The sequence below is a fragment of the Streptomyces sp. NPDC002403 genome, from assembly GCF_053593015.1.
Genome location: NZ_JBSFBQ010000055.1, coordinates 1 through 45642, shown reverse-complemented (window position 1 = coordinate 45642; position 45642 = coordinate 1). Strand labels below are relative to the sequence as shown.

The 45642-nt window shown below is 71.2% G+C and carries 37 protein-coding genes, 1 tRNA gene and 1 riboswitch; of the genes, 11 read left to right on the top strand and 27 right to left on the bottom strand.

The window, feature by feature from the left end; translation table 11 throughout:
- Positions 1 to 128 precede the first annotated feature (128 nt).
- Positions 129 to 665: a SigE family RNA polymerase sigma factor gene (locus tag ACWCPY_RS35980; RefSeq protein WP_451272248.1), complete on the bottom strand. Its 537-nt coding sequence runs from the start codon at positions 663 to 665 to the stop codon at positions 129 to 131.
- Positions 666 to 880: 215 nt separating this feature from the next.
- Between ACWCPY_RS35980 and ACWCPY_RS35975 the strand changes: the two genes are divergently transcribed.
- Positions 881 to 1294: a hypothetical protein gene (locus tag ACWCPY_RS35975; RefSeq protein WP_451272246.1), complete on the top strand. Its 414-nt coding sequence runs from the start codon at positions 881 to 883 to the stop codon at positions 1292 to 1294.
- A 55-nt stretch (positions 1295 to 1349) separates the two neighbouring features.
- Here the strand turns inward: ACWCPY_RS35975 and ACWCPY_RS35970 are convergent, their stop codons facing one another.
- Positions 1350 to 2111, bottom strand: coding sequence for an SDR family oxidoreductase (locus ACWCPY_RS35970; RefSeq protein WP_451272244.1), 762 nt, complete (start codon positions 2109 to 2111; stop codon positions 1350 to 1352).
- Positions 2112 to 2260: 149 nt separating this feature from the next.
- Here ACWCPY_RS35970 and ACWCPY_RS35965 point away from each other — a divergent pair, with 149 nt between their 5' ends.
- Positions 2261 to 3100: a helix-turn-helix transcriptional regulator gene (locus ACWCPY_RS35965; protein WP_451272242.1), complete on the top strand. Its 840-nt coding sequence runs from the start codon at positions 2261 to 2263 to the stop codon at positions 3098 to 3100.
- Positions 3101 to 3454: 354 nt separating this feature from the next.
- Here the strand turns inward: ACWCPY_RS35965 and ACWCPY_RS35960 are convergent, their stop codons facing one another.
- Complete coding sequence (locus tag ACWCPY_RS35960) at positions 3455 to 4861, bottom strand: cystathionine beta-synthase (protein ID WP_329815252.1); 1407 nt, start codon at positions 4859 to 4861, stop codon at positions 3455 to 3457.
- 155 nt (positions 4862 to 5016) lie between these two features.
- Between ACWCPY_RS35960 and ACWCPY_RS35955 the strand changes: the two genes are divergently transcribed.
- From ACWCPY_RS35955 to ACWCPY_RS35945, 3 genes are all read left to right on the top strand, one after another.
- Positions 5017 to 6102: an SGNH/GDSL hydrolase family protein gene (locus ACWCPY_RS35955; RefSeq protein ID WP_451272252.1), complete on the top strand. Its 1086-nt coding sequence runs from the start codon at positions 5017 to 5019 to the stop codon at positions 6100 to 6102.
- A 155-nt stretch (positions 6103 to 6257) separates the two neighbouring features.
- Entirely contained in the window at positions 6258 to 7478 is a 1221-nt protein-coding gene (locus ACWCPY_RS35950) for an acetyl-CoA C-acetyltransferase (protein WP_382904926.1), read from the top strand.
- Positions 7479 to 7831: 353 nt separating this feature from the next.
- A complete protein-coding gene (locus tag ACWCPY_RS35945) occupies positions 7832 to 8662 on the top strand; it encodes a hypothetical protein (RefSeq protein WP_451272250.1) in 831 nt (276 codons plus the stop codon).
- 73 nt (positions 8663 to 8735) lie between these two features.
- Here the strand turns inward: ACWCPY_RS35945 and ACWCPY_RS35940 are convergent, their stop codons facing one another.
- From ACWCPY_RS35940 to ACWCPY_RS35930, 3 genes are all read right to left on the bottom strand, one after another.
- A complete protein-coding gene (locus tag ACWCPY_RS35940; RefSeq protein ID WP_451272239.1) occupies positions 8736 to 9053 on the bottom strand; it encodes a hypothetical protein in 318 nt (105 codons plus the stop codon).
- A 116-nt stretch (positions 9054 to 9169) separates the two neighbouring features.
- Entirely contained in the window at positions 9170 to 10057 is an 888-nt protein-coding gene (locus ACWCPY_RS35935; RefSeq protein ID WP_451272237.1) for a Bax inhibitor-1/YccA family protein, read from the bottom strand.
- A 329-nt stretch (positions 10058 to 10386) separates the two neighbouring features.
- Positions 10387 to 10472 (bottom strand) — tRNA-Leu (locus tag ACWCPY_RS35930).
- 457 nt (positions 10473 to 10929) lie between these two features.
- Here ACWCPY_RS35930 and ACWCPY_RS35925 point away from each other — a divergent pair.
- Both ACWCPY_RS35925 and ACWCPY_RS35920 read left to right on the top strand, forming a co-directional pair.
- Complete coding sequence (locus ACWCPY_RS35925; RefSeq protein ID WP_451272235.1) at positions 10930 to 11697, top strand: ABC transporter ATP-binding protein; 768 nt, start codon at positions 10930 to 10932, stop codon at positions 11695 to 11697.
- Positions 11698 to 11755: 58 nt separating this feature from the next.
- The gene (locus tag ACWCPY_RS35920; protein ID WP_451272233.1) at positions 11756 to 14284 is read left to right on the top strand and encodes an ABC transporter permease; all 2529 of its coding nucleotides are present in this window, start codon (positions 11756 to 11758) and stop codon (positions 14282 to 14284) included.
- A gap of 94 nt (positions 14285 to 14378) precedes the next feature.
- On the opposite strand, the gene ACWCPY_RS35915 is transcribed toward ACWCPY_RS35920, so the two are convergent.
- The 13 genes from ACWCPY_RS35915 to ACWCPY_RS35855 form a co-directional block, all read right to left on the bottom strand.
- The gene (locus ACWCPY_RS35915; RefSeq protein ID WP_451272231.1) at positions 14379 to 15683 is read right to left on the bottom strand and encodes a class I SAM-dependent methyltransferase; all 1305 of its coding nucleotides are present in this window, start codon (positions 15681 to 15683) and stop codon (positions 14379 to 14381) included.
- A gap of 278 nt (positions 15684 to 15961) precedes the next feature.
- A complete protein-coding gene (locus ACWCPY_RS35910) occupies positions 15962 to 17347 on the bottom strand; it encodes an NAD(P)/FAD-dependent oxidoreductase (protein WP_451272229.1) in 1386 nt (461 codons plus the stop codon).
- A gap of 413 nt (positions 17348 to 17760) precedes the next feature.
- A complete protein-coding gene (locus ACWCPY_RS35905) occupies positions 17761 to 18702 on the bottom strand; it encodes a Ppx/GppA phosphatase family protein (protein WP_451272227.1) in 942 nt (313 codons plus the stop codon).
- Between the two features lie 82 nt (positions 18703 to 18784).
- Positions 18785 to 19318 (bottom strand): DUF501 domain-containing protein, encoded by a 534-nt coding sequence (locus ACWCPY_RS35900; protein ID WP_072488302.1) that lies wholly within the window; start codon positions 19316 to 19318, stop codon positions 18785 to 18787.
- Positions 19319 to 19377: 59 nt separating this feature from the next.
- Positions 19378 to 19848 carry an FtsB family cell division protein gene (locus ACWCPY_RS35895; RefSeq protein WP_451272225.1) on the bottom strand — a complete coding sequence of 157 codons (471 nt, stop codon included), beginning with the start codon at positions 19846 to 19848 and terminating at the stop codon, positions 19378 to 19380.
- 97 nt (positions 19849 to 19945) lie between these two features.
- The gene (gene eno, locus ACWCPY_RS35890) at positions 19946 to 21226 is read right to left on the bottom strand and encodes a phosphopyruvate hydratase (RefSeq protein WP_451272223.1); all 1281 of its coding nucleotides are present in this window, start codon (positions 21224 to 21226) and stop codon (positions 19946 to 19948) included.
- A 286-nt stretch (positions 21227 to 21512) separates the two neighbouring features.
- Positions 21513 to 22271: a transglycosylase family protein gene (locus tag ACWCPY_RS35885; RefSeq protein WP_451272221.1), complete on the bottom strand. Its 759-nt coding sequence runs from the start codon at positions 22269 to 22271 to the stop codon at positions 21513 to 21515.
- Positions 22272 to 22274: 3 nt separating this feature from the next.
- Positions 22275 to 22446, bottom strand: a riboswitch (cyclic di-AMP (ydaO/yuaA leader).
- Positions 22447 to 22746: 300 nt separating this feature from the next.
- Entirely contained in the window at positions 22747 to 23679 is a 933-nt protein-coding gene (locus tag ACWCPY_RS35880; protein WP_451272219.1) for a transglycosylase family protein, read from the bottom strand.
- A 105-nt stretch (positions 23680 to 23784) separates the two neighbouring features.
- Positions 23785 to 25098 (bottom strand): cytochrome P450 family protein, encoded by a 1314-nt coding sequence (locus ACWCPY_RS35875; RefSeq protein ID WP_451272217.1) that lies wholly within the window; start codon positions 25096 to 25098, stop codon positions 23785 to 23787.
- A 49-nt stretch (positions 25099 to 25147) separates the two neighbouring features.
- Entirely contained in the window at positions 25148 to 26110 is a 963-nt protein-coding gene (locus tag ACWCPY_RS35870) for a nucleoside triphosphate pyrophosphohydrolase (protein ID WP_451272215.1), read from the bottom strand.
- A 77-nt stretch (positions 26111 to 26187) separates the two neighbouring features.
- Positions 26188 to 26832, bottom strand: coding sequence for a SurA N-terminal domain-containing protein (locus ACWCPY_RS35865; protein ID WP_451272213.1), 645 nt, complete (start codon positions 26830 to 26832; stop codon positions 26188 to 26190).
- Between the two features lie 138 nt (positions 26833 to 26970).
- Positions 26971 to 27372, bottom strand: coding sequence for a GtrA family protein (locus tag ACWCPY_RS35860; protein WP_451272211.1), 402 nt, complete (start codon positions 27370 to 27372; stop codon positions 26971 to 26973).
- Positions 27369 to 28331, bottom strand: a complete 963-nt coding sequence (locus tag ACWCPY_RS35855; protein ID WP_451272209.1) for a glycosyltransferase family 2 protein — start codon at positions 28329 to 28331, stop codon at positions 27369 to 27371. The genes ACWCPY_RS35860 and ACWCPY_RS35855 overlap by 4 nt, the downstream gene beginning before the upstream one ends.
- Before the next feature lie 123 nt (positions 28332 to 28454).
- Between ACWCPY_RS35855 and ACWCPY_RS35850 the strand changes: the two genes are divergently transcribed.
- A complete protein-coding gene (locus tag ACWCPY_RS35850) occupies positions 28455 to 31013 on the top strand; it encodes a YfhO family protein (protein ID WP_451272207.1) in 2559 nt (852 codons plus the stop codon).
- Between the two features lie 42 nt (positions 31014 to 31055).
- On the opposite strand, the gene ACWCPY_RS35845 is transcribed toward ACWCPY_RS35850, so the two are convergent.
- The 3 genes from ACWCPY_RS35845 to ACWCPY_RS35835 all read right to left on the bottom strand — a co-directional run bounded on the left by ACWCPY_RS35845 (position 31056) and on the right by ACWCPY_RS35835 (position 35500).
- Entirely contained in the window at positions 31056 to 32591 is a 1536-nt protein-coding gene (locus tag ACWCPY_RS35845; protein WP_451272205.1) for a protein kinase domain-containing protein, read from the bottom strand.
- Positions 32588 to 33286 (bottom strand): hypothetical protein, encoded by a 699-nt coding sequence (locus tag ACWCPY_RS35840; protein ID WP_451272203.1) that lies wholly within the window; start codon positions 33284 to 33286, stop codon positions 32588 to 32590. The genes ACWCPY_RS35845 and ACWCPY_RS35840 overlap by 4 nt, the downstream gene beginning before the upstream one ends.
- Before the next feature lie 120 nt (positions 33287 to 33406).
- Complete coding sequence (locus ACWCPY_RS35835; RefSeq protein ID WP_451272201.1) at positions 33407 to 35500, bottom strand: N-6 DNA methylase; 2094 nt, start codon at positions 35498 to 35500, stop codon at positions 33407 to 33409.
- A 219-nt stretch (positions 35501 to 35719) separates the two neighbouring features.
- On the opposite strand from ACWCPY_RS35835, the gene ACWCPY_RS35830 reads away from it, so the two are divergent.
- Together ACWCPY_RS35830 and ACWCPY_RS35825 are read left to right on the top strand one after the other, a co-directional pair.
- Complete coding sequence (locus tag ACWCPY_RS35830) at positions 35720 to 36574, top strand: DUF4190 domain-containing protein (protein ID WP_451272199.1); 855 nt, start codon at positions 35720 to 35722, stop codon at positions 36572 to 36574.
- Between the two features lie 72 nt (positions 36575 to 36646).
- The gene (locus ACWCPY_RS35825) at positions 36647 to 37348 is read left to right on the top strand and encodes a hypothetical protein (protein ID WP_451272197.1); all 702 of its coding nucleotides are present in this window, start codon (positions 36647 to 36649) and stop codon (positions 37346 to 37348) included.
- A gap of 75 nt (positions 37349 to 37423) precedes the next feature.
- Here the strand turns inward: ACWCPY_RS35825 and ACWCPY_RS35820 are convergent, their stop codons facing one another.
- From ACWCPY_RS35820 to ACWCPY_RS35805, 4 genes are all read right to left on the bottom strand, one after another.
- The gene (locus tag ACWCPY_RS35820; protein ID WP_451272195.1) at positions 37424 to 38188 is read right to left on the bottom strand and encodes an HNH endonuclease family protein; all 765 of its coding nucleotides are present in this window, start codon (positions 38186 to 38188) and stop codon (positions 37424 to 37426) included.
- Between the two features lie 104 nt (positions 38189 to 38292).
- On the bottom strand, positions 38293 to 40338 hold the full coding sequence (locus tag ACWCPY_RS35815; RefSeq protein WP_451272193.1) for an NACHT domain-containing protein: 2046 nt from the start codon (positions 40336 to 40338) through the stop codon (positions 38293 to 38295).
- Positions 40339 to 40397: 59 nt separating this feature from the next.
- Entirely contained in the window at positions 40398 to 41177 is a 780-nt protein-coding gene (locus ACWCPY_RS35810) for a GntR family transcriptional regulator (protein ID WP_451272191.1), read from the bottom strand.
- Positions 41174 to 41716: a GntR family transcriptional regulator gene (locus ACWCPY_RS35805; RefSeq protein ID WP_451272189.1), complete on the bottom strand. Its 543-nt coding sequence runs from the start codon at positions 41714 to 41716 to the stop codon at positions 41174 to 41176. Before ACWCPY_RS35805 ends, ACWCPY_RS35810 begins: the two co-directional genes overlap by 4 nt.
- A 153-nt stretch (positions 41717 to 41869) precedes the next feature.
- On the opposite strand from ACWCPY_RS35805, the gene ACWCPY_RS35800 reads away from it, so the two are divergent.
- Positions 41870 to 42271, top strand: a complete 402-nt coding sequence (locus ACWCPY_RS35800; protein WP_451272187.1) for an ATP-binding protein — start codon at positions 41870 to 41872, stop codon at positions 42269 to 42271.
- 155 nt (positions 42272 to 42426) lie between these two features.
- Here the strand turns inward: ACWCPY_RS35800 and mfd are convergent.
- Positions 42427 to 45642 (bottom strand): transcription-repair coupling factor (gene mfd, locus ACWCPY_RS35795; protein ID WP_451272185.1); only part of this gene is annotated, 3216 nt, incomplete at its 5' end.

Genomic DNA, 45642 nt, shown 5'->3' with positions numbered 1-45642 from the left:
CCATCAGTACGGCCGCGCACAGTGCCGCGGCGCTCGCCCTGCGCCGCGCACGGCGTCGTTGCCCCCTCTGCCGGATCTCCTCGGCGGCGGGCAGCCGCACCACGACACCGTCCAGCAGCTCCTCGACCTCAGCCATGGCTGGCCCCCCTCACTCGCCCGGCGGTGGCCAGAGGATCGGCCAGCCGCTCACCGAGAACCTTGCGGGCCCGGTGGAGCCGGGTCCGTACCGCACCGTTCGACACTCCCGTCTCGCGCGCCACTTCCTCCACCGGCAGGTCCAGCAGATGGTGCAGGACCACGGCCCGGCGCTGCTCGGCACTCAGCTCGCCGAGCGCGCCCATCAGCGCCACCCGGTCCGCCGAGAGGCCGGGCACGTCCGCGGGCGGCCCGTGCCGGAAGTGCGCGCGCACCCGGTTGCGCGTCCTGCGCCAGGTACTGATCGCCAGCCGGACCGCCACCGTCCGCACCCAGGGAAGCGGGTCCCCCTCGCGCACCAGCCGGTCCCAGCGCTGCCACGCCCGCACATACGCCTCCTGCACCGCGTCCTCCGCCTCCGCCAGATCACCCGTCGTCGCGTAGACGGTGGCGACCAACCGTTTGGCCGTGGCCGTGTAGAACGCGTCGAAATCCTCGGCCCCCGTCAGCATCGTCCTCCGTCCGTTCATCGCCCGGGGACTGCTCGTCGCCCGGAACTGCCCATCTCCCAGGAGCTGTTCATCGCCCCAGGAACTGCTTCTCACCGGATACACGCACCGGCGGGGCCGGATGTTACGGACGGCTTTCCGCTCTCCCGCCGATTCCCCCCGGGAGGCGTTCCCCCGGGGAAAGAGGGGGGACAGCCCCACTGCGTGCGAGGCCGTGGGCTCATAGCGTGAAGGGCATGAAAGCCGGAGACTCGGAGCTCAAGAGCGAGCTCGACGCCGCCCTGCACGCCCGTAGTGAGCTGGGTTCGGAGTACGAGCCCGCGCTCGTCGAGTCCTTTCTGGAGAAGGTCGAGCAGCGCCTCGACGGCACGCTCGACCGCCGTGTCCGGCGCCATCTCGCCGAACAGCAGGTGAGCCTCGCCAGGGGCACGCACCCGCCGCAGCCGCTGGGGAACTTCGGTGAGCGCTACGGCTTCGGGATCATCTCGCTGATCCTGGCCGTCCCGCTGTCGGCGATCGGCGCCTCGACCGCCCACACCGGGGGCCTGATCGTCGCCTGGCTCGGGATCATCGCGGTCAACGCCGTGCACGCCGCCCGGCCGTGGCTCGCGCGCCGCCCCGGACGCGGGGACTCCGACTGGGAGGACTGAGCGCGGCCCTGTCGGCGCGGGACACGCGGCCCGGCCCCGATCCACCGGACAGGCCCTACGCCTGGCGGGTGGGCTGCACGATCAGCTGGCGCAGGTTGATGTGGCGCGCCCGGCTGGTGGCGTAGGCGATCAGGTCGGCGATCTCGTCGCTGGAGAGCCCGCCGAGCGCCCCGAACATGTCGTCGAGCTGCCCGCTCAGCTCGGCGTTGTCGACATGGCCGGCCAGCTCCGTGTCGGTGAGTCCCGGCTCGATGTTCGTGACGCGGACGTCACGCGGCCCGAACTCGGTGCGCAGCGATGTCGACAGATACGTCAGCGCGGCCTTCGTCGCCCCGTACACCGCGTAGTTCGGGAACATGACGTGCGCGCCGATGGACGAGATGTTCACCAGGTCCGCGGTGCGGCCCTCGGCGGCCGCCGCCACCAGGTCGGCCGTGAAGGCCCGGATGATCCGCAGGGCGCCCGTCACATTGGTGTCGATCATCCGCTGCCACTCATCGGTCCGGCCCGCGTCCACCGGGTTCGGCAGCATCACACCTGCCGCGTTGACCACCAGGTCCACCGGGCCGAAGGCGCTGTGCACCAGCTCGGCCGCGGCGTCGACGGACGCCTGGTCGGTGACGTCGGTGACGACGGCGAGCGCCTCGCCGCCCGCCGCCCCGATCGCGGCGGCCAGCTCCTCCAGCCGTTCCGCGCGCCGGGCCAGCAGCGCGACCCGGACCCCCTGGGCGGCGAGCAGCCGGGCGGTCGCGCTACCCATGCCGCTGGCGGCTCCGGTGATGACGGCGGTGCGGCCCGCGAGGGTCTCGTACGACATGTCCGTGCTCCTTGAGCGGTTGCGGACCGGGGCGTTTCCCCGGGCCTGATCCCACTCTGCGTGGCCGCCCGGGGACCAGCCAGGGCGACGCTGTTCCTGGGTCCGCCAGTACCAGGTTCGGTGTCCGGCCTTCTTCTACGATCGACGCCATGGACGCTGACCTCGGTGATTTCCTCCGCTCCCGGCGGGCCCGCATCCAGCCCGAGGAGGTGGGGCTGCAGGCGTACGGCCGCCGGCGCGTACCCGGGCTCCGGCGCGAGGAGGTCGCGCAGCTCGCGGGAGTGAGCGTCGACTACTACATCCGGCTGGAGCAGGGGCGCGGCCCGAGCGTCTCGGACACCGTGCTCGACGCGATAGCCCGGGTGCTCCGGCTGGACGAGACGGAGCACACGTATCTGCGCACCGTGGCGCGCCCCAAGGCGCGCGCCTCGGCCCCGGCCGGCGCCCAGCGGGTCCGCCCCGGTCTGCGGCTGCTGCTGGACACGCTCGCCACGGCCCCGGCGTTCGTCCTGGGCCGCCGGATGGACGTGCTGGCCTGGAACACGCTGGGGGACGCCCTCGTCGGCTTCTCCCGGATGCCCGCCGCCGAGCGCAACATGCCGCGCCAGGTGTTCCTCCGGCCGGCGGCGCGGGAGCTGTACCCGGACTGGGCCGCGGTGGCGGCGGAGACGGTGGCGCATCTGCGCCTGGACGCGGGACTGCACCCCGATGACAAGCAGCTGGCCACGCTGGTCGGCGAGTTGTCCCTGCGGAGCGACGACTTCCGCCGGTTGTGGGCGGACCATCAGGTGAAGTCGAAGACCTATGGCGTCAAGCGCATCGACCACCCGGTGGTGGGCGAGCTCGTTCTCCCGTACGAGACGCTCGCCGCGGCCGGCGATCCCGGCCAGTGCCTGGTGGTCTACACGCCGGAGCCCGGCAGCGAGACCGCCGCACGCGTCGCGCTGCTGGCGAGCGGGCCGGCCGCACCGTCGGCCCCGGCCGGCTGACGTCCGGGGGTCCGCGGGCCCCGTCGGCCGGCGAAGGGCGGGATCGAAACGGGCATGGAGATGTCCGCGGGGACCGGACACGGATGTGTCGCGGGGACCGCCGCACCCCCGGTTGCCCAGGGGGCGGGACGACGGCGGTCCCCGCGAGGGACACGGTCCGGGTCAGGGCCGGTCACCGCGTCCTGGCGACGATGGAGGTCCGGGAGCCGCTCCGTTGTCCGTGTCGCCGTATCGGGTGTCGGCGGGTCTCCCTGCCGACACCCATCAATCTGCCGGACCCGTGTTAAGCCGGTGCTGCGTGAACGTGTCGCGCTCGTACCGTTTTCGCGAAGCCCGGACCCACGGCGCCGGGTGCTACGCCTTGCCGGTCGTCGCGTCCTTGGCGAGGAACGCCAGCAGGTCCTGGCGGCTGACCACGCCCTTCGGCTTGCCCTCCACCAGCACGATCGCCGCGTCGGCGGTGTTCGTGCCGCCGAGCACCGCCATCAGGTCCTCGACCGGTTCGCCGGAGCCGACCTGCGGCAGCGGCGGCGACATGTGCTTCTCCAGCGGGTCGGAGAGCGAGGCGCGCTGCGCGAAGAGCGCGTTGAGCAGTTCCCGCTCCACCACCGAACCGATGACCTCGGCGGCCATCACGTCCGGGTGACCGGCGCCCGGCTTCACGATCGGCATCTGCGAGACGCCGTACTCGCGCAGGACGTCGATCGCCTCGCCGACCGTCTCCTCCGGGTGCATGTGGACGAGCGTCGGGATCGGACCGGCCTTGTGGTCGAGCACATCGGCGACGCGCGCGGACGGGCCGGTGTCCTCCAGGAAGCCGTAGTCCGCCATCCACTCGTCGTTGAAGATCTTGCTCAGGTAGCCGCGGCCGCTGTCGGGCAGCAGGACGACGACCACGTCGTCCGGGCCCAGCCGGGCCGCGACCTCCAGGGCGCCGACCACCGCCATGCCGCAGGAGCCGCCGACCAGCAGGCCCTCCTCCTTGGCGAGACGGCGGGTCATCTGGAAGGAGTCCTTGTCGGACACGGCGACGATCTCGTCCGTGACCGTACGGTCGTAGGCGCTGGGCCAGAAGTCCTCGCCGACGCCCTCGACGAGGTAGGGGCGCCCGGAACCGCCGGAGTAGACCGAGCCCTCCGGGTCGGCCCCGATCACCTTCACCGAGCCGCCGCTGACTTCCTTCAGATAGCGGCCGGTGCCGCTGATCGTGCCGCCGGTGCCGACGCCCGCGACGAAGTGGGTGATCTTCCCGTCCGTCTGCTCCCACAGCTCGGGACCGGTGGTCTCGTAGTGGGAACGCGGGTTGTTGGGGTTGGAGTACTGGTCGGGCTTCCAGGCACCGGGGGTCTCGCGGACCAGGCGGTCGGAGACGTTGTAGTACGAGTCGGGGTGCTCGGGGTCAACGGCCGTCGGGCAGACGACGACCTCGGCACCGTAGGCGCGCAGCACATTGATCTTGTCCGTGGACACCTTGTCCGGGCAGACGAAGATGCACTTGTACCCCTTCTGCTGGGCGACGATCGCCAGACCGACGCCCGTGTTGCCACTGGTCGGCTCGACGATCGTGCCGCCGGGCTTCAGCTCGCCGCTCTGTTCGGCGGCTTCGATCATCCGCAGGGCGATGCGGTCCTTGACCGAGCCGCCGGGGTTGAAGTACTCGACCTTGGCCAGGACCGTCGCCTGGATGCCGGCCGTCACACTGCGCAGCCTCACCAGCGGGGTATTGCCTACGAGACTGATCATCGAATCGTGGAATTGCACCGTGTACTCCGGGGTCTCCGAGATGGTGCGGCAAGGGTATGCGTACGGGCAGGAGATTGGGCGAAGCGATTGAGCCACGGCCACTGCGGGGCAATTAGCTCTGTGTACGGCGGTACGGCAACGAGGAGGTGGACCGGACTGTGTCAAGAGCAAGGGTGGCACGGCGGATCGCGGCGGGCGCGGCCTACGGCGGAGGCAGCATCGGGTTGCTCGGCGCCGCGGCGGTAGGCGTACTGCTGGCGGAGGTCCAGCTGGCGAAACGGCAGGTGGGCGGCGGGATCGCACCGGTCCCGCCGAGCGCGGACGGGCGGTACGGGGTGGCGTTCGCCGGCCCCGCGGACCCGTTGCGGCTGGGGTTGCTCGGCGACTCGACGGCGGCCGGGCAGGGGGTGCGCCGGGCCGGGCAGACCCCTGGGGCGCTGCTCGCCTCGGGGCTCGCTGCGGTCTCCGAGCGGCCGGTGGACCTGCGCAATGTGGCGCAGCCGGGTGCCCGGTCGGACGATCTGGAGCGGCAGGTCTCGCTGCTGCTCGCCGACCCCTCCCGTACGCCCGACGTCTGCGTGATCATGATCGGCGCGAACGATGTGACGCACCGGATGCCGGCCACCCAGTCGGTGCGCTGTCTGACCACCGCCGTGCGCAGGCTGCGTACGGCGGGCGCGGAGGTCGTGGTCGGCACCTGCCCGGACCTGGGCACGATCGAGCCGGTCTACCAGCCGCTGCGCTGGCTGGCCCGGCGGGTGAGCCGGCAGCTGGCGGCGGCCCAGACGATCGGCTCGGTGGAGCAGGGCGGGCGCACGGTCTCGCTGGGCGATCTGCTCGGGCCGGAGTTCGAGGCGAATCCGCGGGAGCTGTTCGGGCCGGACAACTACCACCCGTCGGCGGAGGGGTACGCCACGGCGGCGATGGCGGTGCTGCCCACGCTCTGCGCGGTACTGGGGCTGTGGCCGGAGTCCGACCGTCTGGACGGGGCCCGGCGCGAGGACATGCTGCCGGTGGCCAAGGCGGCCTCCCAGGCGGCCAGGGAGGCCGGTACGGAGGTCACGGGGGCGCGGGCACCCTGGGCGCTCCTCAAGCACCGCAGGCGGCGGCGCCTGCCCGCGACCACCGAGCCCCACCCGCACCCGGAGCCGCACGAGGAGACCGGAGAGACCGCAGAGACCGGGCAGACAGGGCAGACAGGGGGGACGGGGGAGGCAGGGGAGTCGTACGGGGAGCCGCGCAATCTCCCGGCCAATTGACCGTCCGCACCATCGGCCGCACACTCGGACTGAGCGGTCGCTTAGAAAAGAGGTCGGCGTCACATGCGCTGCCCGGTGACCCGGCGCCTACGTACAGGTAACTTCCCATGCAGCACCTGCCAGAACCCGCCTTCCAGCCCTCATGGAGCCGCGTGATGCCCGAAGCCGTGATCGTCTCTGCAGCCCGTTCCCCCATCGGCCGGGCCTTCAAGGGTTCGCTGAAGGACCTGCGCGCGGACGACCTGACCGCCACGATCATCCGGACCGCGCTGGCGAAGGTGCCCGAGCTGGACCCGAAGGACATCGACGACCTGATGCTCGGCTGCGGCCTCCCCGGCGGCGAGCAGGGCAACAACCTGGGCCGGATCATCGCCGTACAGATGGGGATGGACCACCTTCCCGGCTGTACGATCACCCGCTACTGCTCGTCCTCCCTGCAGACCAGCCGGATGGCGCTGCACGCCATCAAGGCCGGTGAGGGCGATGTCTTCATCTCGGCCGGTGTCGAGATGGTGTCCCGCTTCTCGAAGGGCAACTCCGACAGCTGGCCGGACACGCACAACCCGCTGTTCGCCGACGCCGAGGCCCGCACCGCGGCCCGCGCCGAGCAGGGCGGCGACGACTGGCACGACCCGCGCGAGGACGGCCTGGTCCCGGACGCGTACATCGCGATGGGGCAGACCGCGGAGAACCTGGCCCGGCTCAAGGGCGTCACCCGCCAGGACATGGACGAGTTCGGCGTCCGCTCGCAGAACCTCGCCGAGGAAGCCCTCAAGAACGGCTTCTGGGAGCGCGAGATCACCCCGGTCACCACCCCCGACGGCACGGTCGTCAGCAAGGACGACGGCCCGCGTGCGGGCGTCACCCTGGAGGGCGTGCAGGGCCTGAAGCCGGTGTTCCGCCCCGACGGCCTGGTCACCGCCGGCAACTGCTGCCCGCTCAACGACGGCGCCGCCGCCCTCGTCATCATGTCCGACACCAAGGCCCGCGAGCTGGGCCTGACCCCGCTGGCCCGGATCGTCTCCACCGGCGTCTCCGGCCTCTCCCCCGAGATCATGGGGTACGGGCCGGTGGAGGCCAGCAGGCAGGCGCTGAAGCGGGCCGGGCTGACCATCGACGACATCGACCTGGCCGAGATCAACGAGGCCTTCGCCGCCCAGGTGATCCCCTCCTACCGCGACCTCGGCCTGCCGCTGGAGAAGGTCAACGTCAACGGCGGCGCGATCGCCGTCGGCCACCCCTTCGGCATGACCGGCGCCCGGATCACCGGCACGCTGATCAACAGCCTGCAGTTCCACGACAAGCAGTTCGGCCTGGAGACCATGTGCGTGGGCGGCGGCCAGGGCATGGCGATGGTGATCGAGCGGCTGAGCTGAGCTGCAGCGGAGGGTAGGGGGCGCCTGAGGCACGAAGGCGGCACCTGCCCGCAGCGGAAGCGAAGCGAACGCGACCACAAGCCCGAGCGGCTGAGCTGATCGCACTCCCCGAGGTGGCCGGTTCCGAGCCCCGACCGTGACCGAATCTCCCCCAGGATGTGACCTATCTCCTGGGGGAGAGCCATTCCCGCAGGTCACACCCACATCAGGGTTAAACCCCAGGCCCAAAGACCTGTCCAATTCGTGACGTAATGCACTGACACAGGGCGCAGGTAGGAGACAAGCTGATGTAGGAAGTCGGGGGATCGATTGAAACCGGGAGTATGTCAGTGAGCGCCATGTCTCTTGCCCTGTTGCTGACCACCGCCGCCGCCACGGCCGTGGGCGCTGCTGCTCTGCACGCTGCTCACGGGCTGCGCAAGCAGGTCACGGCCCTTCGTTCGGATCTCGCCGAGGCCCGTGCGCACGGGGTCGCCGTGCCCGCGCAGAGCCGCGGCACCGTCACCCCCGTCGCCGAGATACGCGCGGCCGTCGCCGAGGCGCTCGCCGAGGAGCGCGAGCGCGAACTCGCCGAGGCCCGGGCCTTCTGGGCCACCCAGGAGGCGCGCGATGCCGCCGATGCCCCGTCCCTGCTGGGCGGCCTGACCGGTGCGGGCGAGGACGTCCCGTTCTTCATGCCCCGCCAGGCCGACTTCGTGGGCCTGGAGGCGATGGACCTCGACGCCGGCGAAGCCCTCGACGAGCTGACGGAGCTGACGGAGCTGGCCGACGTGACCGAGCTGCCCGGGACGGCGGAGTTCGCCGAGGACTCCCCCGAGCTGGCCGCCGCCCGTCGCAGGCACCCCTCGCACCCCGACTTCGTACCGGTGCAGACCCCGGTCGTCACCGACCACGAGCGCACCGTGAACCGCCTCGAAGAGCTCGCCGACAACCGCACGGAGCTCGCCGATGTGCGCCCCGGCCCGCTCGGCACGCTCGACGTCTATGTCTTCGCCGACGGCACCACGCTCTGCATGACCCCCGGGCACCGCGAGACGGCCGAGCGTCTGGCCGGTTCGCTGCGCGACGGTGAGCACCCGGTGCTGCTGGGCGGCTCCGGTGTCTCCGGCGCGTACGCCCTGACCTTCTCCTGCGGCACGGAGAACGTCTACATCCTCGCCGACCGGGTCATCGCCTCGTTCTGACCCCGCGGCATCCGGGCACAGCGGCTCTCGCCGGCCGCCGCCCCGGGCCGGTTCCCCGCGCTGCCGTCCGCCGCTACGCGAAGGCGCGCGCGGCGGCCTCGTCCACGAATTGCACGGCCTCGTCGAGCTCCTGCGACGGGGCCGTTTCCAGTGCCGTCGCCAGATCGCGCCCCGCCACGGCGAGCTGGTCGCCGATCGAGAAGATCCCGGCGTCCGGCATGACGCGCGGCTCCCGGTCCGGCGCCTCGATCCGCTGGGCGCGCAGCGCGAGTTCCCGCGCCGTCTCCAGCCCTTCGGCGGCGGCGCCGCGCTGGAGACGGCTCTGCGGGGCGGCGCGCAGCCGGTCGGCGAATCGGTCCACGGCGGTGATCAGCGGGGTCGTATCGAGCACTCGGCGACCCTACGCGCCCCGGCAGGACGGTTGCCAACGGGCCGGTGCCCGGGAAGACGGGAACGGCCCGCAGGCGGTGCCTGCGGGCCGTTCCCGTCGTGCGGGTGCGGGCGGGATCAGTCGTCGCCGCTGAGGATGGAGAGCAGACGCAGCATCTCCAGGTAGATCCACACCAGGGTCATGGTGAGGCCGAAGGCCGCCAGCCAGGACTCCTCGCGGGGGGCGCCGTAGGCGATGCCGTCCTCGACCTGCTTGAAGTCCAGGGCCAGGAAGCACGCACCGAGGACGATCCCGATGACGCCGAAGAGGATGCCGAGGCCGCCGCTGCGGAAGCCCAGGCCGTCACCGCCGCCGAAGACGGCGAACAGCAGGTTGACCACCATCAGGAGCATGAAGCCCATGGCGGCGGCCATCACGAAGCCGTAGAAGCGGCGGGTGACACGGATCCAGCGCATCTTGTACGCGAGCAGCACACCGGCGAAGACACACATGGTGCCCAGCACGGCCTGCATCACGACGCCCGGTCCGATGTACGTGCTGACCGCGCTGGAGATCACTCCGAGGAAGACACCCTCGAAGGCCGCGTACGAGACGATCAGCGCCGGCACCGGCTTGCGCTTGAAGGACTGGACGAGCGACAGGACGAACGCCACCAGGGCGGCGCCGATCGCGATGCCGTACGACTTGCCGAGGTTCGCCTCGTCGACCGGCAGCAGCGCCCAGGCGAGCGCGGCGCCGAGCACCACGGTGCCCAGCGTGATCGCCGTGCGCGTGACGACGTCGTCGATCGTCATCGCGCCGGTGCGCACGGGCGCCTGCGGGGCGCCGTACTGGTCGTCCGGCTGGGCGTAGGGGTTGGTGGCGTACGGGTTGGCGGCGGTGCCCTGCGCGTACGGGTTGGCGCCCGCTGCGGGGGCCCCGGCCTGCGGCGCCGCGTTGAAGCCCGCGTATCCGTTGTCGCGGCTGAAGCCCCGTCGCGAGAAGACCGGGTTGCTGCTCCTCATCTCACTCCTCCATGGCCACCCTGCGTGGCCTTCCCACAAGAGTAATGGGTAGGCAAAAGAATCAGACTAGTGCTTGGGGAGGATCTTTGCGGAAGCGTGTCATCCGCGAAACCCGCCCGTCGGCCACCCGGCCGACGGGAAAACCGGCTCACCCCATACCGCCCGGGCGCGCGGTCCAGTAACGTGCCGACCGACCGGTTTACGGCGCCGTCACGCCGGGAAGACGGGAAGGGCGGCCACGTCGTGGGAAATACGCCGAGAGGGGTCCGCCGCCCCGGAAGCGGCCGCGGCCCGAGGGGGTCCCGCCGGCTCGGCCGCCAAGTGAGAAGTGGTGCCTGGAACCGGACTCGAACCGGTACGCCCCCGAGGGGCAGCGAGGTTTAAGCTCGCCGTGTCTGCATTCCACCATCCAGGCCTGGCGCGCGGCTCCGCGTTGGCACATGACCCTATCCGGGGACTTCCCCCGAACAGCGGATCAGTGGCGCGATGTTGTCTTATTTTATTGACCGCTTGAGGGGTCGTCAGCACTCGCGAAAGGGCATCGCCACATGCCTGGGCGGGGTAGGGGCCACGGCGGTCGGCAATCCGGATTGACGTAAAGTCGCCGCACCCGGACGGCGCATTCCCCGGGCGCGCCGTCGGGCCTGGCGCGGGGGGCCCGGAGCACCGGGCCGGACGACGGCCCCCGGGCCGACGTCTCAGGGTCGGTGTCATACCGGAGGAGGACGCGACTGCCTCCCGATGCGACTCAAGACTGCCCCGGGAACGGGCACGCGGACTGACGCCCGGCGGCGGAACGGCGGTGACGATTGAAGGGTTCCGAACAATTCCCGGACGAGCCCTCGGCCGGAGCCCCGAAACAGGAGAATCCCGTGACCACTTCCACCGCACCCCGCGTCACCACGGTGGCCGCCCGCGCCACGGATCTGTCGAAGGTCTACGGAGAGGGCGAGACCAGGGTCACCGCCCTGGACCGGGTCACCGTGGACTTCCCCCGGGGCGAGTTCACCGCGATCATGGGCCCGTCCGGCTCCGGCAAGTCCACGCTGATGCACTGCGTGGCCGGCCTCGACAGCTTCAGCAGCGGTTCGGTACGGATCGGCGACACGGAGCTGGGCTCCCTCAAGGACAAGCAGCTCACCCAGCTCCGCCGGGACAAGATCGGCTTCATCTTCCAGGCGTTCAACCTGCTCCCCACGCTGACGGCGCAGGAGAACATCACGCTCCCGATGGACATCGCGGGCCGCAAGCCCGACGCCGAATGGGTGCGCAAGGTCATCGACATGGTCGGTCTCTCCGACCGGCTGAGCCACCGGCCGACCGAGCTCTCCGGCGGCCAGCAGCAGCGCGTCGCGGTGGCCCGTGCCCTGGCCTCGCAGCCGGAGATCATCTTCGGTGACGAGCCGACCGGCAACCTCGACTCCCGCTCCGGCGCCGAGGTCCTCGGCTTCCTGCGCAACTCGGTGCGCGAGCTGGGCCAGACCGTGGTGATGGTGACCCACGACCCGGCGGCCGCCTCCTACGCGGACCGGGTGATCTTCCTCGCGGACGGCCGGATCGTCGACCAGATGCTGCACCCGACCGCGGACGGGGTCCTCGACCGGATGAAGGCGTTCGACGCCAAGGGCCGCACGAGCTGAAGCCCGCCCTTCCCCGCGCCCCTTTCCGGAACCCCTCCCCATCCCAGGACTGACAGACATGTTCCGTACCGCCCTGCGCAATGTGCTCGCGCACAAGGCCAGGCTGCTGATGACCGTCCTCGCCGTGATGCTCGGCGTGGCCTTCGTCTCCGGCACGCTGGTCTTCACCGACACCCTCGGCAACGCCCTGCGCAACCAGTCGGCGAAGAGCTACGACGACATCGCCGTCGCCGTCACCACCTACGCCGACCAGCGCGACGAGAAGACGCCCGGCATCACCGCCGCCACCCTGGAGAAGATCCAGGGCCTGGACGGCGTCGACACCGCCACCGGCCGGGTCTCCGGCTTCGCCGGGGTCGCCGGCCCCGACGGCAAGCTGATCGGCAACGGCTGGTCGAACACCGGCGGGAACTACTCCCCCGGCAAGAACGGCAAGGACTCCGCGTACACCTTCGTCGACGGTACGGGCCCGGCCGCGGCCGACCGGATCGCGCTCGACAAGGAGACCGCCAAGCGGGGCGAGTACCAGGTCGGTGACCGGGTCCGGGTCGCCACGAACGGGCCGGTGAAGGAGTACACCCTCTCCGGTGTCTTCACCACCGAGGACGGCGCGGTCAACGCGGGCGGCAGCCTGGTCCTCTTCGACACCGAGGTCGCCCAGAAGCTCTACCTCAGGCCCGGTGTGTTCCGGGACGTCAATGTGTCCGCCGCGTCCGGTGCCTCCGCCGAGAAGCTGCTGGCCGAGGTGAAGCCGCTGCTGCCCAAGGACGCCGATGCCAAGACCGGCCAGGCGCTCGCGGACGATCAGGCCAAGCAGATCGAGACCGGTCTGAGCGGTCTCAGCACGATGCTGCTCGCCTTCGCCGGCATCGCCCTGTTCGTCGGTGTCTTCCTGATCGCCAACACCTTCACCATGCTGGTGGCCCAGCGCACCAAGGAACTGGCGCTGATGCGCGCCGTCGGCGCCTCCCGCCGCCAGGTCAAGCGCTCGGTGCTCCTCGAAGCGGCCGTCGTCGGCCTGATCGCCTCGGTCGTCGGCTTCGGTTTCGGCCTCGGCCTCGCCATCGGACTGCGCTCCGCGATGGGCATGTTCGGCGGCAGGATCCCGGCCGGACCCCTGGTCGTCTCGCCCACCGCGGTCCTCGCCGCGTTCGGTGTCGGCGTCCTGATCACCGTACTGGCCGCCTGGCTGCCCGCCCGCCGGGCCGCCAAGATCCCGCCGGTCGCGGCGATGAACAGCGTGCACGCGACGGCCACCGTCAAGTCCCTGGTGCTGCGCAACTCGATCGGTGCGGTGCTCACCCTGCTGGGCGCGGCGGCGATCGTGGCGGGTGCGTCCAAGTCCGGATCGACCGGCCGGACCGTCATCGCCGCGGGTGCCTTCCTCTCGCTGATCGGTGTCATCGTGCTGATCCCGCTGCTGTCGCGGCCGGTGATCGCGCTGGTCCGCCCGCTGCTCAAGCGGCTGTTCGGGGTTTCGGGCAAGCTGGCCGCCCAGAACGCGGTCCGCAACCCGCGCCGTACCGGTGCCACCGCCTCCGCGCTGGCGATCGGTCTCACCCTGGTCACCGGCATCTCGGTCCTCGGCGTCACCCTCGGCCAGGCGGTCGACCGGATGACCACGGACAACATCAAGGCCGACTACATGGTGACGATGGCGAGCGGCGGTCCGCTCGACGAGTCCGCGCTCACCGCCCTGCAGAAGGCCGACGGGGTCTCGGCGATCTCGCCGCAGCAGGCCACCTCGCTGGAGGTCAAGGGCGAGTACCACGCCGCGTCCGCCGTCATCCCCGGCGAGGTGCAGCAGCTCTTCGCGCTGCCGACCGTCTCCGGCTCGCTCGACGCGCTGGACAGGGGCGAGATCGCCGTCGACGAGAAGACGGCCGAGTCCAACGGCTGGAAGACCGGCGACACCCTCCCGGTGAAGTTCGAGGACGACAAGAAGGGCGAGCTGAAGGTCGGGGCCGTCTTCCAGGGGAACGAGATGCTCTCCCCGGTCCTGGTCCCGAAGAACGTCGCCGACGCGCACGGCAGCATGTCGGACATCCGCGAGATCTGGCTGAAGACGGACGGCGGCGCGAGCGAGGCGAACGAGCAGGCCCTGGTGAAGGCTCTGGGTGACAACCCGGGGATGAGCATCATGGACCGCCAGGACATCCGTGACATGTTCGGCGGCTCGGTCAACCTCGCGATGAACATCATGTACGGGCTGCTGGCGATGGCCCTGATCATCGCGGTGCTCGGGGTCGTCAACACCCTGGCGATGTCGGTCTTCGAGCGTCAGCAGGAGATCGGCATGCTGCGGGCGATCGGCCTGGACCGGCGCCGGGTGAAGCGCATGATCCGGCTGGAGGCCGTGGTCATCTCGCTCTTCGGCGCGGTGGTCGGTGTCGCGCTCGGCATGTTCCTCGGCTGGGCGATCGGGCACACGCTGTCGTCGGACATCCCGAACTACGCCCTGGTCATCCCGTGGGACCGGATCGCGGTCTTCCTGGTGCTGGCGGGGATCGTGGGTGTGCTGGCCTCGCTCTGGCCGGCCCGCAGCGCCGCGAAGCTGAACATGCTGACGGCGATCAAGACCGAGTAGCACCGGGCGGGGCCGGGGCCCCGCCCGACACGCCCGAGGGCCGGTACGCGCGGCGAATGAGCCGCGCGTACCGGCCCTCGGTCCGTTCCCGGTGTCAGCCGGTCGCGGACGCCGTCCAGTCGCGGGCCCTCAGCGGCATGCGGGAGGCCCCGCCCTCCGCCGGACGCACCACGAGGATCTGGTTGACGCCGATCTTGTTGTGCTCGAAGGAGAGCGCCGAGGCGGCCATGTAGAGCCGCCAGACCCTGGCCCGCCCGGCCGAGGTCATCCGGACCGCGCGGTCCCACTGCTTCTCCAGGTTGGCGACCCAGCGGCGCAGGGTCAGCGCGTAGTGCTCGCGGATCGACTCGACGTCGCGGGCCTCGAAGCCGGCCTCTTCGAGGGTGGCCACGATCCGGCCCACCGGGGCCAGTTCACCGTCCGGGAAGACATAGGCGTCGATGAAGTCGTCCACGTGGTACGCGGACTCGTCCTTCTCGGGGCGGCGGGCGATCTGGTGGTTGAGCAGCCTGCCGCCGGGCTTGAGGAGTGCGTAGAGGTCGTCGGCGTACTCGCGGAAGCGGACCGCGCCGACGTGCTCCGCCATCCCGATGGACGAGATGGCGTCGTACGGGCCGTCCCTGACGTCCCGGTAGTCCTGGACCCGGATCTCGATGCGGTCGGTCAGGCCCTCCTGTGCGATGCGCTTCCGGGCGAAGGCGGCCTGTTCGACGGAGAGGGTGACTCCGGTGACCCGGGCGCCGTACTCGCGGGCGGCGTGGATGGCCATGGAGCCCCAGCCGCAGCCGACGTCGAGGAGGCGGTCGCCCTCCTTCAGCGCGAGCTTGCGGCAGACCAGGTCGAGCTTGTCGCGCTGGGCGTCCTCAAGATTCCCGCTGTCCTCCCAGTAGGCGCAGGAGTAGACCATGGACGGGCCGAGGACCAGTTCGTAGAAGTCGTTGCCCACGTCGTAGTGGTGACTGATGGCCTCCTTGTCGCGGCGCTTGGTGTGGAGGGTGCCGGTGCGGCGGCGCACCTCCTCGGGCGGCGCAGGGGGCGGGGGCCAGGGTCCGGCCAGCCGCAGCAGCCCCTTGGCGAAGGCCCGTACCTTCGGGTCTCGGACCGGGTGGATGCCGTCCTCGGCGTCGGCCCCGCGCTCCCAGATCAGCGAGGCCATCAGATCCAGGGCCTCGTAGAGATCGCCCTCGATGTCGAGCTCGCCCGCCACCCAGGCGCGGGCCAGGCCCAGTTCGCCCGGCTTCCAGAGCAGCCGGCGCAGCGCGCGGCGGTTCCGGATCACAAGTACGGGGGCACCGGGCGGTCCGGATTCGCTGCCGTCCCAGGCCCGGATACGGACCGGCAGCTTTTCACCCAGCAACTCCTCGGCGAGAGCGGTCAGCCGCAACGCGGCGTCTGCCATGGCGCACACCTCCGTGATGGTGTTCCCAATGTGCCCAAACATGGTCGAACTTGCCTGTAACCACGCCGGGCACCTGTGCGCCACGACGAGGTACGTACCCCTCAACAGTCCGCGAGGCGCCCACCATCCCGCTACAGCGCAATGGAAGAGCAAAATAGCTGTACATGGCACGCATTCGGGCCCGGATACACCCGAAGGGGCCGTCCGCACCACGGATGGCGGACGGCCCCTTCGGGCGTTGTGCGTACAGCGCGCGGGCGAGTGGGCCCGCGGTCGGGCTAGGAGGCCTTGGCCTTCTCGCCCTCGGCCTTGGCGGCGGCCGGCGCCGGGGCCGGCTTGGCGGCCTCGTAGAACTCCTCGCGCGGCGTCTCCATGGCGCCGAGCGAGACGACCTCGCGCTTGAGGAACATCCCCAGGGTCCAGTCGGCGAAGATCCGGATCTTGCGGTTCCAGGTCGGCATCGCCATGCCGTGGTAGCCACGGTGCATGTACCAGGCGAGGCGTCCCTTGAGCTTGATCTTCATCTTGCCCATGACGATCATCGCGACGCCCTTGTGCAGCCCCAGACCGGCGACGGCACCCTTGTTGGCGTGGCTGTACTCCTTCTGCGGGAAGCCCCGCATACCGGAGATGACGTTGTCGCCGAGGACCTTGGCCTGCCGCAGCGCGTGCTGGGCGTTGGGCGGGCACCAGGCGTTCGGGTTGCCGGCCTTGCGGCCGACCATGTCCGGAACCTGGGCGTTGTCGCCCGCGGCCCAGATGTAGTCGGTGCCCTGCACCTGGAGCTTCTCGGAGGTGTCCACGTGACCGCGCGGACCGAGCGGCAGGCCGAAGCGGGCCAGCGCCGGGTTCGGCTTCACGCCGGCCGTCCACACGATGGTGTTGGAGTCGACCTCGAGGCCGTTCTTCAGGACGACGTGACCGTCGACGCAGGAGTCCATGGAGGTCGAGAGGAAGACCTCGACGCCACGGGACTCCAGGTGCTCCCGGCCCCAGGTGCCCAGCTTCGGGCCGACCTCGGGAAGGATCTTGTCGGCGGCGTCGACCAGGATGAAGCGCATGTCCTCGCGCTTCACGCTCGTGTAGTACTTCGCCGCGTCGCGGGCCATGTCCTCGACCTCGCCGATGGTCTCCGCGCCGGCGAAGCCGCCGCCCACGAAGACGAACGTCAGCGCCCTGCGGCGGACGTCCTCGTCGGTCGTCGAGTCGGCCTTGTCCAGCTGCTCGAGGACGTGGTTGCGCAGGCCGATGGCCTCCTCGATCCCCTTCATGCCGATGCCCTGCTCGGCGAGGCCGGGGATCGGGAAGGTGCGGGAGACCGCGCCCATCGCGATGACCAGGTAGTCGAAGGGCAGCTCGTAGGCCTCGCCGACCAGCGGCGCGACCGTGGCGACCTTGCGGTCCTGATCGATAGTCGTGACGCGGCCGGTGAGTACCTCGGCCTTCGGCAGGACGCGTCGCAGCGGGACGACGACATGCCGAGGCGAGATGCTGCCGGCAGCAGCTTCGGGGAGGAAGGGCTGGTACGTCATGTACGAGCGCGGGTCGACGACCGTGACGGTCGCCTCGCCGTAGCGCATCTTCTTGAGAATGCGTCGAGCTGCGTACAGGCCTACGTACCCACCGCCTACTACGAGGATCCTGGGACGCTCCGTGGTGCTCATGCCATCGAGTATCCACCCCCCTCGGAGGGCATGCTCGTGAGCCCCTTCACAAGGTACGGGCAACCTTCTGCTACACTTCGCCGCCCACGTGACCGAGGTCATGACCCCGCAGGGGAACCACGGTGTGACGGCGAACGTTGTTCACCGCCTGTGAGCTGGCCCTTGACCCTCCGGGCAGGGTGAACCACCGCTCCGATTCACCTGTCGGCAACATGCCTGGAACACTCCCGCACGGACACGCGGCGCCCCCGCGAACGGCTCCGGACACCCATACGGACCAGAACTGCCCTCCACGGGGCCGAATTCCTTGTGAAGAAGTTCACGAACTTCGTCGCGACGTGTCTCGCGAAGCACCGCCCGGGCGGCCCACGAAGGCTCAAAGGTGCAGGCCAAGGCACGCATGTGCATCGGTCTCAGGCGATGGACCAGCCGATTCCGTCGAGGATGTCGTGCTCGCTGACCACGACCTCCCGGGCCCCGGTCCGCTCCATCAGGGCGAGCAGGATCAGCGCCCCGGACGTGATCACATCGACCCGTCCCGGGTGCATCGCACCGATCGCGGCCCGCTCGGCGTGGGTGGAGACGAGGAGCCGCCCGGTGATCTCCCGCACCTGCTCCACGGAGATCCGGGAGTGGTGGATCGCCTCGGAGTCGTACGCGTCGAGCCCCAGGGCGATCGCCGCGACCGTGGTGACCGTCCCGGCGAGGCCGACGAGGGTGGCGGCCCCGGTGAGCGGAACGGTCTCCTCGGCGAGGTCCAGGGCGGCGTCGACGTCGGCGCGGATCGCGGCGATCTGGGCGGGCGCCGGCGGGTCGGTCACGACGCCGTCGCGTACCAGGTGCCGCTCGGTCATCCGTACGCAGCCGATGTCCACGGAGCGGGCGGCCCGCACATGGTCGTCGCCGACGACGAACTCGGTGGAGCCGCCGCCGATGTCCACGACGAGGTACGGCTTGGCGAGGTGGTCGCGGCCGGCGAGCTCCTTGGTGGCTCCGGTGAAGGAGAACTCCGCCTCCTGGTCACCGCTGATCACCTCGGGCTCGACGCCCAGGATCTCCAGCACCCCGCGGACGAACTCGTCCCGGTTCTCCGCGTCGCGGGAGGCGGAGGTGGCGACGAAGCGGATCCGCTGCGCCCCGTGCTCCTTGATCACCGCCGCGTACTGGCGGCAGGCCGCGAAGGTCCGCTCCAGCGCCTCGGGGGCGAGCCGGCCGGTCCGGTCGACGCCCTGCCCGAGGCGGACGATCTCCATCCGCCGGTCGAGCTCGACGAGCTCACCGGTGGACGGGTCCGCGTCGGCGACGAGCAGACGGATGGAGTTGGTACCGCAGTCGATGGCGGCCACGCGGGTCATGGAGTACTCCCGAATCAAGCGGACAAAGCCCCTCCGGCGACCGAGGAGCGGGGGTGCGGGGGCGGAGCCCCCGTGGGATGGGTCAGCCCTCGTCCGGCGCGCCGCACGGCGAGACGCACGGCCCCTTGCGCCACCACTCCGGCAGCATCGCGATCGCCTCGTCACCCAGCGGATTCACCCCCGGCCCCGCGGCCAGCGAGTGCCCCACCAGGACGTGCAGGCACTTCACCCGGTCCGGCATGCCACCCGCGCTCGGGAAGCCCTCCAGCACCTCGATGGCGTCGCGCCGTGCGATGTAGTCCTCGTGGGCGGCCCGGTACGCGGCGGCCAGCTCGGGGTCCGTACCGAGGCGCTCGGTCATCTCCTTCATGACCCCGTTCGCCTCCAGCGTGCCGATCGCGGACGCGGCGCGCGGGCACGTCAGGTAGTACGTCGTCGGGAACGGCGTACCGTCCTCCAGCCGGGGCTGCGTCTCGACCACGTCCGGGTTGCCGCACGGGCAGCGGTGCGCGATCGCGCGCAGCCCGCGCGGCGGGCGGCCCAGCTGCTGCTGGAACGCGGCGATGTCCGCCTCGGTGGGCGCGGTGGGCTCGGTCTGCGGAGGGGGGGTTTCCATGCCTGCCTAGGTTCTGATCGGGCTGCTCGAACTGCGGTTCTGCAGAGGGATGAAGAGAGTCAGTCGCGGTCGGCGCTGTCCACGCCGTCCCAGAGGTTGGAGTGCCACGGCCGGCCGGACTCGTCCGTCCTGCCCTCGCGCTCCTTGACCGCGTCGGGGTCGATCACCGTGTAACCGGTCTCCCCGGGAAGAAGGTAGTGCAGATGCGTACGGGCCAGCTGCCTGATGTACGCGTCGTCCTGGAGGCGCGCCTTCTCGTCGCGCAGCTCCTCGGTACGGGTCCTGGCCTCCCGCGCCAGGCGCTCCTGATCGGCGATCTCGTCCTGCTGCGAGACGTACTGCCGCATCGGGTACGCGAGCGCGACCACCAGGGAGCAGACCACGAGCGCGAGGAAGGCGGCCCGGCCGGTGAGCCGTGAGCGGCGGGCCTGACGGCGGTTCTGGGACCGGTAGACGCGGGCGGCGGTCTGCTCGCCGAGCAGCCGCAGCCGGGTCGCGGTGGAGAACCGGTCCCGGTCCTTCGCGGCCATGTCCCCGCCTCCCCATTACGCACGTCCGTCCCCGCACACGGTACGGGACCGAGTGCGGGGACGGACGGAGGCCGGGGTACTTGCCCCGCCGGACCTGTCAGACCTTGAACCGCGGGAAGGCCGAACGGCCCGCGTACACCGCGGCGTCGTCGAGGATCTCCTCGATGCGCAGCAGCTGGTTGTACTTGGCGACGCGGTCCGAGCGGGCCGGGGCGCCGGTCTTGATCTGGCCGCAGTTCACGGCGACCGCGAGGTCGGCGATGGTGACGTCCTCGGTCTCGCCGGAGCGGTGGGACATCATGCACTTGAAGCCGTTGCGCTGGGCCAGCTCGACGGCGTCCAGGGTCTCGGTCAGCGAGCCGATCTGGTTGACCTTGACGAGCAGGGCGTTGGCGGAGCCCTCCTCGATACCGCGGGCCAGGCGCTCCGGGTTGGTGACGAAGAGGTCGTCGCCGACGATCTGCACCTTGGCGCCGAGCTTGTCGGTGATGACCTTCCAGCCGGCCCAGTCGTCCTCGTACAGCGGGTCCTCGATGGAGACCAGCGGGTACGCGGAGACGAGCTCCTCGTAGTACTCGGTCATCTCGGCGGCCGAGCGGGCCTTGCCCTCGAACTCGTACTTGCCGTCCTTGTAGAACTCGGACGCGGCGACGTCGAGCGCGAGCGCGATGTCCTTGCCCGGGGCGTAGCCGGCCTCCTTGATGGCCTCGATGATGAGGTCGAGGGCGGCGCGGTTCGACTCCAGGTTCGGCGCGAAGCCGCCCTCGTCGCCGAGACCGGTCGACAGGCCCTTGGTCTTCAGGACCTTCTTCAGCGTGTGGTAGACCTCGGCACCCCAGCGCAGCGCCTCGGAGAACGACTCGGCGCCGATCGGCGCGATCATGAACTCCTGGATGTCCACGTTGGAGTCGGCGTGCGAACCGCCGTTGAGGATGTTCATCATCGGAACGGGCAGCAGGTGCGCGTTCGGGCCGCCGAGGTAGCGGAACAGCGGCAGGTCCGAGGCCTCGGAGGCGGCGTGGGCGACGGCCAGCGAGACGCCGAGGATGGCGTTGGCGCCGAGCGAGCCCTTGTTCTCGGTGGCGTCCAGGTCGAACATCGCCTGGTCGATCAGGCGCTGCTCGGTGGCGTCGTAGCCGACGAGCTCCGGGCCGATCTGCTCGATCACGGCGAGGACGGCCTTCTCGACGCCCTTGCCCTGGTAGCGGTTGGGGTCACCGTCACGGAGCTCGATGGCCTCGAACGCACCCGTGGAGGCGCCGGACGGAACGGCAGCACGGCCGGTGCTGCCGTCGTCGAGGCCGACCTCGACCTCGACCGTGGGGTTTCCGCGGGAGTCGAGGATTTCCCGGGCTACGACGACGTCGATGGACGGCACGAGGCATCTCCTTCTGGGATATGACGCTGTTTGTGCAGGGTCGCTTTGGCCTTGCGCCAAGAGCCTAACCGGCCCGGCCCGCTCAGCCCGACGACCGCCCGACCCCTGGGACGAAAAAGGACCCGAGGGCACACATTGCCGGGCAAACGGTCAGAATTCTACTGACCGGTAACTACAACACTTGAACGGTCCGCCGCTCCCCCGAGCGCGGACGGCAGAACCCCGGCCCGGCGCGTACGGGGGAACGCGCGCCGGGCCGGGGTGCTCGGGGAGGAGCGAGCCGTGACTACTTCGTCAGGTGCAGCTGCTGACCCGGGTAGATCAGGTCGGCGTTCTTGACGATGTCCTTGTTCAGCTCGAACAGCTTCTGCCAGCCGCCCTCGACCTTGTGGTCGGCGGCGATCTTGCTCAGCGAGTCGCCGGAGACGACCTTGTACTCGCCGTCGCCCTTCTTGACCTTCTCGCCGGTCGGGGTGGTGACGGTCTTCTTCGACTCGGCCTGCGGGGCGGCGGAGCGGTCCGAGCGGGAGGCGGCGGGAGCCTCGGTGCGCTCGCTCTGCTTCGGCTGGGCCTGCTGCTTCGGGGCGGCCGGGGCGCTCTGCTGCTCGGAGGCGCCGGAGCTCGCGGTGGAGTTGGAGGAGGAGCCGGTGTCGACGCCCGGGTCGACGCCGTCGTTGGTCAGGTTGCCGGCGCCGGCGCAGCCCCAGGCGCCCGGGCCCTGCATGTCGAGGAGCCGCTCGGCGGTGGCGATCTGCTGGGCCTTGGTGGCCAGGTCGGCGCGGGGGGCGTACTGCGTACCGCCGGCGGCGGCCCAGCTGGACTGCGAGAACTGCAGACCGCCGTAGTAGCCGTTGCCGGTGTTGATGGACCAGTTGCCACCGGACTCGCACTGGGCGACGGCGTCCCAGGTGGCGACGGAGGCGGCGGAGGCGCCGGTCGCACCCATCAGGGGCACGGCGACAGCGGCACCGGCGACACCGGCGAGCGTGGCGATACGGACGGCCTTGGACGGGCGGCGGTGCTTGCCCTTGCTGGAAAGCAGCATGGAACTTCTCCTCACCGACGCCTACGAGGTGAGCTGTCGGGTTCGGGCCAAGTGAGTTGCCCGGTCGCACGTCCTAGCACGCGACTTCACCCCAAGCCGGTCCTGATGCGTCTCTCGACGATCGGGCCCGGCGCTTACCTGGGTCCCCCGCTCCTGCCTACGGCGCTTTACGCGTCTGTTCCCTTCGACCGACGGCAGGATTCGGCGTGACGGTCGACGGGGCCCGCGGTGCGAGCGGTTCCGACCGTAAACATACGCAACCCTCACATTCAAAGATGGACACATCGGACAATCCACCCGTACTTGCATCTGAAGAACCGTCGTTTCCGCAGGTGGGACGCGATGCGGAAGGGGCCCCCAGGCGCGACACGCCAGTTGACGCAAAGAGACCCATGTCTCACTTACGCATAAGTGGACATAGGTCCCTGAACTACCCCGATTTTCGAGGTGTTTTTAGTCGATTATCAGACTGCCTTCACTGGTCCTTCACATCGAGATCGAGGCTCTGGCCAGGGAGGATGAGGTCCGGGTCGGAGCCGACGGCACCCTTGTTGGCCTCGTAGAGCGCGGGCCAGCCACCGGGAACCTTCTGTGCGTCAGCAATCGACCAGAGGTTGTCGCCGGGGCGGACGGTGTACGTGCCGTCAGCCGTCGGCTCGGCCGTGTCGCGCGCGTCGCTGCCGCCGCGGGAGGCGTGCCGGCCCGACTCGCGGTCGCCGCCGTCCGTGCCGCGGCTCCCCTCGGCGGCCGGCGCGCCACGGTGCTTGCCGCCCACGCCACTGGACGAGCCGGGCGTGTCACGGGGGGCGCCGGGGGACGGAGTGGTCGAACCGGAGGACTTCGGGGACGGCGAGGTCTTCCCCGACGGCTTGCCGGCCCCCTGCGAGCCGTCCGAGCCGCCCGTACCGTCCGAGGGGCTCGTGGACGGCGTGGCGTCGTCGGACGGGTCCGCCGACGCCCCGTCAGCCGGCTTCGCGCTCCCGGCCGGGTCCTCGGCGGGGACGGAGCCCGGGTCGACCCCCGGCAGCACCCCGTCCACCGCGAGGCCGGAGATGACCGCACAGCTGGGCCATGCCTTCGGCCCCCGGTCCTCCAGAACCTTCTCGGCCACCTCTATCTGCTGCGCCCGGCTGGCGAGGTCGGCGCGCTCCGCGTACGCCTCACCGCCGTACGCCTTCCAGATCTCCGGCGAGAACTGCAGGCCGCCGTAGTAGCCGTTCCTGTAGTCGGCGCTCCACGCACCGCCGCTCTCGCACTCGGCCACCCGGTCCCAGGTCGTCGCGTCGGCCGCGTGCGCACCGGCCGCGCCGAGCAGCGGGATGGCGATGGCCGATCCGGTCACGCCCGCGGCGACGACGATGGCGGGTGCCTGACGGGGGCGACGGTGTCTGCCGTTCGCGGAGCCCATGGGGTTGCCTTCCGTGTGACTGACGTGTGACTGGTGAGTCGAACGGTGAACCTAGCGGGACTCGAACGCGCGTCACAAGTCGATGCAGCGCAGATCACGCGAAAGTCACAGAGTTGACGGGATGTCACTTCCGGCATGCGCGGCCCCCGGCGTGAACTCCACCGGAAGCGTGCGAAGTCCACGCATGATGAGCCCGCCACGCCACCGCAAATCGGCAGGTTCCACCGCAAGCCGCAGGTCCGGAAGGCGGGTCAGGAGCGTGGCGAGCGCGGTCTGTCCCTCCAGCCGGGCGAGCGGCGCGCCCAGGCAGTAGTGGATCCCGTGCCCGTATCCGAGGTGCTGATTGTCACGCCGCGCGAGGTCGAGCGTGTCGGGGTCCTCGAAGCGCTCCGGGTCGCGGTCGGCCGCGGCGAGCACCACGAGCACGGGGTCCCCGGCCGCGATGTCCTGCCCGCCGAGCGCCAGCGGCTCCGTGGCGAACCGCCAGGTGGCCAGCTCCACCGGACCGTCGTACCGCAGCAGCTCCTCGATCCCGGTCTCCAGCAGCCCGCTCTCCCCCGCGTCCAGGGAGAGCTGGAGCCGCCGGCGCTGCCCGGGGTTGCGCAGCAGGGCGTAGACCCCGTTGCCGATGAGGTTGACCGTGGTCTCGAATCCGGCGAAGAGCAGGATGAAGGCCATGGCCGCGGCCTCGTTCTCGGTGAGGTGCTCGCCGTGGTCGCTGGCCCGGATCAGCCCGGAGATCAGGTCGTCCCCGGGGTTCTCCCGCTTGCGGTGGATGAGTTCGGCGAGGTAGCCGCGCATCTTCTTCACCGACCGGGCCACCCCGCCGCGCGGGCCGCCGCCGTGGCGGATCATCATGCCCGCCCAGTCCCGGAAGTCGTCCTGGTCCTCGGGCGGGACGCCGAGCAGATCACAGATCGCGTAGATGGGGAGCGGGAAGGCGAAGTCGTGGATGAGGTCCGCCTTGCCCTCCGCGACGAAGCGGTCGATGAGGCGGTCCGTCAGTTCCTGTACGCGCGGTGCGAACTCGGCGACCCGGCGCGGGGTGAACGCCTTGGAGACGAGGCGGCGCAGCCGGGTGTGGTCCGGCGGGTCGATGTTCAGCAGATGCGTCATCAGCTCCGCCTTGCGCTCCCCCGGAATGCCCGTCTTCCCCCTGGCGTGCGCCGGCTCGGCGTGGTGCGCCGGGTTCTTGGAGAGCCGGGAGTCGGCGAGCGCCTGCCGCGCGTCCGCGTACCGGGTCACCAGCCAGGCCTCGACGCCGCTGGGCAGCGCGGTCCGGTGCACGGGGCTGTGCTCGCGCAGCCAGGCGTACGCCGGGTACGGGTCGGTGGCGAACTCCCAGGTGAAGAGTTCGGGTGCGCCGGCGGGGCAGGCGGCGGGCTGATCGGCGGGGCGGTCGGCGGGGCTGTGGTTCACCCCCCGACGTTATCGGCTGCCCCCGAAGGCCCTCCGGCGCCCTGCGGCGCTAGGCGTTGTCCTCCGCCGCTCTGATGGCGTCCCGGTAGGCGCGGCCCGCGGCCCGCAGCGCGGCTTCGGGGTCGATGCCGTCCTGCTCGGCGCGTACGGCGAGGGCGAGGAGCTCGTAGCCGATGCCGTCGCCGGTGGGGAGCGGCACGTCGAGCCCCGCGGTACGGACCCGGCCGGCCAGCTTCGCCGCCAGCGCCAGGCCGGGCTGGCCGAGCGGGACTCCGTCGGTGACCGAGTCGCGCTGCTTCTCGATGGCCTTGGTGCGCAGCCAGTGCGCGTGGACGTCCTCCGGGGTCTCGGCGCTCTCGTCGCCGAAGACGTGCGGGTGGCGGTGGATCAGCTTCTCGACGAGGGTGGCGGCCACGTCGTCCACGGAGAACGGCTCCTGCTCGTCCTCCTCGGCGATCCTGGCGTGGAAGACGACCTGGAGGAGTACGTCACCGAGCTCCTCGCGCAGTTCGTCGCGGTCGCCGTCCTCGATCGCCTCGACGAGCTCGTACGCCTCCTCGATGGCGTACTTGGCGAGGCCCTTGTGGGTCTTCTGCGAGGTCCACGGGCATTCGATCCTGATCCGGTCCATGATCTGGACCAGATCGAGGAGCCGGGCGCCCGGCAGGTCGTACGAACCGGGCAGCAGCTCCAGGTCCGGCATCCGCACCCGGCCCGAACCGGCGAGCCCCGCCAGACCGTCGGTCAGCGCCCGGTCGCCCTCGCCGCCCACGAGGACGACGACGGACCGGCCGCCCGCACAGGCGTCGACGAGCTCCTGCGCGGTGGGCGCGGAGTGCTCGACGGTGACGCCCGCCTCACGGAGATACGGCAGCTGCGGGTGGTCCGGCTCGGCGCAGAGCACCCGGTCGGCGGCGTGCAACGCCTGCCATGCGGGCCAGGACAGGAGTCCGGGCGCGACACGGTGGCTGGCGGTGAGCAGAACGATACGGCCGGGGTCTTCAGCGTTCACCGTTCGAATCTACCCCGGTCGTTCCCGCCGCCCGTGCCGCGGCCGGTCAGGCCCCGGCCTGATCCGGACGGGAGACCCTAGGTGTTCGCGCCGGCCGGCTTGGTGACCCGGTTGATCCAGGGGGCCTTGTAGTCGGCGAGCTGGGTCTGCTTGTCGTCCCAGGCGCCGTAGCGCGGATTGACGTCGACGCGCAGTGCCTTCGACGCCTTGCTGAGCGCCTCGCCGACGGCCTGCTGACCGGCGGGCTGCTGCAGGTCGGCGCCGAGCGCCTGGGCCAGCTTCGTCAGCTGGACCTGCTCGCGCAGGACGGCATTGATCTGGTCGGGGGCCACCCAGCTCTGCTGGAGCATCGCCGTCCGCAGCCCCGCCTCCCCGCCGGTCTGCGCCGCCGCGGCCTTGCGCATCTGCTGAATCTCGCTGCGGCTGACGCTCACGCCCGCGTCCCGCGCGGCCCGGTCCACGACCCGGTCGAAGATCATGCTGTGCAGCTTGGCGCGGCTGAGCTGCCCGGATTTGTCGATGAGCTGGGAGGCGTCCCTCGAATCGCTCTGGGCCTCGCGTACGGACGCCACCTGGCTCTGCAGTGCGGAGACCTCGATCCGGTCCCCGCCGACGACGGCCGCGGCGCCCGGGTGGGCCTCGCTGCCGCAGGCGGTCAGGAGTGGGGCGCCGGCGAGCAGGGCGGCGGAGACGGTGAGCGCGGTGCGACGGCGGCGGTGCAAAGGAACCTCCCGGGGAGACTTTGTGCATCAGTGCACAAGACCTTGCGGTGATCGATGTTAGGCAGTGGACGTGGCCGGGGCCACCGATTCGACCAACGATTCGGGAGGAGTTGGGGATGTGGGGCCGGTCCGGGCCGCTCAGGGGACGCGTTCGGCCGACGGGGCCGGGGCGTCCGGCCGCAGCATGATCGTGCGCGAGACCACGAAGGTGATGGGGATGGCCGCGGCGGCCGCGACCAGTGGCGCGTACCGGCTGCTGAACCCGGCGAGGTCGACCAGCAGATAGACACCGCCGGTCGTGATGACGAAGTTGGCCGCGTTGGTGAGCGGGAAGAGCAGGAACTTCCGCAGGGTGGGACGGGTCCGGTAGGTGAACCAGCAGTTCAGGAAGAAGGAGCCGGTCATGCTCAGCGCGAAGGCGATCACATGCGCGGCGATGTAGGGCAGCCGCGTCAGCAGGACGAGGTAACAGCCGTAGTACGTGCCGGTGTTCACCACTCCCACGAGGGCGAATCGGGCCATCTGTGCCGTGACCGTCATCGGCGTACGAACTCCTGGGGCTCTCGTGTCCTCTGCGGCGCTTCGGTGTTCGTGGCCTTCACCAGGAAGTGCGGGCGCCTCTTCACCTCGTAGTAGATACGGCCGACGTACTCGCCGACCACCCCGACCATCACCATCTGGACGCCGGCGAGCGCGGTGACCACGACGACAAGGGTGACGTAACCGGGGGTTTCCACTCCCTGCACCAGGGCGACACCGACGATCCACGCCGCATAGGCGAAGGCCACGGACAGCAGCAGCATGCCCAGGTAGAGCGCGGCGCGCAGCGGCTTGTTGTTGAAGGACAGCAGCCCGTCGAGACCGTAATTGAGCAGCTTTCCGAAGGTCCAGGCGGAACTGCCCTGTTCGCGGACGGCATTCTCGTAGCTGAAGGTCGTCGTACGGAATCCCACCCAGGCGAAAAGGCCCTTGGAGAACCGGTTGTATTCGGTGAGTTCCAGTACGGCGTCGACGGTGCGGCGGGACAGCAGCCGGAAGTCCCCGACGCCGTCGACCAGTTCCACGTCCACCAGGCGGTTGATCAGCCAGTAGTAGGCGCGGGCGCTGAGGGTGCGGGTGACGCGGTCGCCCTTGCGGGTGCGGCGGGCGATCACCTGGTCGTGGCCCCGCGCGTGCTCCTGGAGCATCCGGCCCACGAGCTCGGGCGGGTGCTGCAGGTCGGCGTCCATGATGACCACGGCGTCGCCCTCGGCGTGCTGGAGACCGGCCAGCATGGCGGCCTCCTTGCCGAAGTTGCGGCTGAAGGAGACATAGCGGACCCGCGGGTCGGCGGCAGCCAGCTCCTGGAGGATCACCAGGGTCCGGTCCGCGCTGCCGTCGTCGACGAACACCAGCTGGAATTCATGTCCGAGCCCGGTCATTTCGTCCGTGACGCGTTCATGGAAACGTTCGAGGATCTCTTCCTCGTTGAAACAAGGCACCACCAGCGAGATCAGCACGGAAGTACATCAGCGCGGCCAGATGTCGGAACCCGATGCAACACGTGGCCGATGGGCGTCCATTACGTGAACTGACCTATTCCCACACGGGTTTGAGCGTTCGAAGCTGGCATATTCCTGCGTATGCCGACTTCCCGTCCCCGCCTGTGCGCGGGCTCGCTCGCCGCGCTGCTCACCGTCGCCGCAGTCTGCGCCGGTGACGCCGTGGCGCGCGTCTTCCCGTTCGGGCCGCACACGCGCAGCGTCAACGACCTGGGCAATCAGTTCGTGCCGTTCCACGCCCGGCTGTGGGACCTGCTGCACGGAAACGCCGACGGCGGGCTGCTGCTCAACTGGTCCTCCGGGTACGGGACGAGCTTCCTGCCGGATCTCGGCACCTATCTGACCAGTCCGTTCGCCCTGCTCGTCGGCGTCTTCCCGCGCGAGCGGATCGATCTCGCGGTCTATGTGGTCACGGTCCTGAAGATGGCGTCGGCGGCGGCGCTGATGGCCCTGTTCCTGCTGACGCTGCGCGGCGGACGCCCGTGGGCGGCCGGGGTGCTCGGCGCCTCGTACGCGCTGTGCGGCTGGTCGGTCGCCGAGGCCTCGTACAACCCGATGTGGCTGGACGGGCTGGTCGCCCTGCCGCTGCTCTGCCTGGTCGCCGAGTGGGCCCGTGCGGGACGGCACCGGATCGCCGGGCCGCTGCTCGTCGCGGTGGTGTGGGCGGCGAACTTCTACACGGCGTACATGGCGACGCTCGGTGCCGCCCTGGTGCTGGGCGTCCGGCTCTTCACCGGGCGGGACGACCGGCGCGCGGTGGTCCGGGCGCTGGTGCGGGCCGTCTGCACGGTCGGGGTGGGGATCGGGCTCTCGGCGCCCGTCCTGCTCCCCGTCTACCTGGGCACCAAGCATGCCTACCCGGGCTGGGACCGTGCGTTCGCGCCCGCCGCCTGGCCCGATGTGCTCGCCCGGCTGCTGCCCGCCACGTACAGCTTCTTCACCCCGGCCCTCTTCCTCGGCACCGGCACCCTGCTGCTGGCCTGCGCGCTGGCCTTCCAGCGCTCCGTGCCGGGGCGCGAGCGGTGGGCGTGGGCGGGGCTGGTGGCCGGGGTCGCGCTGTCGTTGCAGTGGGAGCCGACCCATCTGCTGTGGCACGCCTTCGCCACGCCCAACGGCAGCCCGTACCGGCAGACGTTCGTGCTGGCCGGGCTGGTGGTGATCGCCGCCTGGATCTCGGTCTCGTACGGCTGGCCGGAACGGCGGGCGCTGCTCGGCGGGGGCGCGGTCCTGGTGCTGCTCGCGGCCGGGGCCGGTTTCAGCGACCTGGTCACCGGGTGGACGTATCCGCTGTTCGGGGTGGGGCTGGTGGCCGCGGTCTGCGCTCTGGTGCTGGTCGGGCGGGGGCGGCGGTTCGCGGCGCTGGCCGCCGTGCTGCTGATCGGCGCGCAGGCCGGGCAGGCCGCCGCGGCCACCGCGTACTTCGACCGGGAGCGGCTGAACCGGCTCGACGACTACGCGCCCTGGGGCGAACGGCAGCGGACCCGGGCGGCCGTGGTCGCGGGCGCCGACGGCTGGCCGGACTACCGCACGGATCCCGGCCGGGAGCAGACCACCGCGAACGATCCGCTGCTGGTGGGCGGGCAGGGCGGCGCGTACTACAGCAGCCATACGCCCGCCGTGCTGACCCGCACGATGCGTGCGCTCGGCGGCGGGTGGACGTCGAACGGCCGGGCCGTGCAGAGCCTCGACAACCCGGTCACGGACGCGGTCTTCTCGGTGGGCGCCCGGGTACGCGGGCCGCGCGACCCGCACCAGGGGGCCGGGCGCACGGGCATGGGCGGCACGGACGACCGGCCCGTGACGGTCGGCCGTGCCGAGGTGCCGCCGCTGGTGACGGTGCGAGGGGCGGGCGGGCCGGTGCCGTACGGCCGTTCGCCGTTCCGGAACCAGGAGCAGCTGCTCGGCTCGCGGGTCTACACGGTCCCGGCGACGGCGCTGCGGTCGGCGGACGGCGTCGCGGTGACCGACAGGGGGGCGTACGACTACCGGGTGGGGCGCGGCGCCTACACGCTGACCGCCGCCTGCCCGGCGGGCAGCGAGGCGTATCTGTGGTCGCCCGACATGTTCGGCCGGGCACGGCTCGGCGAGGGCCCGGAGGTCGAGTTCAAGGGGCAGCTGCCGGCCAGGCGGGCCGCGATGCACCACCTGGGCGAGGTCGGCACGGCCGGGAGCGTGCGGGTCACGCTGACCCCGGTGCGCGCCGGGACCGTGCCGCACCGGGCGATCGGCTGTCTGGACCGGTCCCGGCTGGCCTCGGCGGTCGCCGGGCTGAAGCGCACCGGCGCGACCGCCGTCCACGTCACCGGCCACGGCGTGCGGGCCGAACTGCCGCCCGGCACCACCGGAACGGTCGTGATCGCCGCGCCCCGGATCGCGGGCTGGCGCTGCCAGGGCCGCCCCGCGGACAGCTATCTGGGCCTGGTCGCCACCCCGGCCCCGGCCGACGGCACGGCGGTCGACTGCACGTTCCGGCCTCCGGGTCTGCGGGCGGGCGCGGTGGCCGGGGCGGGCGCACTGGCCGTCCTCGTGCTCGGCGGCGCGGTGCTCACGTACCGGCGGCGACGGGGCGCGGCGGCCGGGCGGCCCGGCCCCGACCGCGCGCCGCAGCACGCCGGTACGCCGGAGCCCGTGGACGCCTGACCGGTGCCGGGGGGCAGGAGGTCTGCCCCCCCGGGTCGGTGGTCAGCCGCCCCGCACCTCCACCTGGCGGTCGAGCCGGCGGCGCAGCTCCACCGGCAGCGGGTGGTGGGGCCCGTAGGCCCGCTCGGCGTCGTACAGCAGCGCCTGGAGCTGTACGCGGGCCGTCACATGGTCGCCGAGCGCGAGCAGCAGGTGCGCCACGCGGTTGCGGATCTCGAAGGAGCGGGCCGGGTCGCCGCCCGTGCCGCGGTGGTTCTCGTAGTACGGGAGCACCGCGCGGTACTCCGCGAGCGCGGCGGCCGGTTCGCCGAGCTGTTCCAGGCACTGGGCCGCGTCGTAGCGGAACTGGAGCGTCTGCGCGTCGGCCGGGCCGGCCTCCGCCGCGCGGTCGTCGGCGAGGCGGCGCAGCTCGGGCAGGGCGCGGCGGTACTGGCCGTCGTCCATCAGCGTCGCCGCGTACTGCTTGCGCAGGATGCGGACCACGGCGGAGTCCTCGCCGTGCTGTTCGGCGGCGACCGGGAGGATCGAGCCGAGGATGTCCACGGCCTGGGTGATCCGGCCCTCGCCGAGCAGCTTCTTGACGTCGTCGACGGCGGCTGCCACATCGGGCCGGACCGCGGGGGCGGGCGGCGCCGGCGGCGGGGGCGGGGCGGCGGCCCGGTCGGGCCACGGGGCGTGCGGGCGCAGGAACGGGCGGGTCGGGTCGAGCGGTCCGACGGAGAGCCCGGTGCCCGGCGAGGGGAGCAGTGGGGCGAGGTGTTCGTACACCTCCTGGGCGCCGGACGGGCGGTGCTGCGGGTCCTTGGCCAGCAGCCGCAGCACCAGCGCTTCGAGCGGCTCGGGGATGTCGGGCCTGATCCGGCGGACCGGGACCGGCGGCTCGTAGAGGTGGCGGTGCAGCACCCCGAGGGCGGTGGACCCGGCGAACGGCACCTCGCCGCTGAGCAGTTCGTGGAGGAGCACGCCGAGGGCGTACAGATCCGTGTACGGGCCGACGGCGCCGCCCATCGCCTGCTCGGGGGCCATGTAGGCCGGGGAGCCGATGGGTGAACCGGTGTGGGTGAGCCGGGTGGTGTCGGTGTCCAGGACGGAGGCGACGCCGAGATCGAGCACGGTGACGGTGCCGTCCGGGCGCACCATCACATTGCGTGGCTTGAGGTCGCGGTGGACGATCGGCACCGCGTGCACGGCACACAGGACGGCGCAGAGCTGGGCGGCGACCGCGACGGACCACTGCCAGGGGTACGGGTCGTGCTCGGCGAGGTGGTCGGAGAGGTCGGCGCCCTCGACGTACTGCATGACGAGGAACAGGTCCTCGCCGTCGCTGCCCGCGTCGTGGACGGTGACCAGGCCCGGGTGGTCGACCTGGGCGGTGACCCGGCACTCGCGGACGAAACGGCGGCGCAACTCGCCCGCGGCCTCGCTGCCGATGGGGCCGGTGACCCGGTCGGGGCGGAGCAGCTTCACCGCGACGCGGCGGTCCAGGCGCTGGTCGTAGGCCGTCCAGACCTGGCCCATGCCGCCCTGGCCGAGGATGGTCGCCAGTTGGTACCGCCCGCCGATGAGTCGCCCGCTCACCAGCCCTCCTCCTTGCGGAGGTAGTCGCTCAGCTCGTCGAGCTCGGCGCGGACCTGGTCGATGCGGTGGCTCTGGGGGTGGGGCTGGGGCTGGGGGTGGGATTGGGGTTGGTGGTGCGGTTGTGGCCGGGGTGAAGGCTGTGGCTGGGGTGAAGGCTGTGGCTGGGGTGAAGGCTGTGGCTGCTGTGCCGGTTGTATCGGCGGCGCGGGGGCGGGCGAGGGCAGGGGCGCGGGGCCGGTGCCGGGGCCGGACGTCCGCATCGGCACCGTGGGCGCGTAGCCGTACCCATGGCCGTATCCGTTGCCGTATCCCGGCACCGGGGCCCCGTAGCCGCCCGTCCGGTGCTGCTTCGAGAGCCGTTCGTAGTGGCGGACGTCCCCGACCAGGTAGTACGCGATCGAGCCCGCCATCGTCACCAGCAGCAGCGGGATGAGGACGTTGTCGATGCCGGTCGGCTCGTCGCTGCCGTCCCGGCCGAGGATGGGCAGGAGCACGCAGACGAAGACGAACCCGGCCCCGGTCAGCCACCAGTCGGACGCCCGGCGGCGCACGATCGCGAGCCGGAGCAGCGGGCTCCACAGCAGGATCCCGATCGAGCACACCGAGAGCGCGACGAAGAGCACGCGCATCGAGACGATCCAGGCCCGGCTGGGAACCCGGCGCGGCGGCGTCGGCGGATGACCCGGGGCGTACATGGCTGCTCCTGGAGACCTGGTCGTTGAACATCCGCGCACACGCTCCGCGCACGCAGACCTGAGCGTAAAGGGCGACACCGACAACCGGCCCCGGGTTGTACGGATCCGCTGTGGTTCACCTCACCCCGGCGCGACCGTGCCGTCCGTCAGCCCGTCGTACATCCCCTGGACGAGCTGTCCGCCGAGCCGGCCGGTCAGCCTCAGGGCGTCCTCGAACTCGGCCAGCGCGCGGAACCGTTGACCGTAGCGCTGCTGCTCGGCGAGCGGCAGCCGAGGCAGTTGGAGGCGGCGGGCGTCCAGCCGGGTGGCGGTGGAGGCGTAGCTGCTGGCCTGGCGGTTGTTGGCGGTGCCGCGCAGGAAGCCGGCCAGGAACCAGGGGTCGAGGGCGGCCGGATCGGGGCGCAGCAGCTGGAGGTTGCGGCCCAGCGCGGCGCCCGCGGTGGCGTCGTCGACGACCCGGGCGACGGAGCCGCCGCCGAGCACGGGGACGACGACGTCGCCCGGTTCGACGAGGACGGGCTCCTCGGCGGGCCCGTCGACGGGCAGGCTTCCCGAAGGGGCGGTGGAGGCGAGGACGTCGTGTTCGGTGAGGACGGGCCCCGGGCCGGTGCCGGAGCCGCCGGTGCGGAGCTGGAGGGCACCGGCGCGGGCGAGTTCGCCGACGGTGGTGAGCGGCCAGTGCGCCGGTTCGGAGGGGGGCACGGCCGAGGGGGTGAGGGTGCCGGTGAGACCGAGCGTCTCGGTGAGCCGTTCCCGTACGCGGATCAGCTCGGCGGGTCCGCCCGCGGCGGCCGGCGGCGGCAGATGGCGGGCGGGGGCCAGGTCCACGTCGTCGTCGAGGAGTTCGATGACGGGTACGGCGCGGCCTGCGCCGGGGCGGGCCGCCGCCGGGTGGCCGGGGTCCTCGAAGGACTTCCAGGCGTCGAGCACGGCGCCGTGCACCGCCTGCCAGTCGATCCGGTCGCGCCCGCCGGCGGGGGCGGCCGGAGCCGGGCCCGCCGAAGGCGATTCGGCGGGTTCGGCGGTGTCGACGAGCAGCAGTTCGGGCGAGGGGTGCAGGCCGCTGCCGGGCTTGCGGAGCACCCAGAGGTGGAGCGGGATGCCGTACGGGGGTGCGGCGCCGGCCGGGAGCGCGATGACGGCGCGCAGGGCGCCGCGGCGCAGCAGATCGGCGCGGATCCGGCGGCCGGAGCGGCGGGAGGCGGCGGCCGGGGGCATCAGGAGTACGGCGGTGCCGCCCTCGCGCAGATGGGCCAGGGCGTGCTGGACCCAGGCGAGTTCGGATTCGGTACGGGCCGGGAAGCCGTACTCCCAGCGCGGGTCGTAGGCGAGTTCGTCGTGGCCCCAGTTGCGTTCGTTGAACGGCGGGTGGCAGAGCACGGCGTCGGCGGCGAGCTGCGGAAAGGCGTCCGCGCGCAGGGTGTCGCCGGTCCGTGCCGCCAGGGCGCAGCCGGTGTCGGTGTGCAGGGCGAGTCGCAGCGCGGTGAGCGCGGCGAGGTCGGGGTCGCTCTCCTGGGCGTACAGGGCGGCCGGGCTGTCGACGGCGCGCAGCAGGGCGCCGGTGCCCGCGGCCGGGTCGAGGACCGTGCGGGCGGGCCGTTCCCCCGTCTCCACCAGGGCGGCCATCAGTTCGGCGAGTCCGGGCGGGGTGAGGGTGTACTGGCGCGGGTTGGCGTCCAGCTGACGGCCGAGCAGGAACTCGAAGGTCTCCTGGATCCCGGTCCCGGCGGCGAGTTCGGCGGCGGCGCGGAGCAGCGGGACGGACGGGAGCAGTTCGGCGGGGCTCGGGGCGTGAACGGCCCGCCCGGCTTCCGCCGCCGGTCCGAAACGGGTGGTGAGCACCTTGTCGACGGCGAGGGAGAGCACGCCGGCCATCCCTTCGTCCGGCACGGCGGTGATCTCCGGCCAGGTGCGGGGGGCGGTCCGCAGGAGCAGCAGGGCGCAGCCGGTGTGGACCAGGGCGGGGACGGCGCCGGCGGGGTGGCCCGCGAGCTGCTGCCAGACCCGTTCGCGCAGCGGGACCTCGGCGAGTTTCCCCTGGTCGCGGAGCCACTGTTCGACCTCGGACAGGGCGAAGGAGGGGCTCGTCTCGGTGCCGCCGACGGGCTTGGGGAAGTCGGCGTGGCGGCGGCGCCAGTTGCTGACCGCGGCGCGCCCCACGCCCGCCAGCCGTGCGATCCCGGCCGCGGTCACCTCTGTCGAGTTCTCCGGCACTGACTGTCTCCCTGGTCCTGGCGCTCGTCCCGGTACTGGCTTGTCGGCGAGCATACCGACCCGGTTCACACGACATCGATTCACAGTGTGCATCAACCCATCCCACGTGAATCGTGTTGACTCGGTTCACACGCTCTGGTCTTATTGACTCGTCGCTGCACGACAGCGATGTACGGATCCGCTCACCACTCATCCCCGCTTTCGCCGGAGGGCACAGCCATGTCCCAGTTCACGCAGCCGCCACAGTCCCCGCAGCCCCAGCAGCCGTACGCTCCCGCCCAGATGCCGGGCATGCGCCCGGCTCGCAACGGACTGGGCATCGCCGCTCTCGTCCTGGGTGTCATCGGCGCCGTGTCCGGCCTGATCCCCTTCCTGTTCTGGATGGCCGGCGTCCTCGGCCTCATCGCCCTGGTCCTGGGCCTGGCCGGTCGGGGCCGTGCGAAGCGCGGCGAGGCCACCAACAAGGGGATGACCACCTTCGGCGCCGTGCTCGGTCTGATCTCGCTGATCCTCGCGGTGGTGGGTGCGGTGATCACGTTCAAGGCCGTGGACGACGCCGTGAACGACCTCAACAAGGCGGTGTCGGACACCACGGCCTCCGCGAAGCCGAAGCCCGGCGGGGACTCCGCCAAGGGCGGGGGCGCGGACAAGAAGGGCGACGCGGACAAGAAGAAGGAGACCGGCGAGGCGCTGGAGGCCGGTGACTCGGCCGTGTACGACGACGATCTGACGGTCACGGTCGGCGACGCCACCTCGTACACCCCGGACGCCTACGCCGCCGGACACACCAAGGGCAAGAAGGCATACCGGGTCGCCGTCGTCATCGAGAACGCGGGCAAGGAGAAGTTCGACTCCGCGCTCGTCAGCGTCTCGGCACGGGCCGGCCAGGGCGGTGTGGACGCCGAGCAGATCTTCGACAACAAGGTCGGTGCGGGCTTCAGCGGCACGGTCCTGCCGGGCAAGAAGGTCACGGTCCAGTTCGCCTTCGACGCCCCGGCGGACGCCGAGAACCTGACGGTCGAGGTCAACCCCGGCTTCACGTACGACGCCTCGCAGTGGGACCTGAAGCTCTGACCGTCCCCCTGGGACCGGCCGGAACGAAACGGGACCGTACAGAACGAACCGGAGAGACCGGAGCCGACCACCATGCGCCTCCTCGCCCGCGCCTCGGCAGCGACCCTGAGTGCCGCGACCGCCCTCGCCCTCGCGACGGCCTGCGGCATGCTGCCGGACGACGCACCCGACACCACCGCCCCCTACGCCCGGCTGACCGCCCCCGAGGCCGTCAACAAGGCCCTCGCGGCAACCCGCGCCGCCAAGTCACTGCGCATGACGGTGGAGACGAGCTCCCCCGAGGGCCCGGTCGAGGCATACGTCGCCACGGACATCAGGGGTGAGTGCACGGTCACGCTCTCCATGGGCGCGGCGGGCACCATGGAGCTGGTACGGACGGGCGGCACGGTCCACACCCGGTCGGACGCCGCGATGCTGCGGGCCACCGCCGCCACCGGCCCCGCCGGCCACTGGGTGAGGCCCACCGCCGCAGACCGGCACGCGAAGCCGGCCGAACGCTACTGCGACCGGGAGACCTTCCTCGGCCTCCTCGCGCCGAAGACCGGAACGGCCCGCAGGGAACGGACGACGGCACCCGGCTCCGGCACCCCCGCCCTGACCGTCACCGGCGAGGCGGCCGACGGGAAGTGGACGGCGGACATCGCCACCACCGGCAAGCCCTTCCTGCTGAAGCTGCGCCTCCCGCTCGACGGCACGGGAGGCGGCACCGCCCCCGTGACCGTCGAATTCTCCGCATTCGACCAGCCGTTCACAGTGAACGCGCCGAAGACCTGAGACCCCGGACCACCGGGTACCGGAACCCGCCCCGCCCCGGGGCGGGTTCTGCGTACTGCCGCCCCGCCCCTGCGCTCAACCGCCGCACTGCTCCAGCATCGCCGTCTTGTCGGCGGCGGTGACCGGCAGTCCGTACTTCAGGGACACCTGCGCGAACCGCACCGCGTACGAGCAGCGGACCGGCTTGTACGGCGGCAGCCAGGAAGCCGGCCCCGAGTCGCGCTTGGCGTTGTTGGCCGGCCCGTCCACCGGGATGAGGTTGAGCGGGTCGTTGGCGATCTGCTGCCGCTTGGCCTCGTTCCAGCGCGAGGCGCCCATCTGCCAGTCGTACGAGAGCGGCATGACGTGGTCGATCTGGACCTTGGTGGCCTGCTGCTTGCGCCAGTCGATGGTGGAGCCGGTGTACGGGTCCTTGAGGGTCATCGACACGACCACGCAGTCCGAACCGGACCGGAACTTCACGTCCTTGCCGTCCCTGGCGAGGAGGTCGTTACGGGTGTCGCAGCCGTTCCTCGCGAGCGGTATCCCGTCGACCGAGTCCTTCCACGCGTAGCCGAACTTGTCCCGCGCGTAACCCGTCTTCGGCCCCCGGCCCTTCGTCGCCACCTTCTCGATGACCTTCCGCCCCGCCGCCCGGTCCGCCTCGGAGGTGAGCGGCGCGAGCCCCGGCTTCGTACCGTCGGCGTTGTCCAGTGGGCTGGCGCCGAAGCCGGTGACGGCCTGTCCGCCACCGCCTCCCTCGGAGCGCGACGGCTGCTCGGGGTCGCAGCCGGCCAGGGCCAGCACCGCCGCCACACTGAGGGCGGGCAGGGCCACTTGGTACACACGGGGAGCTATCACGCGAAGCCGTCCTGACGGGGAGAAAGTCGAACCAGGGAATCGTACGGATGTCTTCCCCGCCGACGGTCGTTCATGAGCACGTCACCACCCCGATGCGGCCGGAATCACACCGGCGGATGAGCGGTCGGCGCCGGGCGGGCCGGAACGGGGTGGCGCGTGAGCCACTCCTGGAACTCGCGATGCCGGAACTGGTAGGCGGCACCGGTCACCCGGACCAGGCCCACCGTCCGGGACCACTCCAGAAAGCGGCTCAGGCGGAACGGAAGGCGCCGGCAGTTGATCAGCAGCCAGCATGTGTACATGGCCATGGGACCGCCCAACGCACAGTAGAGCGACCCGAACATGGTGAGGACCAGGAGGTCGGTGGTCGGCCCGAGGCCCGCGGAACGGCTGAGGAGCACCATGATGGCCGCGGGCCACAGGACGATCAGGGCGAAAAAAGCGCCTGTGCGCGGCCAGCCGGACGGCCCCACCGCCGCTGAACCGAGGAAGTGGGCGGTGAGGAGGACGAAGAACAGCGCGGGCGTGAACAGCATCGCCGCTGTCATCGGCACGTTCTCGACGCCACCGAATCGTTGAGGTGCTGCGACCCTCCACAGGACAAGGACGGGCCAGAGTGCCGCGACGCATACCGCCCAGCGGCCGCGTCCGCTCCACGCCAGCCGCGCCCCCACCCGCCACAGAGGACTGCCCCACGGAGGCAGAGCGAAGTCGGCGCGCCCCCACAGACCGGTCCCGCCGAAACGCAGATACCGCAACCCTGCGGCCCCCAGAACGGCAAGGAAAGCGGACAGGCCCCACATCACTGCATCCGTGTCCCCATCGGACATCAGAATCACAACCGGGGCGAGCGCGAGGACCCCGACCAGAACGGCGTACAACCGCCTTGCCCACACGGCCCCCGGGGAACGTGCGAGTTCGGGCAGCACAAGATCCGTCCCACCGCCCCGCTCCTGGAGATCACACGCGAGGGTGCCCAGCCACGCGTGCACATCCTCAGGCGCGTACCGGCTCCGTGTTCCCGTCGCAGCGCGGACGGACGACGGGACGAAATGACCGAGAAGCGTGTCGCCCACTTCCTCCCGCGTGGTGCACGTCAGGAGTTCGCCGGGGTCATTGGCCTGCTTGTACGCCGTGGCCACGAGCACCAATCGCCACGGCGTGGAGAGTGAACGGGCCAGCATGCCCTGAGGGCGGCCACGCAACTCGTCCAGGACCGGGGCCCATACGGCCTGCCGGTAGGCCGCCCCCGCGCGCCGCGACAGGAATGCCGCCGCCGCCTCGGCACTCACCGGGTCGATCTCGACCCGTGCCGCGTCCAGCATCGGCCTTCCGGAAGCTTCGAGCGCGTCATAGAGATCCGTCCGGCACGTCAGGACGAGCGGTGCGGGTTCCAAGCCCTCCTGATAACCGGCCAGAACATCCAGCGCGCCCTGGGCCCGTGACTCCGCGAGCGGGACTTCCGCCCGGTCCATTTCGTCCAGACCGTCGATGACCGGGAGCACCAGCCCCGCGTCCACGAGTTGACGCGCACGCTTCCACGATCTGCCGTAGTCGCGCACCAGATGTCTGACGACCCAGTCACGGAAGCCTTCCTCCCGCTCCCAGTCACCGAGCGCGATCAGCACCGGGACCGGGTCGCCATCCGCTCTGCTCCTGTTGAGTTCCGCCACGAAGGAACGGGCCAGCACCGACTTACCGGCTCCCGGCTGGCCGGTGATCACCAGGCGCCGAGGTCTGAGTGCCTGGTAGTCCGCGACCAGACCGCCCAGTCGTCCGGCCGGCGCCAAGGGCAGGGCCGCTCCCCTGGCGTGCGCGTACGGGCGGAACCTGTAGGTGACGTCCGCGACGACCCGGTCCCCGCCCAGCACCCGTGGCGACATCGGCTCCGCCAGCGCCACGGCCCGGCTCAGTTGCCGCGCCGCGACCACATCGTCCACCACCGTGCCGGCCCGCTGCGTCGCCCACACCCCGAACGCGGTCGCGACCAACGTCAAAGCCGTGAGCAGCATCCCGACAACACCCACGCGGTCCGGCAGGCTTTCCGCACCCTGCCCCGGGCGCACGGCATACAGCAGGCAACAGGCCAGCAGCACGCACGTGACCGCGATCCAGCGATTGCGGGTTCTGTTCTCCGTGCCCCGTTCCATTCACCGCATCCTGCCCTACGGCTCCGACAGACCGGCCGGGCGAAGCCGCAAGGTATTCCTCACTCGGGGGTGAACTCGTACTGCACCTCGTACAGATGGCCCGCCTTGACCATCACCGTCGCTTCGACGGGCCGGTCGTCATCGCTGTGGACGACGCGCAAGGTGCGCAGCACGGGCAGGTCGCCGGGGAGTCGGAGCAATCGGTACTGATCCTGGGTGGCGACACGCGCGGACACCCGGTCCACGCTGACCCGGGGTGGATAGCCCAGTGCCGCGAGGAGGGTGGGCGTGCCACCGGCGATTCTGCGTCGTTCGGTGAGGGCGGTGCCGTGGGCGATGTACAACGGGTAGTAGGAGGTGACGAGTTCCGCCGGCTCATCGTCGATCGACAACAACTGGCGCCGGAGGACCGCAGCGCCACCCGGCTGAAGGCCCAGCGCCGCAGCGATGTCTGCCGGAGGCGTCTCCTCGGCCACCTCGATCAGCGTGCTGTGGGCGCGTGCACCCGAGTTCGCCGCTTCGCTCAGCCAACGGTAGGGCTCGCCGGAGGCCGCCGGGGCCATGTACGCGGCCGGACGTATCGTCCGCTGCCGGTGCTCGCGGACCGTCACCGATGCGCCTGGACGCCCAATGACCAGTCCTTCGCCCTTGAGGAGTTGCAACGCCTTCTGCACAGTGGCATTCGAAGCCGAGAACCGCTCCTTGAGTTGCGCGGTGGAGGGAAGACCGGCTCCCGGCGCCAGATCCCCGGACATGATCTCGTCGCGAAGATCCGCCGCGATCCGCTCGTGCAGCGAACGGCGGTCGGCGGCATCCACTTCGGCTCTGAGCATGGTCATCCGATCCTGATCTCGTACCGCAACTTCTGGCGTCGCGGGGGCATGGCCATCACATCGACCTGAATGGGCCGGTCCGCATCATCCAGCGTGACCCGGGTCAGTTGCAGTACGGGCTCGCCGGACGCCAGTCGCAGCTGTTCCCGTTCATGGTCGGTCGCCGATCGCGCAGTCACGTCCTCGCGCACCCGCACGCCCGCGTGACCCAGCTCCGCCAGGAGCCTGATCGCCCCGCCCCGGATCTTTGCTGCCCCCGCCAGCGCGGTGCCACCCGCGATGTCCAAGGGGTAATACGTATCCGTCAACTCGCAGGGCTCGTCGTCGAGGTACATGACCCGGCGGCGGGCGACGACCGGCTGACCGACCGGTACCCCCAGCAGTTCGGCGACCTCCTCCGGCGCGGCCACCTCGCCGGCCCGGACGATGCGCTGACTCCCCCGACGGCCCTCCGCCGCGGCCTCCTCGGCCCACGCGTCGCCCCGGGCCCCGGAAGGCGGGACGAGGTACGGCACCGAGGTGCTGACCCATTCGCCGGTATCCATGTCCTTCTCCTCCGCACCCGATGCCCGCACCAACCTGCCGCATCACACCGTAGGTGACCCGGGCGGGCCACCACAGAGCCACCTTGCCGCTTTTCGTGAATAGCAGTACAGTCATCGACACGTCACGTACCGTGAGCAAGGCGGTGAGCCATCATGCCCCTGTCGCAGCAACGGCGATTCCCCCGCAGACGCACCTCTGTCGGTGCTTCACGCGACTTCGTCACCGGCGTCCTCTCCGAGTGGGAGCTCCACCCCCTGATCGAGGACATAGCGCTGTGCGTCTCGGAGCTCGCCACCAACGCGCTGCTGCACGGTGTGCCACCCGGGCGCGAGTTCTGCGTCGGCCTCCGCCAGGGCGAGAAGTCGGTACGGCTGGAGGTTCGCGACAGCGGCCCCGGACAGCCGGTGCTCCGCCACCCCGACCATGAGGCGTGCTCGGGGCGTGGATTACACCTCGTGAACGAACTCGCCGACGATTTCGGGGTGGACGATCACATCGTCGGCAAGACCGTATGGCTCACACTCAAGATGCCCGCTACGCCCCACGCCCGGTGAAAGGCCGCCCCGCGCGACAGCCCCGGGTCCCATGCGGTCCGCCTCGCCGGGACGTGCCTGTTCATGCCGCTCGCCCACGCGGCACTTGAGATCACACCGCGGAGAACACAGAAGGAACCTCGGCCCCGCCGTGCGTGTGGCGGGGCCGAGGCATGTTACGACCCCAGAATCGTCGTCAGGAACTCCCCCGTCCACGCAAGCAGTTCACGCCCCACGACCGGCTTGCCGCCGACCCTGCCCGTGGTGGGGCGGGGGACCAGGATCTGGTGGACGGCCGGCTTGATGACCGTCCTCGGGTAGAGGCGCTTGAGGCGGAGCTCCTGCGATTCGCGCAGTTCCACCGGGGCGAACCGGATATTCGGGCCCTGGAGGACGATCTCGCCGACGCCGCAGGCGCGGGCCAGCATGCGCAGGCCGGCGACCAGGAGGAGGTTCTCGACCGGTTCGGGGAGCTTGCCGTAGCGGTCGGTGAGTTCCTCGCGGACGGCCCTGATGTCGTCCTCCGTGGTGGCGGAGGCGATGGCGCGGTAGGCCTGGAGGCGCAGCCGCTCGCCGGGGGCGTAGTCGTGGGGGACGTGGGCGTCGACCGGGAGCTCGATCTTGACCTCCAGGGGCGGCTCCTCCTCCACGCCGCCTTCGAGGGAGGCCCGGTAGTCGGCGACCGCCTCGCCCACCATGCGGACGTACAGGTCGAAGCCGACGCCCGCGATGTGGCCGGACTGCTCGCCGCCCAGGAGGTTGCCGGCGCCGCGGATCTCCAGGTCCTTCATCGCCACGTACATGCCCGCGCCCATCTCGGTGTGCTGGGCGATCGTGGCCAGGCGCTCGTGGGCCGTCTCGGTGAGCGGCTTCTCCGGGGGGTAGAGGAAGTACGCGTAGCCGCGCTCGCGGCCCCGGCCGACGCGGCCGCGCAGCTGGTGGAGCTGGGAGAGGCCGAAGTTGTCGCCGCGCTCCACGATCAGGGTGTTGGCGTTGGAGATGTCGATGCCGGACTCGACGATCGTCGTGGAGACCAGGACATCGAACTTCTTCTCCCAGAAGTCCACCACCACCTGTTCCAGGGCCTGTTCGGACATCTGGCCGTGGGCCGTCGCGATACGGGCCTCCGGGACGATCTCGCGGAGGCGGGCGGCGGCGCGGTCGATCGACTCGACGCGGTTGTGGATGTAGAACGCCTGCCCCTCGCGGAGCAGTTCGCGGCGGATGGCCGCGCCGATCTGCTTCTCCTCGTACGGGCCGACGAAGGTGAGGACCGGGTGGCGCTCCTCGGGCGGCGTGGTGATCGTCGACATCTCGCGGATGCCGGTCACGGCCATTTCGAGCGTACGGGGGATCGGCGTCGCGGACATGGTGAGGACGTCCACGTTGGCGCGGAGCTTCTTCAGCTGCTCCTTGTGCTCGACGCCGAAGCGCTGCTCCTCGTCGACGATGACCAGGCCCAGGTCCTTGAACCTCGTCTCGGAGGAGAAGAGGCGGTGGGTGCCGATGACCAGGTCGACGGAGCCCTCGCGGAGCCCTTCCAGGGTCGCCTTGGACTCGGACTCGGACTGGAAGCGGCTCAGCGCCCTTACGTTGACCGGGAATTGGGAGTAGCGCTCGGTGAACGTGCCGTAGTGCTGCTGGACCAGGAGGGTGGTGGGGACGAGGACGGCGACCTGCTTGCCGTCCTGGACCGCCTTGAACGCCGCCCGGACCGCGATCTCCGTCTTGCCGTAGCCGACGTCGCCGCAGATCAGCCGGTCCATCGGGACCGACTTCTCCATGTCCTCCTTGACCTCGGCGATGGTGGAGAGCTGGTCGGGCGTCTCCGCGTACGGGAAGGCGTCCTCCAGCTCGCGCTGCCAGGGGGTGTCGGGGCCGAAGGTGTGGCCGGGGGCCGCCATCCGGGCCGAGTAGAGCTTGATCAGGTCGGCGGCGATCTCCTTGACGGCCTTCTTGGCGCGCGCCTTGGTCTTCGTCCAGTCGGCGCCGCCGAGCCGGTGCAGGGTGGGCGCCTCGCCGCCGACGTACTTGGTGACCTGTTCCAGCTGGTCGGTCGGGATGTAGAGGCGGTCGCCGGGCTGGCCGCGCTTGGCGGGGGCGTACTCGACGAGGAGGTACTCGCGGGTGGCGCCCTGCACGGTGCGCTGCACCATCTCGATATAGCGGCCCACGCCGTGCTGTTCGTGGACGATGTAGTCGCCGGTCTCCAGCGTCAGCGGGTCGATCGTCTTGCGGCGGCGGGCCGGCATCCGGCCCAGGTCCTTGGTGGCGGTGCGCTGGCCGGTGAGGTCCGTCTCGGTGAGCACGGCGAGCTTCAGCGCCGGGTCGACGAAGCCGTGGTCGATGGCCCCGCAGGAGACGTGGACGACGGACGGGGAGATCTCCGCCAGATCCGGGTCGAGGCGGGCGGCGATGCCCTCACCGCTCAGCACCTCGACGGTGCGGGAGGCCAGGCCCTGGCCCTCGGTGACGTACACCGTGCGCCAGCCCTCGGCGAGCCGGCCCTTGGTGTCGGCGAACGCGCGGGCGGTGTCGCCGCGGTACGCCTCCGGGGCGTGCATGCCGAGCTTGAGCGTGTCGGTGTCCTCGTCAACCTCGTCGGCGGCGAACGGGGAGACCGACCACCACATCATCTCCAGCTCACGGGCCCGGTCCCGGACGTCCGCGATGCCCCACAGCGAGGCCGCGCCGACGTCGATCGGGGCCTCCCCGCCGCCCGCGGTGGCCGCCCAGGAGGCCTGGAGGAACTCCTGGCTGGTGGCGACCAGGTCGGCGGCCCTGGTGCGGACCCGCTCCGGGTCGCAGACCAGCGCCATCGAGCCCTTCGGCAGCACGTCGAGCAGCAGCTCCATGTCGTCGACGAGGACCGGTGCGAGGGACTCCATGCCCTCCACCGCGATCCCCTCGGCGATCCTGCCGAGCAGCTCGCCCAGCTCCGGGTGCTGTTCGGCGAGGGCGGCGGCCCGCTCCCGCACCTCGTCGGTGAGCAGCAGCTCGCGGCAGGGCGGCGCCCACAGCCCGTGCTCGGCGACCTCCAGCGACCGCTGGTCGGCGACCTTGAAGTAGCGGATCTCCTCGACGTCGTCGCCCCAGAATTCCACCCGAAGGGGGTGCTCCTCAGTGGGCGGGAAGACGTCCAGGATGCCGCCGCGCACGGCGAACTCGCCACGCTTCTCGACCAGTTCCACCCGGGCGTACGCGGCCGCCGCGAGCGCGTCGACGGTCTTGCCGAGATCGGCGCTCCGGCCGCTGCGCAGCGCTACGGGTTCCAGGTCGCCGAGCCCCTTGACCTGCGGCTGGAGCACGGAACGGATCGGCGCGACGACGACGGAGACCGGGCCGGTCTCCGGGTCGTCCGCCCTCGGGTGCGCCAGCCGCCGCAGCACGGC

Coding starts and splice junctions, on each gene's coding strand:
- ACWCPY_RS35980 (WP_451272248.1), bottom strand. CDS start 665: ATGAACGGACGGAGGACGATGCTGACGGGGGCCGAGGATTTCGACGCG.
- ACWCPY_RS35975 (WP_451272246.1), top strand. CDS start 881: ATGAAAGCCGGAGACTCGGAGCTCAAGAGCGAGCTCGACGCCGCCCTG.
- ACWCPY_RS35970 (WP_451272244.1), bottom strand. CDS start 2,111: ATGTCGTACGAGACCCTCGCGGGCCGCACCGCCGTCATCACCGGAGCC.
- ACWCPY_RS35965 (WP_451272242.1), top strand. CDS start 2,261: ATGGACGCTGACCTCGGTGATTTCCTCCGCTCCCGGCGGGCCCGCATC.
- ACWCPY_RS35950 (WP_382904926.1), top strand. CDS start 6,258: ATGCCCGAAGCCGTGATCGTCTCTGCAGCCCGTTCCCCCATCGGCCGG.
- ACWCPY_RS35935 (WP_451272237.1), bottom strand. CDS start 10,057: ATGAGGAGCAGCAACCCGGTCTTCTCGCGACGGGGCTTCAGCCGCGAC.
- ACWCPY_RS35920 (WP_451272233.1), top strand. CDS start 11,756: ATGTTCCGTACCGCCCTGCGCAATGTGCTCGCGCACAAGGCCAGGCTG.
- ACWCPY_RS35915 (WP_451272231.1), bottom strand. CDS start 15,683: ATGGCAGACGCCGCGTTGCGGCTGACCGCTCTCGCCGAGGAGTTGCTG.
- ACWCPY_RS35910 (WP_451272229.1), bottom strand. CDS start 17,347: ATGAGCACCACGGAGCGTCCCAGGATCCTCGTAGTAGGCGGTGGGTAC.
- ACWCPY_RS35905 (WP_451272227.1), bottom strand. CDS start 18,702: ATGACCCGCGTGGCCGCCATCGACTGCGGTACCAACTCCATCCGTCTG.
- ACWCPY_RS35900 (WP_072488302.1), bottom strand. CDS start 19,318: ATGGAAACCCCCCCTCCGCAGACCGAGCCCACCGCGCCCACCGAGGCG.
- ACWCPY_RS35895 (WP_451272225.1), bottom strand. CDS start 19,848: ATGGCCGCGAAGGACCGGGACCGGTTCTCCACCGCGACCCGGCTGCGG.
- ACWCPY_RS35885 (WP_451272221.1), bottom strand. CDS start 22,271: ATGCTGCTTTCCAGCAAGGGCAAGCACCGCCGCCCGTCCAAGGCCGTC.
- ACWCPY_RS35880 (WP_451272219.1), bottom strand. CDS start 23,679: ATGGGCTCCGCGAACGGCAGACACCGTCGCCCCCGTCAGGCACCCGCC.
- ACWCPY_RS35860 (WP_451272211.1), bottom strand. CDS start 27,372: ATGACGGTCACGGCACAGATGGCCCGATTCGCCCTCGTGGGAGTGGTG.
- ACWCPY_RS35850 (WP_451272207.1), top strand. CDS start 28,455: ATGCCGACTTCCCGTCCCCGCCTGTGCGCGGGCTCGCTCGCCGCGCTG.
- ACWCPY_RS35840 (WP_451272203.1), bottom strand. CDS start 33,286: ATGTACGCCCCGGGTCATCCGCCGACGCCGCCGCGCCGGGTTCCCAGC.
- ACWCPY_RS35830 (WP_451272199.1), top strand. CDS start 35,720: ATGTCCCAGTTCACGCAGCCGCCACAGTCCCCGCAGCCCCAGCAGCCG.
- ACWCPY_RS35825 (WP_451272197.1), top strand. CDS start 36,647: ATGCGCCTCCTCGCCCGCGCCTCGGCAGCGACCCTGAGTGCCGCGACC.
- ACWCPY_RS35815 (WP_451272193.1), bottom strand. CDS start 40,338: ATGGAACGGGGCACGGAGAACAGAACCCGCAATCGCTGGATCGCGGTC.
- ACWCPY_RS35810 (WP_451272191.1), bottom strand. CDS start 41,177: ATGACCATGCTCAGAGCCGAAGTGGATGCCGCCGACCGCCGTTCGCTG.
- ACWCPY_RS35805 (WP_451272189.1), bottom strand. CDS start 41,716: ATGGATACCGGCGAATGGGTCAGCACCTCGGTGCCGTACCTCGTCCCG.
- ACWCPY_RS35800 (WP_451272187.1), top strand. CDS start 41,870: ATGCCCCTGTCGCAGCAACGGCGATTCCCCCGCAGACGCACCTCTGTC.